60 protein-coding genes and 1 pseudogene (1 of these 61 running past the window's edge) are annotated in these 52,987 nt (G+C 63.4%); 28 read left to right on the top strand and 33 right to left on the bottom strand.

Annotated elements, in window-relative coordinates; genetic code table 11:
- Positions 1-47: 47 nt before the first annotated feature.
- A complete protein-coding gene (locus ACR9ZN_RS31420; protein WP_454813224.1) occupies positions 48-800 on the bottom strand; it encodes an SDR family oxidoreductase in 753 nt (250 codons plus the stop codon).
- Positions 801-827: 27 nt separating this feature from the next.
- On the opposite strand from ACR9ZN_RS31420, the gene ACR9ZN_RS31415 reads away from it, so the two are divergent.
- The 3 genes from ACR9ZN_RS31415 to ACR9ZN_RS31405 all read left to right on the top strand — a co-directional run bounded on the left by ACR9ZN_RS31415 (position 828) and on the right by ACR9ZN_RS31405 (position 2,535).
- Entirely contained in the window at positions 828-1,073 is a 246-nt protein-coding gene (locus ACR9ZN_RS31415) for a hypothetical protein (RefSeq protein WP_454813223.1), read from the top strand.
- Between the two features lie 81 nt (positions 1,074-1,154).
- Complete coding sequence (locus ACR9ZN_RS31410; protein ID WP_454813222.1) at positions 1,155-1,622, top strand: hypothetical protein; 468 nt, start codon at positions 1,155-1,157, stop codon at positions 1,620-1,622.
- Positions 1,623-1,899: 277 nt separating this feature from the next.
- Positions 1,900-2,535: an outer membrane protein gene (locus ACR9ZN_RS31405; protein ID WP_434955520.1), complete on the top strand. Its 636-nt coding sequence runs from the start codon at positions 1,900-1,902 to the stop codon at positions 2,533-2,535.
- A 66-nt stretch (positions 2,536-2,601) separates the two neighbouring features.
- Here ACR9ZN_RS31405 and ACR9ZN_RS31400 read toward each other — a convergent pair whose 3' ends face one another.
- On the bottom strand, positions 2,602-3,498 hold the full coding sequence (locus ACR9ZN_RS31400) for a DMT family transporter (RefSeq protein ID WP_454813221.1): 897 nt from the start codon (positions 3,496-3,498) through the stop codon (positions 2,602-2,604).
- 113 nt (positions 3,499-3,611) lie between these two features.
- On the opposite strand from ACR9ZN_RS31400, the gene ACR9ZN_RS31395 reads away from it, so the two are divergent.
- The gene (locus ACR9ZN_RS31395) at positions 3,612-4,307 is read left to right on the top strand and encodes a helix-turn-helix transcriptional regulator (protein WP_454813220.1); all 696 of its coding nucleotides are present in this window, start codon (positions 3,612-3,614) and stop codon (positions 4,305-4,307) included.
- Between the two features lie 200 nt (positions 4,308-4,507).
- Here the strand turns inward: ACR9ZN_RS31395 and ACR9ZN_RS31390 are convergent, their stop codons facing one another.
- Complete coding sequence (locus ACR9ZN_RS31390) at positions 4,508-5,137, bottom strand: glutathione S-transferase (RefSeq protein ID WP_481274077.1); 630 nt, start codon at positions 5,135-5,137, stop codon at positions 4,508-4,510.
- Between the two features lie 64 nt (positions 5,138-5,201).
- Positions 5,202-5,414 carry a cold-shock protein gene (locus ACR9ZN_RS31385; RefSeq protein ID WP_068284736.1) on the bottom strand — a complete coding sequence of 71 codons (213 nt, stop codon included), beginning with the start codon at positions 5,412-5,414 and terminating at the stop codon, positions 5,202-5,204.
- A 162-nt stretch (positions 5,415-5,576) separates the two neighbouring features.
- Between ACR9ZN_RS31385 and ACR9ZN_RS31380 the strand changes: the two genes are divergently transcribed.
- Positions 5,577-6,485, top strand: coding sequence for an MBL fold metallo-hydrolase (locus ACR9ZN_RS31380; protein ID WP_434955516.1), 909 nt, complete (start codon positions 5,577-5,579; stop codon positions 6,483-6,485).
- On the opposite strand, the gene ACR9ZN_RS31375 is transcribed toward ACR9ZN_RS31380, so the two are convergent.
- The gene (locus tag ACR9ZN_RS31375; protein WP_481274076.1) at positions 6,470-7,354 is read right to left on the bottom strand and encodes a DUF1499 domain-containing protein; all 885 of its coding nucleotides are present in this window, start codon (positions 7,352-7,354) and stop codon (positions 6,470-6,472) included. The two genes, ACR9ZN_RS31380 and ACR9ZN_RS31375, sit on opposite strands and share 16 nt — an antisense overlap.
- Complete coding sequence (locus ACR9ZN_RS31370) at positions 7,354-8,067, bottom strand: HAD family hydrolase (RefSeq protein ID WP_481274075.1); 714 nt, start codon at positions 8,065-8,067, stop codon at positions 7,354-7,356. Before ACR9ZN_RS31370 ends, ACR9ZN_RS31375 begins: the two co-directional genes overlap by 1 nt.
- A gap of 280 nt (positions 8,068-8,347) precedes the next feature.
- Here ACR9ZN_RS31370 and ACR9ZN_RS31365 point away from each other — a divergent pair, with 280 nt between their 5' ends.
- On the top strand, positions 8,348-9,289 hold the full coding sequence (locus ACR9ZN_RS31365) for a DnaJ C-terminal domain-containing protein (RefSeq protein ID WP_481274074.1): 942 nt from the start codon (positions 8,348-8,350) through the stop codon (positions 9,287-9,289).
- A 168-nt stretch (positions 9,290-9,457) separates the two neighbouring features.
- Here the strand turns inward: ACR9ZN_RS31365 and aroC are convergent, their stop codons facing one another.
- A complete protein-coding gene (aroC, locus tag ACR9ZN_RS31360) occupies positions 9,458-10,573 on the bottom strand; it encodes a chorismate synthase (RefSeq protein WP_441774513.1) in 1,116 nt (371 codons plus the stop codon).
- A gap of 221 nt (positions 10,574-10,794) precedes the next feature.
- On the opposite strand from aroC, the gene ACR9ZN_RS31355 reads away from it, so the two are divergent.
- Positions 10,795-11,160, top strand: a complete 366-nt coding sequence (locus ACR9ZN_RS31355) for a hypothetical protein (RefSeq protein ID WP_481274073.1) — start codon at positions 10,795-10,797, stop codon at positions 11,158-11,160.
- 329 nt (positions 11,161-11,489) lie between these two features.
- Here the strand turns inward: ACR9ZN_RS31355 and ACR9ZN_RS31350 are convergent, their stop codons facing one another.
- The 4 genes from ACR9ZN_RS31350 to pdxH form a co-directional block, all read right to left on the bottom strand.
- The gene (locus ACR9ZN_RS31350; protein ID WP_434955510.1) at positions 11,490-12,071 is read right to left on the bottom strand and encodes a histidine phosphatase family protein; all 582 of its coding nucleotides are present in this window, start codon (positions 12,069-12,071) and stop codon (positions 11,490-11,492) included.
- A gap of 268 nt (positions 12,072-12,339) precedes the next feature.
- On the bottom strand, positions 12,340-13,158 hold the full coding sequence (gene fabI / locus ACR9ZN_RS31345) for an enoyl-ACP reductase FabI (RefSeq protein ID WP_481274072.1): 819 nt from the start codon (positions 13,156-13,158) through the stop codon (positions 12,340-12,342).
- Between the two features lie 148 nt (positions 13,159-13,306).
- Entirely contained in the window at positions 13,307-14,059 is a 753-nt protein-coding gene (locus ACR9ZN_RS31340) for an SDR family NAD(P)-dependent oxidoreductase (protein WP_434955509.1), read from the bottom strand.
- Positions 14,060-14,219: 160 nt separating this feature from the next.
- On the bottom strand, positions 14,220-14,870 hold the full coding sequence (gene pdxH, locus ACR9ZN_RS31335) for a pyridoxamine 5'-phosphate oxidase (RefSeq protein WP_481274071.1): 651 nt from the start codon (positions 14,868-14,870) through the stop codon (positions 14,220-14,222).
- Between the two features lie 15 nt (positions 14,871-14,885).
- On the opposite strand from pdxH, the gene ACR9ZN_RS31330 reads away from it, so the two are divergent.
- The 3 genes from ACR9ZN_RS31330 to ACR9ZN_RS31320 all read left to right on the top strand — a co-directional run bounded on the left by ACR9ZN_RS31330 (position 14,886) and on the right by ACR9ZN_RS31320 (position 16,394).
- On the top strand, positions 14,886-15,362 hold the full coding sequence (locus ACR9ZN_RS31330; RefSeq protein ID WP_481274070.1) for an RT0821/Lpp0805 family surface protein: 477 nt from the start codon (positions 14,886-14,888) through the stop codon (positions 15,360-15,362).
- 207 nt (positions 15,363-15,569) lie between these two features.
- Positions 15,570-15,788, top strand: a complete 219-nt coding sequence (locus tag ACR9ZN_RS31325; RefSeq protein ID WP_434955506.1) for a hypothetical protein — start codon at positions 15,570-15,572, stop codon at positions 15,786-15,788.
- 417 nt (positions 15,789-16,205) lie between these two features.
- The gene (locus ACR9ZN_RS31320) at positions 16,206-16,394 is read left to right on the top strand and encodes a hypothetical protein (protein WP_149251642.1); all 189 of its coding nucleotides are present in this window, start codon (positions 16,206-16,208) and stop codon (positions 16,392-16,394) included.
- Between the two features lie 663 nt (positions 16,395-17,057).
- Here the strand turns inward: ACR9ZN_RS31320 and ACR9ZN_RS31315 are convergent.
- Complete coding sequence (locus ACR9ZN_RS31315; RefSeq protein WP_434955505.1) at positions 17,058-17,645, bottom strand: L,D-transpeptidase; 588 nt, start codon at positions 17,643-17,645, stop codon at positions 17,058-17,060.
- A gap of 600 nt (positions 17,646-18,245) precedes the next feature.
- Positions 18,246-18,548 (bottom strand): hypothetical protein, encoded by a 303-nt coding sequence (locus tag ACR9ZN_RS31310; protein ID WP_434955504.1) that lies wholly within the window; start codon positions 18,546-18,548, stop codon positions 18,246-18,248.
- 467 nt (positions 18,549-19,015) lie between these two features.
- Here ACR9ZN_RS31310 and ACR9ZN_RS31305 point away from each other — a divergent pair, with 467 nt between their 5' ends.
- Positions 19,016-20,614 carry a vWA domain-containing protein gene (locus ACR9ZN_RS31305; RefSeq protein WP_481274069.1) on the top strand — a complete coding sequence of 533 codons (1,599 nt, stop codon included), beginning with the start codon at positions 19,016-19,018 and terminating at the stop codon, positions 20,612-20,614.
- Between the two features lie 214 nt (positions 20,615-20,828).
- On the opposite strand, the gene ACR9ZN_RS31300 is transcribed toward ACR9ZN_RS31305, so the two are convergent.
- Positions 20,829-21,098, bottom strand: coding sequence for a hypothetical protein (locus tag ACR9ZN_RS31300; RefSeq protein ID WP_434955502.1), 270 nt, complete (start codon positions 21,096-21,098; stop codon positions 20,829-20,831).
- 193 nt (positions 21,099-21,291) lie between these two features.
- Positions 21,292-21,627, bottom strand: coding sequence for a GIY-YIG nuclease family protein (locus ACR9ZN_RS31295; RefSeq protein ID WP_434955501.1), 336 nt, complete (start codon positions 21,625-21,627; stop codon positions 21,292-21,294).
- A gap of 204 nt (positions 21,628-21,831) precedes the next feature.
- Here ACR9ZN_RS31295 and ACR9ZN_RS31290 point away from each other — a divergent pair, with 204 nt between their 5' ends.
- Together ACR9ZN_RS31290 and ACR9ZN_RS31285 are read left to right on the top strand one after the other, a co-directional pair.
- On the top strand, positions 21,832-22,257 hold the full coding sequence (locus tag ACR9ZN_RS31290) for a DUF1330 domain-containing protein (protein ID WP_434955500.1): 426 nt from the start codon (positions 21,832-21,834) through the stop codon (positions 22,255-22,257).
- A gap of 72 nt (positions 22,258-22,329) precedes the next feature.
- Positions 22,330-23,682, top strand: coding sequence for an MATE family efflux transporter (locus ACR9ZN_RS31285; protein ID WP_481274068.1), 1,353 nt, complete (start codon positions 22,330-22,332; stop codon positions 23,680-23,682).
- A 15-nt stretch (positions 23,683-23,697) separates the two neighbouring features.
- Here ACR9ZN_RS31285 and ACR9ZN_RS31280 read toward each other — a convergent pair whose 3' ends face one another.
- Positions 23,698-24,696, bottom strand: coding sequence for an alpha/beta hydrolase fold domain-containing protein (locus ACR9ZN_RS31280; RefSeq protein WP_481274067.1), 999 nt, complete (start codon positions 24,694-24,696; stop codon positions 23,698-23,700).
- The gene (locus ACR9ZN_RS31275; RefSeq protein WP_434955497.1) at positions 24,677-24,934 is read right to left on the bottom strand and encodes a hypothetical protein; all 258 of its coding nucleotides are present in this window, start codon (positions 24,932-24,934) and stop codon (positions 24,677-24,679) included. The genes ACR9ZN_RS31280 and ACR9ZN_RS31275 overlap by 20 nt, the downstream gene beginning before the upstream one ends.
- Before the next feature lie 230 nt (positions 24,935-25,164).
- Between ACR9ZN_RS31275 and ACR9ZN_RS31270 the strand changes: the two genes are divergently transcribed.
- Positions 25,165-26,751, top strand: coding sequence for a gamma-glutamyltransferase family protein (locus ACR9ZN_RS31270; protein WP_481274066.1), 1,587 nt, complete (start codon positions 25,165-25,167; stop codon positions 26,749-26,751).
- Between the two features lie 144 nt (positions 26,752-26,895).
- On the top strand, positions 26,896-27,594 hold the full coding sequence (locus ACR9ZN_RS31265) for a DUF1045 domain-containing protein (RefSeq protein WP_434955495.1): 699 nt from the start codon (positions 26,896-26,898) through the stop codon (positions 27,592-27,594).
- A 22-nt stretch (positions 27,595-27,616) separates the two neighbouring features.
- On the opposite strand, the gene ACR9ZN_RS31260 is transcribed toward ACR9ZN_RS31265, so the two are convergent.
- Positions 27,617-27,991, bottom strand: a complete 375-nt coding sequence (locus tag ACR9ZN_RS31260) for a winged helix-turn-helix transcriptional regulator (protein ID WP_434955494.1) — start codon at positions 27,989-27,991, stop codon at positions 27,617-27,619.
- A gap of 103 nt (positions 27,992-28,094) precedes the next feature.
- Here ACR9ZN_RS31260 and ACR9ZN_RS31255 point away from each other — a divergent pair, with 103 nt between their 5' ends.
- The 6 genes from ACR9ZN_RS31255 to ribB all read left to right on the top strand — a co-directional run bounded on the left by ACR9ZN_RS31255 (position 28,095) and on the right by ribB (position 33,231).
- Complete coding sequence (locus tag ACR9ZN_RS31255) at positions 28,095-29,108, top strand: zinc-binding alcohol dehydrogenase family protein (protein WP_481274065.1); 1,014 nt, start codon at positions 28,095-28,097, stop codon at positions 29,106-29,108.
- A gap of 185 nt (positions 29,109-29,293) precedes the next feature.
- Positions 29,294-29,941: a DUF1007 family protein gene (locus tag ACR9ZN_RS31250; RefSeq protein WP_481274064.1), complete on the top strand. Its 648-nt coding sequence runs from the start codon at positions 29,294-29,296 to the stop codon at positions 29,939-29,941.
- Positions 29,938-30,918 carry a nickel/cobalt transporter gene (locus ACR9ZN_RS31245; protein ID WP_481274063.1) on the top strand — a complete coding sequence of 327 codons (981 nt, stop codon included), beginning with the start codon at positions 29,938-29,940 and terminating at the stop codon, positions 30,916-30,918. Before ACR9ZN_RS31250 ends, ACR9ZN_RS31245 begins: the two co-directional genes overlap by 4 nt.
- Before the next feature lie 144 nt (positions 30,919-31,062).
- Positions 31,063-31,509 carry a sigma factor-like helix-turn-helix DNA-binding protein gene (locus tag ACR9ZN_RS31240; protein WP_434955490.1) on the top strand — a complete coding sequence of 149 codons (447 nt, stop codon included), beginning with the start codon at positions 31,063-31,065 and terminating at the stop codon, positions 31,507-31,509.
- Positions 31,506-31,856, top strand: a complete 351-nt coding sequence (locus ACR9ZN_RS31235; protein WP_434955489.1) for an anti-sigma factor — start codon at positions 31,506-31,508, stop codon at positions 31,854-31,856. The genes ACR9ZN_RS31240 and ACR9ZN_RS31235 overlap by 4 nt, the downstream gene beginning before the upstream one ends.
- 79 nt (positions 31,857-31,935) lie before the next feature.
- A complete protein-coding gene (ribB, locus tag ACR9ZN_RS31230; protein WP_434955488.1) occupies positions 31,936-33,231 on the top strand; it encodes a 3,4-dihydroxy-2-butanone-4-phosphate synthase in 1,296 nt (431 codons plus the stop codon).
- Between the two features lie 19 nt (positions 33,232-33,250).
- Here ribB and ACR9ZN_RS31225 read toward each other — a convergent pair whose 3' ends face one another.
- Positions 33,251-33,724, bottom strand: a complete 474-nt coding sequence (locus ACR9ZN_RS31225) for an Lrp/AsnC family transcriptional regulator (protein WP_441772836.1) — start codon at positions 33,722-33,724, stop codon at positions 33,251-33,253.
- A 159-nt stretch (positions 33,725-33,883) separates the two neighbouring features.
- Between ACR9ZN_RS31225 and ald the strand changes: the two genes are divergently transcribed.
- On the top strand, positions 33,884-35,002 hold the full coding sequence (ald, locus tag ACR9ZN_RS31220; protein WP_481274062.1) for an alanine dehydrogenase: 1,119 nt from the start codon (positions 33,884-33,886) through the stop codon (positions 35,000-35,002).
- A 236-nt stretch (positions 35,003-35,238) separates the two neighbouring features.
- Here the strand turns inward: ald and ACR9ZN_RS31215 are convergent, their stop codons facing one another.
- Positions 35,239-36,303 (bottom strand): sulfotransferase family protein, encoded by a 1,065-nt coding sequence (locus ACR9ZN_RS31215; protein WP_481274061.1) that lies wholly within the window; start codon positions 36,301-36,303, stop codon positions 35,239-35,241.
- Positions 36,304-37,023: 720 nt separating this feature from the next.
- The gene (locus ACR9ZN_RS31210; protein WP_454813207.1) at positions 37,024-37,995 is read right to left on the bottom strand and encodes an L-threonylcarbamoyladenylate synthase; all 972 of its coding nucleotides are present in this window, start codon (positions 37,993-37,995) and stop codon (positions 37,024-37,026) included.
- A gap of 106 nt (positions 37,996-38,101) precedes the next feature.
- Between ACR9ZN_RS31210 and ACR9ZN_RS31205 the strand changes: the two genes are divergently transcribed.
- From ACR9ZN_RS31205 to ACR9ZN_RS31190, 4 genes are all read left to right on the top strand, one after another.
- Entirely contained in the window at positions 38,102-39,868 is a 1,767-nt protein-coding gene (locus ACR9ZN_RS31205) for an acyl-CoA dehydrogenase family protein (RefSeq protein ID WP_481274060.1), read from the top strand.
- A 13-nt stretch (positions 39,869-39,881) separates the two neighbouring features.
- Positions 39,882-40,745 (top strand): SDR family oxidoreductase, encoded by an 864-nt coding sequence (locus ACR9ZN_RS31200; protein WP_481274059.1) that lies wholly within the window; start codon positions 39,882-39,884, stop codon positions 40,743-40,745.
- A 22-nt stretch (positions 40,746-40,767) separates the two neighbouring features.
- A complete protein-coding gene (locus tag ACR9ZN_RS31195) occupies positions 40,768-41,703 on the top strand; it encodes a histone deacetylase family protein (RefSeq protein ID WP_481274058.1) in 936 nt (311 codons plus the stop codon).
- Positions 41,704-41,790: 87 nt separating this feature from the next.
- Positions 41,791-42,552 (top strand): helix-turn-helix domain-containing protein, encoded by a 762-nt coding sequence (locus ACR9ZN_RS31190; protein WP_481274057.1) that lies wholly within the window; start codon positions 41,791-41,793, stop codon positions 42,550-42,552.
- 36 nt (positions 42,553-42,588) lie between these two features.
- Here ACR9ZN_RS31190 and ACR9ZN_RS31185 read toward each other — a convergent pair whose 3' ends face one another.
- The 4 genes from ACR9ZN_RS31185 to ACR9ZN_RS31170 form a co-directional block, all read right to left on the bottom strand.
- On the bottom strand, positions 42,589-43,227 hold the full coding sequence (locus tag ACR9ZN_RS31185; RefSeq protein ID WP_434955479.1) for a hypothetical protein: 639 nt from the start codon (positions 43,225-43,227) through the stop codon (positions 42,589-42,591).
- Between the two features lie 123 nt (positions 43,228-43,350).
- The gene (locus ACR9ZN_RS31180) at positions 43,351-43,611 is read right to left on the bottom strand and encodes a hypothetical protein (protein WP_068284643.1); all 261 of its coding nucleotides are present in this window, start codon (positions 43,609-43,611) and stop codon (positions 43,351-43,353) included.
- An 86-nt stretch (positions 43,612-43,697) separates the two neighbouring features.
- The gene (locus ACR9ZN_RS31175; protein WP_434955478.1) at positions 43,698-44,123 is read right to left on the bottom strand and encodes a TIGR02301 family protein; all 426 of its coding nucleotides are present in this window, start codon (positions 44,121-44,123) and stop codon (positions 43,698-43,700) included.
- Positions 44,120-44,605 (bottom strand): NUDIX hydrolase, encoded by a 486-nt coding sequence (locus ACR9ZN_RS31170; RefSeq protein WP_481274056.1) that lies wholly within the window; start codon positions 44,603-44,605, stop codon positions 44,120-44,122. The genes ACR9ZN_RS31175 and ACR9ZN_RS31170 overlap by 4 nt, the downstream gene beginning before the upstream one ends.
- On the opposite strand from ACR9ZN_RS31170, the gene ACR9ZN_RS31165 reads away from it, so the two are divergent.
- Both ACR9ZN_RS31165 and ACR9ZN_RS31160 read left to right on the top strand, forming a co-directional pair.
- Positions 44,604-45,233, top strand: coding sequence for an SOS response-associated peptidase (locus ACR9ZN_RS31165; RefSeq protein WP_481274055.1), 630 nt, complete (start codon positions 44,604-44,606; stop codon positions 45,231-45,233). The two genes, ACR9ZN_RS31170 and ACR9ZN_RS31165, sit on opposite strands and share 2 nt — an antisense overlap.
- Before the next feature lie 150 nt (positions 45,234-45,383).
- Positions 45,384-45,611: a hypothetical protein gene (locus ACR9ZN_RS31160; RefSeq protein WP_434955475.1), complete on the top strand. Its 228-nt coding sequence runs from the start codon at positions 45,384-45,386 to the stop codon at positions 45,609-45,611.
- Positions 45,612-45,622: 11 nt separating this feature from the next.
- Here the strand turns inward: ACR9ZN_RS31160 and ACR9ZN_RS31155 are convergent, their stop codons facing one another.
- From ACR9ZN_RS31155 to dxs, 8 genes and pseudogenes are all read right to left on the bottom strand, one after another.
- On the bottom strand, positions 45,623-46,654 hold the full coding sequence (locus tag ACR9ZN_RS31155) for a D-alanyl-D-alanine carboxypeptidase family protein (protein ID WP_481274054.1): 1,032 nt from the start codon (positions 46,652-46,654) through the stop codon (positions 45,623-45,625).
- Between the two features lie 148 nt (positions 46,655-46,802).
- A complete protein-coding gene (locus ACR9ZN_RS31150) occupies positions 46,803-47,528 on the bottom strand; it encodes a 3-keto-5-aminohexanoate cleavage protein (protein WP_481274053.1) in 726 nt (241 codons plus the stop codon).
- A 14-nt stretch (positions 47,529-47,542) separates the two neighbouring features.
- Positions 47,543-48,148: an NAD(P)H-dependent oxidoreductase gene (locus ACR9ZN_RS31145; protein WP_481274052.1), complete on the bottom strand. Its 606-nt coding sequence runs from the start codon at positions 48,146-48,148 to the stop codon at positions 47,543-47,545.
- A gap of 1 nt (position 48,149) precedes the next feature.
- Positions 48,150-49,568, bottom strand: a complete 1,419-nt coding sequence (locus ACR9ZN_RS31140) for an FAD-binding oxidoreductase (protein ID WP_481274051.1) — start codon at positions 49,566-49,568, stop codon at positions 48,150-48,152.
- Positions 49,569-49,705: 137 nt separating this feature from the next.
- The gene (locus tag ACR9ZN_RS31135; RefSeq protein WP_434955470.1) at positions 49,706-50,224 is read right to left on the bottom strand and encodes a gluconokinase; all 519 of its coding nucleotides are present in this window, start codon (positions 50,222-50,224) and stop codon (positions 49,706-49,708) included.
- A gap of 109 nt (positions 50,225-50,333) precedes the next feature.
- Complete coding sequence (locus ACR9ZN_RS31130) at positions 50,334-51,560, bottom strand: class I SAM-dependent RNA methyltransferase (RefSeq protein WP_481274050.1); 1,227 nt, start codon at positions 51,558-51,560, stop codon at positions 50,334-50,336.
- Positions 51,561-51,633: 73 nt separating this feature from the next.
- Positions 51,634-52,383 carry a TlyA family RNA methyltransferase gene (locus ACR9ZN_RS31125; protein ID WP_481274049.1) on the bottom strand — a complete coding sequence of 250 codons (750 nt, stop codon included), beginning with the start codon at positions 52,381-52,383 and terminating at the stop codon, positions 51,634-51,636.
- A pseudogene (gene dxs, locus ACR9ZN_RS31120) lies at positions 52,383-52,987 on the bottom strand (1-deoxy-D-xylulose-5-phosphate synthase); it runs 1,314 nt beyond the window's last position. Before dxs ends, ACR9ZN_RS31125 begins: the two are co-directional and overlap by 1 nt.

Here is a 52,987-nt window from a genome sequence, read left to right as displayed (position 1 = left end):
TGAAATTGCCTCCAATCCCCGGCGCACCCGGGCTATTCCCGCTCGGACTACTCAGCCCATGCCAGATGCTGGCCGCCGTCGACGGCGATCATCTGGCCGCTGACGCTGCGGGCCCGGGCGAGGTAGAGCACGGCCTCCACGATATCCTCCACGGCGCTGCCGTGGCCGAGTGGCGTGCCGGCCGCCTCGGCGGCGAATTCCTCGGGTGTCTGAGAGGCGGCCTGCATGGTCGGGCCGGGACCGATGCCATTGACGCGGATATGCGGTGCCAGGGCCTGGGCCAGGGTCTGCGTGGCGACATGCAGCACGGATTTGCTGAGATAATAGGAAACATAATCAGGCCGGGGATGCAGCACGCGCTGGTCGATCAGGTTGACGATGGACGGGTCATAAGCGTGCGGATCGACCTGAGCCGCAAAAGCCTGGGCGAGAAAGATCGGGGCCTGGGCGTTGACGGCGAATTGCCGGTTCCAGATCTGTGCCTGGAGGCTGCCGATGCTGTCCGGTTCGAACATCGAGGCCGAATTCACCAACAGGTCGAGGGTGCCGATGCCAGCGCGCGCCTGCTCGACGATCGCGCTCACCTTGTCTCCCGCGGTCAGATCACCGACGACGATGCAGGTCCTGCGGCCCATGGCCGCTATTTGGGCCGCCACCCCCTCCGCTTCCGCGCGCGAGCGATTGCAATGGAGCGCGACATGATATCCGCCCTGCGCCAGACCAAGCGCGATGCTCCGACCGATACGCTTGGCAGCGCCCGTCACCAAAGCGCATTGCGCCCTAGGGCAAAGCGCGTTCATGACTGAACGCTCGTTTGGTCTAGCTCATTGGTTCGACGCGTCTTTGCGATTCTTGCCGATCCCGGCAAAACGAAAAACGCTTGTACTTTTTCCACCATTTTCTCCATTCCGTCGGTCGGCCTGTCTTCATACTGCGTTTACGATGCGGGCAGATTGCTGCCCAGCGTTAACGTCGAACAACCTCTGGGCATTGTTCAAGTGACGGGCTGGCCCGTGCTGGCACCGGAGCAAAATGCGTTCACGGCCGAACGCTTTTTTGCTCCGGCTCTTTAGTTTGACGCGTGTTTGCGATTCGTGGTGTCTCCATCAAGTCGCAAAACGCTTTGGCACCGGAACAGGCAACTCTGGGACACGATGCTGAAGGTCACTTTCCTCACTTGCGCGATCCTGGCCTGGCAGCCCCTCACCGGAGTGGCGCAGGCCGGCGAAACCGTGCCCGGGGCGCCCTCCGCACTTTCGCTGGTGTGGACCGGTCGCTTCATTGCCGTGACCAAGGCACCGGTGCTGGCGGGTGTCATCCCGCAGGCTGCCGTCAAGCCAGCGCGCCCGACGGCTGGACATGACGACATCGACATCGTCGGCTCCATCCCGATCGATTCCCTGGGCGAGAACAGCAAGAACCGTCCGCCCCTGCGCAATGCGCGCCCGACGAGCCTGTGCCTCCTGCCCGGCCTCACCTCGGGCCGAGGCGATGATCTGGCCTGCGGTGGCGTGCAATATAATCGCTGGTCAGCCCGGGCAACGGCGTTCAACTATGATTTGGGTTCGGTTCACTCCGATTTTGCCAATGCACCCACGCCTTATGCCGCTGGCTGGGAATGACAAACCATCCGAGCCGCGCCAGAAATCACAATATCAATTTCTTGTTAACTATAATAATCACAGAATTACGTTAAGGAAATTTACAGAACATACATCATGGTTAATAAATTATTTCAAATATAATTTAAATCGTTGCCATAATATTGCCTTGTTAAATCTACCTAATAAACCCATCAGGCAACCTTCTCTTAATAGTCTTCACGTAACACGGTCGCATGATTGTTCGATGGGTTGGGGATACCGGCGTCATCGCGTGTATGAGTTCCAGGAGTTCACGATGAAAAAGCTTCTTCTCGCCACAGCAGCGACGCTGATCACCGGGTCCGCCTTTGCGGCCGATATTCCGCAGTATCAGGAGCCCGCGCCGGCCTATCAGGCTCCGGCTTCCAACGTGACTTGGACGGGCTTCTATGCCGGTATCAATCTCGGCTACGGCTTTTCCGGTGACTTCGACGCCAATCGCGGCGTCCGCCTGAACGAGGCCAGCGGCTTCACCGGCGGTGTCCAGGCCGGCTACAACATGCAGTACGATCCGATCGTGGTCGGTCTCGAAGGTTCGCTGAACTATGCGGACATCACCGACAAATATGATGGCCATAAGGGTACCTACGGCTTCAACGGCTCGATCACGCCCCGCCTCGGCTATGCCATGGGCGACTTCCTGCCTTACATCAAGGCCGGTCTCGCCTTCGGCGATGTCGAGATCAACCGCTTTGGTGCCAAGGATTCGCAGTGGCAGGTCGGCTGGACCGCCGGCTTCGGTGCTGAATATCGCGTAACCCCAGAGGTTTCGGTCCGGGCTGAGTACAACTACACCAGCTATGGCAAGGATGACTTCGACATCCGCAGCGGTATCGTCAAGGCCGGTTATGGCGGCAGCGACATCAAGCTGGGCGTGAACTATCACTTCTGATCCGTTCGGAAGACAGCGCTCCGAAGAGGCCCGGCACAGCGCCGGGCCTTTTTCGTTCGGGCGCCGCTATCCAGCTTTGGCCAGGGATGTCCGGCCTTCCCAGATCATACTGCCCACCACGGCCAGGAGAACCACGCCACCGCCAGCCAAGGCCGCCATTCCCGGCGCTTCTCCGAAAGCAAGCCAGACCCAGAGGGGAGCGAGCGGCGTTTCCAGCGCGCCGATCAGCGCCGTCTGTGCAGCGGGAATGAATTTCGCACCTATGGTGAAGCAGACCAGGGCGAGCCCCATATTGCTCACGCCAAAGGCCACCAGCATGGCAACCTGCTGGCCATCGGCCGGCCAGCTCGACATCAGGGGCGCGCTGATCAGCGACGGCACCAGCGCCGACAGGCAGGCGGCCGGCACCAATGGTACGTCGGGAAAGCGCCGCCGCATCACCACGAAAGCGGCAACCAGCACCGTCATCGCAAGCGCCAGGGCATCGCCGATCAGGCTCCCCTGCCCGCCTCCGCCAACCACGGTCATTGCCACGCCGGCAACGGCCAACAGGCTGGCGACCAGCACGGCGGCGGAAACCCGCTCGCGCATCACCAGCCAGGCCAACCCGGCCGCCGCAAATGGCACCGTGGCATAGATGATCGAAACATGAGCCACGCTGGTAAGCCGTAGCGACGCGACGAAGCATGCCATGCCCAGGCTCGACAGCAGGCAGAAGCCCAGCCCAATCCATCCCATCGCCCTGAAGCTGCGCCAGGTATTACGCCCCTCTAGAGCCAGGATGAAGGCCAGGCTGGTGGCTGCGCCGAACAGGCCCCGCCAGAACAGCAAGGCAGCGATGTCGAGCGGCACCGCCCGAGTGAAATAGCCGGCCGTACTCCACAGGATGGCGGAGGCCGTCACCAGCACCACGCCGAAATGGCGCGGGGAGAATGCGGCCGGCACGCTTTCCTCGATGGACATCGCAATCTCCGATATGGCTGGATACCGATTGACAGATGCACATTGAAGCAGGACCTTGCTGACATGAATCTGTCAGCAGTCTCTGCGGAGACCGCGATTAACGGCTTGTCTCCCTGCGCCGCACCACACGCCTGTTCGAGATCATCCAGCTCCTGCGCGTTGCCAAGAAGCCGGTGACGGCCGAGGCGATCGCCGTGCAGCTCGAAGTCGCCAAGCGCACCATCTATCGCGATATCGCGTCGCTTCAGGCCCTGTCAGTGCCCATCTATGGCGAAGCCGGCATCGGCTATGTCATGCGCTCGGGCTATGACCTGCCGCCGCTGATGCTGTCGATCGAGGAAGTCGAAGCCCTGGTGGTTGCCCTTGGCCTGCTGGAACGCACCGACGACCGCGCGCTCAAGACGGCGGCGGGCTCGATCCGAGCCAAAATCGCCAGCGTCCTGCCGATTGCCAATCGCGAGCCCATCGACAAGACCCGTCTCTTCGTGCCGCAATGGATCCATCCCGAGCCGGTCAGCGTCGATCTTTCCGCCATTCGCCTGGCCATTCGCGACGAACGCAAATTGTTGCTGCATTATGCCGACGCTCAGGGGCGGGAAAGCCGACGCATCATTCGCCCGATCGCCATGGTCTATTATGTCGAGGTGATGCATGTCGTCGCCTGGTGCGAACTACGCCGGGACTTCCGCAGCTTCCGGGCCGACCGCATCCGCCGTTGCGAGGTCACGCAGGAACGCTTCGAAGGCGAAAGCGCGGCCTTGCGCGCGGCCTGGGAAGCACGCCAGCGTGAAGAGGCGCCGCAGCGCTAGCGCCCCAAGCTTTCAGACGAACCGCAACGACATGACCGGGCGGAGGCGACAACCACCGCTCAAGGCCAACGGCATTATGCCATGAGGCATTGACAATGACTCATGGTTCCGCCTCACGATTTTCGCCAAATCTTTGATTTGGTGTCGAAAATCGTGAGGTGCTCAAATCTCGGATGCATCGGCATCTTCGAGACCTGATATTATTCCGGGCGTGTCAGACCGAAGGCCGGGATTTCCGCCTCGAAGGCAGCCAGCCAGGCCTGCAGCTTGGGAAAATGCTGCCGCCAGGTTCCGGCGAAGCGCAAATCGAGATAGCCGAGCGCACAGGCCAGCGCGATGCTTCCCGCATCCAGCGCCGGATCGAAGGCCCCTGCCCGCGCCTCGAACGCGGCCAGGCCGCGCGAAACCTTGCCGGCCTGGATGTCGAGCCATTTGGCGCTGCGCTGGTCTTCGGGACGCATCCTCGCCTCATAGACCTGGAGCAATGAGGCATCCATGATGCCGTCCGCCAAGGCCTGACGCGTCAGCACCTCATAGCGCCCCGCCCCATGCGGCACGATGCGCCCACCCCCGGCGAGGTGGTCGAGATAATCGAGAATGACCCGGCTGTCGTAGAGAATGGTCCCGTCTTCCAGGATCAGTACCGGGATCTTGCCGAGCGGATTCTGCCCGCACAGGCTGTCCTGCGGGTCATTGGTATCCGCAGGAACCACGGTGATGCTATCGAGCAAGCCAAGATAGTGCGCGGCAATCTTGACTTTCCGCCCAAAGGGCGACGGGGGCGAGGAGCGCAATTGCATGGCGGAGCCGAGATCCAGTGCTGGAATCATGAGCGCTCCTGCGAGCGCTCGTCCATCCAATACTGCATTTCAGCCGCTAGTGCGGAAATAGCAGTCAGGCCTTCACCAGATTAACGGCCTTCGGTCCCTTGCCCTTCTTGTCGGGTTCGACATCGAAGGAGATCTTCTGGCCTTCCGACAATGTACCCAGACCGGAACTTTCGACTGCGGTGATGTGAACAAAGATGTCGCGTCCACCATCGTCAGGCGTTATGAAGCCATAGCCTTTTTGGGTGTTGAAGAACTTGACGGTGCCGCTCTGCGCCATCTTACGCTCCCAGTCCCGATCTGGCCGGATGACCAGATCCATTCCACACCAGTGCGAAATGAGTTTCATCCAAAGGACGTTTGTACGCAAGAGGCGATATGAACCCCACGGGCGATCGACCCTTGCCGCGCCGCACAAAATTTATCGATACTGGAAATCCATATGAGCGAAGACATCCCCTATAATCGCGCCGCGCCATTGCCGGGTGTCCTCGAGGAATTGTCGCCGGGTGTCCGCCGTATCGTGGCTCCCAATGGCGGAGCCTTCACCTTCACCGGCACCTGTTCCTATATCGTCGGACGCGGCAAGGTTGCCATCATCGATCCCGGCCCGGACGATCCCGGCCATGTCGCTGCCCTGCTGTCGGCAGTGCGCGGCGAGGAAGTGGTGGCGATTGCCGTCACGCACACGCACCGCGACCACTCGCCGGCCGTGCCGGCACTGGTATCGGCCACCGGCGCACCCACTCATGGCGCCGGCCCGCATCGCAGCGCCCGGCCCCTGCATGAAGGCGAGGTCAATCTGCTCGACGCCGCCGGCGACCTCGCCTTCCATCCCGACGTGGTTCTGGCCGAGGGCGATCGGTTCGGGCCACCGGACTGGCCGTTGACGGCGGTGGCGACCCCCGGTCACTGCGCCAACCATCTCGCATTTTCGCTGGAGGCGGACAAGGTGCTGTTGTCGGGCGACCATGTCATGGCCTGGTCCACCAGCATCGTCGCCCCGCCCGATGGCTCGATGGGCGACTACATGGCCTCGCTGGAGAAGCTCATCGGCAGGCCGGAGGCACGCTACTTTCCCGGTCATGGCGGGCCGGTCGAGCAGCCCCAGCGTTTCGTGCGCGCCATGATCCAGCACCGCCGCATGCGTGAGGCCTCGATCCTCCAGGCCCTGGGAGACGGCCCCACGCCGATCACGCCATTGACCGCCAGGGTCTATGCGGGACTGCCGGCCGGGCTACAGGGAGCGGCGACCCTCAACCTGTTCGCCCATCTCGAAGACCTGGTCCAGCGCGGCAAGGTCGTCACCGAAGGGGCTCCTTCCATGGCGGGCCATTACTGGCTGGCCTGATCCGGCGTCAGAGCTCGATCGCGCAATTCGGCCATGAAACTCTGCACATGCTTGGCGTTGGCACCGAAATCGTAGGAGCCGTAGCGAGCCGCCGAGCGCATGTCGATGCGCGTCTTGCCGCCCTCGCCCCGGATGCGCAGGGCGATATCATCGGTGGTACCCAGAAGCGTGGATGAGGCGATCGCCTCGATGCGATCGCTAAAGCGCCTTTGCGTGGCGGCCGATCCTGTGGGCGCGCCTCCGGCCGTGTCGGAGTCCGCGGAATCGCCATCCTCGCGGATGCTGTCCGGCAAGCGAATGCGCGCAGCCATCTCGCCAAAGCGCAGATCGCCCACGATCTGCCAGCGCCTCTCCCGCATCAGGCGAAGCGCAATTTTGCGGATATCATCCGGCGGGACATCGAGGAGAATCGATTGGATCTGCGGCAAGGCTTTGCGCTGATAGGCTGCAAGCCCCACCGCGTAGGCGGTCGAATTGGCATCGCCAGCGCGCGTGCGGGCGGCATGGGCCAAAGGCGGCGGATCGTCGGGATCGGTGCTGACATCGACGATGTCAGGCACGCTGAGAGCGAGACTGGCGGCAATCGCCGCAGGGCCCAGCAGCAGGATGGCGAGCAGGAAAGCGCTGAAGGCCCGGCCGAAGCCCCGCTCGCCCTTGCGCCAGATCACCTGGAAGGCGATCACGGCGCAGAGCAAGGCGGCGCAGGCCGCCAGCAGTCCCGCGCACAAGGCGGCAAAACCAGCCTTGAGCGGGGCGAGATGAAAGCGCATCAGAACCAGCGAAATCAGCACGACCTCGAAGGCAAAGACCGCCAAACTCTGCGCGACACGGGCCCAGCCGATCGGCGGAGGCGCCGGACGCCGCAGCATCAGGGCGCGCTCGCCAGCGACTGCAGGAGATTGGGCAGGTCCATCACGCTCTCGATGACATGATCGGCATGCGGCGCCAATTCCTCCCGCTGCGCGAAGCCGCTGAGTACGGCGATGGCTGTGCCTCCGGCTGCCTTGACGGCATGCAGGTCATGGGTGGAATCGCCGACCAGGGCGATTTCCCGAGGCGCGACCCCGAAAGCCCCGGCAAAGCCGAGCACCGGGCCCGGCTCCGGCTTGCGGCCATGGCCTGAATCATAGCCAAGTACGGCGTCGAGCCAGGGCATCAGGCCGAGCTTCTCGCAGTGGGCACGGGCGCCCGCTTCGGAGTCATTGGTGCAGATGCCCAGGAGGTAGCCCCGGCTCTTCAGGGTGGACAACAGCCAGGGCGGATCCCCGATCGGCGTGACGTGTTTCAGGCCTTCTTCGATGAAGATACGGTCCATCTGCTCAAAGAAGGCCGTATCGGCGACCTCCCCGAGCACCTCGGCCCAGGCGACGCCATAATCGGCCGAAGATTCAGCCACCAGCACCGAATGCGGCAGAATGCGGTGGCTCTCCAGGTCGTAATCGTTGATCTCGACCAGCTTCGCCATCTTCTCGGGGTCGCCACCACTCAGGCGCTGCATGGCAGCATAGGCGGCGGCGCTCCAGGTGAGGTGGAAGTCGACCAGGGTCCCGTCCTTGTCGAAGAGTATCGCGCGTATCGGCATGTCGAATCCCAGTCTACAGCCCTTTCTCGCCCTCCATAAGGAATTTGGTCGGCGTGGCATACCGAATTCACGCAGGAGCCAGAAATCGGCTATGATGCGTCAAACTCGTACCCGAACGTCGCATGCTCGACGCATGGGCCGAAATCGCCGCCTTCCAGAGATTTCGCAGCGCGAACATATTGCGGAATCTCCCGCCAAATCCCATGTTCCAGGCACACGTGGGCCTTGTGCCACGGTGGCAGGCTGCCCATGAGGGGGCCGGCGGGAGAGATTTTGAAACATGCGTGACCCCTATAGCGTCCTTGGCGTTTCCAAGACGGCAAGCTTGGCTGAGATCAAGAAGGCCTTCCGGAAGCTCGCCAAGCAGTACCACCCCGATCAGAACAAGGATGCCAAGGCCGCGGCGAAGTTCGCCGAGGTCAACAGCGCTTATGAAATCGTCGGTGACGAGAAGAAGCGGGCCCAGTTCGACCGTGGCGAGATCGACGCCGAGGGCAAGCCGCGCTTCCAGGGCTTCGAGGCCGCGGGCGGCTCCGGTGGTGGATTTGGGCGCGATACCGGCGGCTTCGAATTCAATTTTGGTGGCGGTCGGGGCGGTAGTAGTAGCAGCGCCGGCGGAGGTTTTGCCGGCGGTTTCGACGACATTCTCAGCGAGATGTTCGGCGGACGCGCCCAGCGCGGCGGCAGTTCGCGTGGTTCGGCGCCCCGCGGCGACGACATCCAGGTCACCGGCCAGATTCCCTTCACGGTCTGGGCGCTGGGCGGCAAGACACGGGTCGAGCTCGGGCCAGGCCGCATGGTGGACGCCTCCATTCCGGCCGGCATCGCTCCTGGCAAGACCATCCGCCTCAGGGGCCAGGGCGAGCCCAGTCCGTTCGGCGGCGAACCCGGCGATGCGCTGATCACGGTGGCCGTGGCGCCGCACGATACGTTCCGCGCCGATGGCAGGAACGTGCGTGTCGACGTCAACGTGACCGTCTATGAGGCAGCGCTCGGCGCCAAGGTGCGCGTACCGACGCTGGATGGCTCCGTCGATCTTACTTTGCCCGCCGGCACCACGGGGCTGCGCTCCTTCCGCCTCAAGGGCAAGGGCGTGCAGGCCAAGGACGGCCCCGGCGACCTCATCGTTCAGCCCAGGATCATCATGCCCGGCAAGATCGATCCCGAACTCGAGGCCGCTCTCGTGAAGCTGCGCGACAAGGGTTACGATATCGGGCGATGAATCAAGGAGCGGGTCTTCAGACCCGCCATCGGGCGGTACGTGTCCAGAGCGTTTTGCGATTAGACGGAATCACCTCAAATCGCAAAGACGCGCCAGAACAAAGAGTTAGAGCAATAAGCGTTCACGCCTGAACGCGTTTTGCTATAGGCGGGTCTGAAGGCCCGCCCCTTATTTCTCGAACGGCCAGGCCAGCGGCGTGCCGACCTGCCCCCGATGACGCAGGACATGGTCAGCGAGCACGCAGGCCATCATCGCCTCTCCCACCGGTACGGCCCGGATACCGACACAGGGGTCGTGACGCCCCTTGGTGATGATATCGGTGTCGCGGCCATAGCGATCCACCGTACGGCGCTCCTGCAGGATGGAGGAGGTCGGCTTCACCGCGAAGCGCACCACCACGGGCTGGCCGGTGGAGATGCCGCCGAGAATGCCGCCGGCATGATTGGACAGGAATAGCGGCCTTCCGTCATTGCCCATGCGCATCTCGTCGGCATTCGCCTCGCCTCCGAGTTCGGCTGCGGCGAAACCGTCCCCGATCTCCACGCCCTTGACTGCATTGATGCTCATCATCGCCGCGGCAAGATCCGAATCGAGCTTGCCGTAGATCGGGGCGCCGAGGCCAGGCTGCACCCCTTCGGCCACCACCTCGATCACGGCGCCGATCGAGGAGCCCGCCTTGCGCACGCCATCGAGATAGTCCTCGAAGAAGGCGGCCGCGACCGGATCCGGACAGAAGAACGGATTGGCGTTCACCGCCTCCCAGTCCCAGCGGCTGCGATCGATCTTGTGCGGCCCCATCTGCACGAGCGCCCCCCGAACGCTCACGCCCGGCAGGACCTGCCGGGCCACCGCCCCGGCCGCCACGCGGGCCGCCGTCTCGCGTGCCGAGGACCGCCCGCCGCCGCGATAGTCACGGATGCCATATTTGACGTCATAGGCATAATCCGCATGGCCGGGGCGATACTTGTCCTTGATCTCCCCATAATCCTTGGAGCGCTGATCGACATTCTCGATCATCAGGTGGATCGGGGTTCCCGTGGTCAGCAACAGCCCACTCGCTTCGTCGGCCATCACGCCCGAAAGGATACGCACGCTATCCGGCTCGCGGCGCTGGGTGGTGAAGCGGCTCTGCCCCGGCTTGCGGCGATCCAGGAAGCCCTGGATCATCGCCTCGCTGATCGGCAGGCGCGGCGGACAGCCATCGATCACGCAGCCCAGCGCCACGCCGTGACTCTCGCCATAGGTGGTGACGCGGAAGAGATGGCCGAAGCTGTTGAAGGACATGAGAACTCGCAGGGAACGGGTGATGGGCGCCTTCTACAGCATTCGTACCAAAACTCAATTTCGGCCGCTCGCCCAGCGCTAAACGTCTGCCCAGCTTTGGCTTGCCGCGGCTCCGATCGATCAGAATAGACAAGGCATTATTCGGGATCGAATTAGGATTCGATCAGGTAGCGCCGCCGAATTCTCAAACGAAGGTCAAAATTCGGCCATCTCGCGGTTCCATGTCTGAGTCGGTCTGGATATCGAAATCGCTATCAAGATCGAAATATACTGGAGGAAATACCATGAACCTACGTCGTTTTGGCCTGCTTCCGGCAATTGCATTGGCACTTTCCTTAGGCGTTGGCGCAGCCTCGGCGCAGACCACTCCTCAAGCTTCACCACCGGCAACGACCGCTCCGACCGAGCAGATGGCGCCCGCCACTGCGCCGACGACCCCGAAGGCCAAGAAACCCACGCTCGATGCCAGCAAGAAGGCGGCGATTTCCAAGGCGTGCTCCGATGCCGCCGACAAGCAGGGACTGAAAGGCAAACCCCGCAAGAAATTCCGCGAAAGCTGCAAGCACAAGGGCGGCCCGGCCACCTGACCCGAATCTGCTGCCGCCACGAGCGGCCTCTGCTCGACGAGGCTAACAAGCCTCGCCGGGCCTGACGACCACAAACCGCCGAAGCCGGTATCTGCTTCGGCGGCTCTGGCCAGCCCGCCTTTTCGGGAAATATCTTAGACGTAATTGCTCACGTGGGTCATTCCGGACGCGCTGCAGCACGTAGTGATGCGGCGCAGATCCGGGATCGTAAGCCAACCGAGGCTCATTCTCAGCGCGGTCCCCGGAACCAAACCGAGGTTTGGTCTGACTGCGAAGCAGCATTCCATGCTGCATCGCGCACGGGATGACTAGGGGGTGAGCAATTGCCCCTAGACCCATTCAGCCGATTTGTTGCGGAAGACCAAAAGCTTGCCCTGCCAGATCGGCTCCTCGGCGGCCTGACCGCTGGCTTTTCCCGCCAGCAGCACCATCAGCACGCGGGCAACGCCGCCATGGCTGACCACCACGAGATCCTGAGTCACAGTCTTGAGCCAGAGTGCGATGCGGTCATGCAGCATGGCGTAGCTCTCGCCGCGCGGCGGGACATAGGCCCATTTGTCGGCAGTCCGCGCCTTCACCATGTTGCGATCCACCGAGCGCAGTTCGGCCCAGGTCCGGCCTTCCCAATCGCCGAAGGTCAGTTCCTTGAGACGGTCATCGGTGGTGTAGCGCTGCGGTGGCAGGCCGATCGCCTTGCGTGCCAGTTCCGCCGTCTCGCGGGTGCGCCCGAGCGGGCTGACCAGCCAGGGCAGACCATCCGGCGCCGGCAGGACCTCGGCAAGCTTGTGGCCGGCCTCGGTGGCCTGCTTGCGTCCGACCTGGTTGAGGGGAATGTCCTGCTGGCCTTGCAGGCGCGCTTCGGCGTTCCAATCGGTCTCGCCGTGGCGCATGAAGTAAAGTGTGGGCGCCACGGGCTTACTCCTGCTTTGGACGCATGAATCAGACGGGAGGCCGTCCTGCCTCCCCAAGCAGAGCTTCCAGATGTCGCCCTCGAATGGGTAACACCGAGAAGCTCGCAAGTGTTTGAGAGCTTGCGGATTCTTCTTGATCGAGCACACGGCTCGATCAAGAAGAATCCGCTCGGACGGGCATCACGCCATCGGCGAACGCCCACCTCGTTTCGTGCTGTCCGGCCTGTCAGCAGTTGCTGGACCGGCGCTCCAAGGCCTGCCCTCGCTCTCAGTCCTTGCCGGCGAGCGTGATGTCGGGCGAGGTCGGATTCTTCATGCCGACCACATGGTAGCCGGCATCGACATGATGCACTTCGCCGGTAACGCCGCGCGACATGTCGGATAGCAGATATGCTCCTGCTTCGCCCACCTCCTCGATGGTGACGGTGCGGCGTAGCGGCGCGTTATATTCGTTCCACTTCAGGATGTAGCGGAAATCCCCGATGCCGGAAGCGGCCAAAGTCTTGATCGGACCGGCGGAGATGGCGTTCACCCGAATCGCCTTCTCGCCGAGATCGGCGGCGAGATAGCGCACGCTCGCCTCAAGAGCGGCCTTGGCCACGCCCATGACGTTATAGTGCGGCATCCACTTCTCGGCGCCATAATAGGTCAGCGTCAGGATCGAGCCGCCATCCGTCATCAGCTTCTCGGCGCGCTGGGCGACCGAGGTGAGCGAATAGCAGGAGATCAGCATCGTCTTGGTGAAGTTCTCTTCGGTCGTCTCGAGATAGCGGCCGTCGAGCTGGTCCTTGTCCGAAAAGGCGATGGCGTGAACGATGAAATCGAGCTTGCCCCATTTGGCAGCGACTTCGGCGAACACGGCATCGATGCTGGCCCCGTCGGTGACGTCGCAATGGCCGACGACCAGGGCCTCGAGTTCGGCAGCCAATGGCTCGACGCGCTTCTTCAGGGCATCCCCCTGATAGGTGAAGGCCAGCTCGGCGCCATGCTGCCTGCACGCCTTGGCGATGCCCCAGGCGATCGATCGATTATTCGCCACACCCATGATGAGGCCGCGCTTGCCGGCCATCAATCCACTTGCTGTCATTCCGCAACTGCCTATTCGAAAGGAACGGCATGAATAACGGAAGGCTGCGCAGGGGGGAAGGGGCGATAGGTCTATTTGTTGAGGAATAGACCGTCCCTGTTACGCCGAAAGCATCGGCAGCCGCCTTATCGTTCCCGGAATACCGCCTTCACACATGCTGGCCGCCATTGATGGCGATCTCGGCCCCGTTCACATAGGAGCTCTGATCCGTGCAGAGGAAGTAGATGGTCTTGGCCACTTCATCGGGTGTACCGAGGCGCCGCATCGGAATCTGAGCGACGATCTTTTCGGTACCGGGTGAAAGGATCGAGGTATCGATTTCGCCAGGCGCGATCGCATTGACCCTGATGCCGCGCGGCGCAAAGTCCGAGGCCATCTCGCGGGTCAAGGCAGCCAGGGCGGCCTTGGAGGTCGAATAGGCGGCACCGGCAAAGGGATGAACGCGTGCGCCGGCAATCGAGGTGACGTTCACCACCGAGCCCTTGACCTGCTCGAGCTCTTGGATCAGCCCGCGCGCCAGCATGATCGGCGCAAAGAAATTGACCTGGAACACCCATTGCCAATCCGAAAGCCCGGTCTCGATGCTGCTCAGGCGCGAGCCGCTCTTGCCCTTTGGCGAAATCGCCGCGTTGTTGACCAGCGCATGCAGGCCGGTGCCGTCGAGACGGCGCTTGATCTCCTCGATCGCTTCCTCGGTATTGGCCGGATCGGCGAGATCGACCTGGATGTGATCCTCCGGGCCTGCCTCCCAGGGACATTCCTCGGGAAAAGCGTGGCGGGAGCAGGTGATGACCCGCCAGCCTGCCGCTGAAAAGCGCTTGACGGTCGCATGCCCGATCCCCCGGGAGGCGCCGGTGAGAATCATCGCGCGCTGCGGATGCTGGGCGGAACTGCTTGCCATGACGGATACCGATCGAAAAAGAGGCGGCTCCAAGGAGCCATGCCAGAAGACATAGATATCACGACGCCCAAATGAAATAGGGTGGCGGATCGCCGCGACAGCCGAGCCGGGCCCAATTGCACCCCCAGAGGCCGTTGCTCCAAATGGGCGCGCGCCCCTCTCAGGGATAGAGCTGCTCGCGCCGCCAGCCGCCCTGGCTCTCGGCACGCCGGAAAACCAGGCGGTCATGCAATCGGAACGGCCTGTCGTGCCAGAATTCGATCTGCACCGGCAGGATGCGGAAACCGGTCCAATGGGGAGGACGCGGGATCTCGCCGATGGCGAATTTGGCCGTATAGGTCGCCACGGCCTTTTCAAGGGCGAAGCGCCCTTCGAGTGCCCGCGACTGCTGCGACGCCCAGGCGCCGATTCGGCTGCCACGCGGGCGCGTGACGAAGTAGGCGTCCGCCTCCGCATCGGTGACGCGGTCGACCGGCCCACGCACCCTCACCTGCCGGCGCAGGCTCTTCCAATGAAACAGCAAGGCGGCCTTGGGCGTGCCGCCCAATTCCGTGCCCTTGGCGCTCTGTGTGTTGGTATAGAAGACGAAACCCTTGTCATCGAGGCCCTTGAGCAACACCATGCGCACGTCCGGCAGGCCTTCCGGATCCACCGTGGCGAGCGCCATCGCGTTGGGGTCGTTCGGCTCGGATTTCTCCGCTTCCGCCAGCCATTGCGCGAACAACAAAAACGGTTCGGACGCGCCGAGGAAGCCAGCCGAGTCACCCGGCGTTAACTCGCCCGTGCCAGGATTACCTAACGTCATGGTCATTGGGGTGGCTCCACTGTGTTCAGCCTGTTCGTCTTCAAGGGCGGTTATAACGCCTACCGCGTCCGCGGCCCACTGTCAGTGCTGTTCGCCAGTGTCATTTTGACAGGCTGCGCCATTTCGACGCCCCTCGGCCCGATCTTCGGCTCGGCCGAGGACAAGACGACGACAGGTTCGATCCCCGAACAGGACATCCGCCTGAACGCCAGCATGACCGATGCCGACTGGCAGCAAGCCAAGGCTGCGCTGCAGGCGGGAATGGACCCCCAGAATCCGGGCGCCTCCATAGCGTGGTCCAGCATGACAACCGGCGTACATGGCCTGGTCACGCCGGTTGCCGATAGCTATGTCGAAAACAAGCTTACCTGCCGCAGCTTCGTCGCAGCCCAGGGCGGCCAGGGCCCGGCCCAATGGTATCAGGGCAAGAGCTGCCGCAAGAGCGGCACGGCCTGGTCCATCGTCAGCGTACAGCCCTGGGCCCTGCCGCACGTGTGAGAATTTTCGCGCGCCACCGGGCCTGGTTAATCGAACATTCAGGTGGCCCGGCGTATATTGCTGGTCATGCCGTGCGAAGTATCACGGGGCTTTCACGTTAACCATGATACTTTCGCCGCCAAATATTCACAGTCCGGCCTTCACCTCGCTTCAAAGCACCCTCAGGGTGACAACAAGTAGAGCGTGTCGTTGCGTATGGAGTTAATTATGACGACCTCCCCTCTTTCTACCGACCGACCAAGCGAAGCGCTCGCACCGCCGCAAGGCTCCCCGCGCGAGCAGCTCCAGCATCTCTATCGCGCCATCGGCATTTCGGCCGTCGCCGCGGCAGCGGCCCAGGTGGCACGCGTTGTCGCCAAGCCGGAGAAGCCCAAGCATGAGATGCCGGCTTGCCTGCGCGACGAAGACGACGACCTCGCCGCCTAAGGCAAAGCGCGTTTAGAGCCAAACCCTGCTTTGCTTTCGCTCTTTGGTTCGATGCGTCTTTGCGATTCTTGGCGTTACCGCTGAATCGCAAAACACTTTAGGCGAAAGCATCCCCCATTTGTCGATATGCGACACGACCGCAACGATAGAGGCGCGGCATATCGGTAACATTGAACTTATGAAAGCATCGCAGCCGCGCCGCAAAGCGCGGCTTTCTTTATGAGCTGCAGGCTTATTTACTTGTGACGTTCTTGCAACATGTTGCAGTAAAATGACGGCGATGTCGCAAATAAGATAATCATGTCGCCGCTCCGTCATAATTCCCACGCCTTCGCTGTCAATTATGAGCCAAGTTGTTGTCGTAACTGCGTAAATCTGTGCACGTACTTGTCGTGTACCTTGGTTGAGGACCAGATTATGGACATCGAGGGATCGCGTCTCCAGCAGCCCGCACAAGAGAAGCGGGAAAAGCTCGAGGATCGTTATGGCAAGATCGCCATCCCGGCTCTGGCCGCCGCCGTCGGGGCAGCCCGCAAGGAAAAGGATCAGCGCCAGATGAGCGCGGAGGCAGCCTATACGCGCCTCCAGCAAATGGCCCAGTCGTAAGACCCGGCTATACTTTCCTTTACGGCACTGGACCTGCCGCAATCGGCGGCAGGTTTGTCCGGATGCGACGCTTTGCCTGCCGAGGCAGGTGGCATTGGGACCCGTATCAACCGGCCCGCCAGGCAAGCATACGCCGAAGCCGGCGGCTGACGCCATTTTCGGCCGCGCTCATCCGGTGCTGAGCTTCGTCTCGGGTCCCTGAATGGCTTATGCAGCCGATCAGACTAGGCTCCAGCCGGATATCGGCCTTTGTCGAAGACGCCTCACGCCTGCCGATACCGGGCCCGGGAAGATCGGGCGCGAGCACGGCGTGAATCTGGTTGGCGCCGCAGTCCCGCCTTCATCCTCCTCCACTCGCCACGAATGACCGATCGCTGCCACGCAGCCGCCGCCAAACCAGCGGAAGTCAGAAGCCCATGGAAGATACTGAAGCGCCTCGCGCATAGTCCCCCATGCCGGGCTTTCATTCGCATATGAGCCGAAGCCCGATTGGCCAGATCCGAAAAGTCGGCAGGTTTCCGCCGAATGCCCGCGGCTCGTCCCGCCGACACGAAGCTGCCCCGGGGGCAGCAGGGCCAACAAAAAAGCCCCGGTGCGATCCGGGGCTCTTGTCGAAATTACCTTGGATGCGGCGCCGTGACGAGCACGCCGCCGAAATCCGCCTCAGCGCACGATCACCTTCGTACCGGCGGGAACGCGGTTATAGAGATCGATCACGTCGATGTTGCGCATCCGGATGCAGCCGGACGAGACGCTGCGGCCGATTTTCTCGGGTTCGTTGGTGCCGTGAATGCGATAGAGCGTGTCCTTGCCGCCCTGGAAGAGATAAAGCGCACGCGCCCCCAGCGGGTTGGTCCACCCCCCTTCGGTGCGCTTGACATGCGGCCAGCGCACCATCATCTCGGCCGGCGGATTCCAGGTCGGCCATTCGGCCTTGTGGTCGATGACGGCTTCACCCGTCCACCCGAAGGCCTCGCTGCCAAGGGCCACGCCATAGCGCATCGCCTTGCCGTCGGGCAGCGTATAATAGAGCAGATGCTGCTTGGTCTCGACAACCACTACGCCCGCCGGTTCGCCAGTGGGATTGTCGACCATGTAGCGGGCAAACATCTTGTCCACGTCGCCGGTGGGAATCATCGCCATGAACTGCGCGTCCCGCTCCGAGAGCACGGGATCGGCCGTCTTGGTGTATTGGCAAGCGCCCAGACTCAGCGACATGACCGCGAGCATGGCGAAATGGACCAGTTTCATAGTACCCCCGAATACGTCAGCGCGTAGCTAGTACCGCCATCATTATGGTTACTGTTCGGTTAAGTCCGGCGGTACCAGGCAGACGAGAGCCGGAAAACTCAACACATGGACAGTACAAAATTGAAACAGCCAGTGGGTGTCAATGCGGTGTGATTAAAAAACAAGAAGTGTTGCCGATATCATACGCTGCCACGCCAGACACCCGGGAGCCCCGGCGCCGGAGTGTTTTGCGATTTGGCCGCATCGCGAAGAGCCGTAAAGACACGTCGAAACAAAGGATTAGAGCAAGCGGGCGTCCACGCCTAAACGCGCTTTGCCCCGAGTGAGGTCCCCTCATTTACTGGAGGCAACTGGGGCAAGAGCAAATATTGGGCCTCCTGCCCTCGGCAAAGCCGCATCTTCTTCCCGGAGCGAGACCACGCGTAAAGTTCGTTCTCTGCGATAGGTCCATGCTGAAAGGAGCGGGCAAGCCTCCTGCAAGGCCTGCCCGCTCAAGTTACTGCTATGGAGAGTAGAGTGACGTCCACGGCAACCCGGTTTCCCGGTCGCTGCACCCCTGTGCCTTTCGGCACAGCCGGCCGCCGCAGCAGCGACTATTCGTCAATGAGCGGTCGACGGACGCGTCGGCGCCGAGAAGCTCAGCGCGCTGTCGATTCCGGCGATGATTCCGCGGGCCAGGTCGACATGACGGCCGACGCCGGCGGAAAGGGCATCCCGCATCTGCGAGTCGAGAGGAGAATTGTCGATGGCAACACCGAGGTTGGAGAGCGTCGCGCAAAGCTCGCCCAACAGACGCTGGTGCTGACGGATCGAAAGCATGTAGGCGCGATGCAGCTCGGTGATATCTGGCGCCGACATGTCGATGTCGTCATTCCAGGCCAGGCGTGCGTTTGAGGTCAACATCGATAGTCCCCGACGATTTTGCATGGGCTCGTGCTGATTTGCGGCCCCGCTGATGCAGCAATGGTTAATGGGAAACGGCCCCTTCGCGCTGTGCGTTTTCGCACATCGCTGCGGGGCGGTATCAGCATGCCGCCTATCCATCGACCGGAAGGGTCATTCGGGAAAGGCACCGGGGCGAGCACCCTCGACACTGAGTGAACCTCATCGCATCCCCGTCAAACTATGCGAAAGCGCACAGAGGTAATCGTCAACATAGACACATGCTGCAGCGCGCTTGAGTGTCACAACATTTGCTTATATTTGAAAGGGCAAGAAGAGAACCTGACCGCACAAATGTCCGATCGACCGTTTCATTGGAGTTTACTATGCGGAAAAGTCTTTATGCCCTTGTTCCAGGTCTCCTCGGCCTGGCTGGCGCCCTATTGCCTTTTGCAATGAGCGCAAGGGCAGAAGAGGGAGCACGCGTCATGCTCGTGCTCGACGCCTCGGGCTCCATGTGGGGCAAGGTTGGTGACATCACCAAGATCGAGGCCGCACGCCAAACCGTCGGTACCATCCTGAAAGGCTGGCCGGCGGACGATCACCTCGGCCTGATCGTCTATGGCCATCGTCGCAAGGGCGATTGCAAAGACATCGAAATGCTCAAATCGGTCGCCCCGGTCGACGAGCGGGCGTTCATGGCCATGGTCGGCGGCCTGTCGCCCAAGGGGCGCACGCCGATGACCGACGCCGTGCGAACCGCCGCCGAAGCGATGAAGGGGCAGGAAGGTCGGTCGACCATCATCCTGGTCTCCGACGGCGTGGAAACCTGCAACGCCGCCCCCTGCGAGGTGGCCGCAGCCCTGAAGAAGGCCGATATAGACCTCGTCGTCGACACCGTCGGCTTCGACATCAAGGATCCCGAAGCCAACCGCGAACTGCGCTGCATGGCGGAGGCGACGGGCGGCATCGCCCTGCAGGCCGAGGATGCCGGCGAACTCACCAAGGCCATCCAGCAGGCCGTGCACACCGCCCAAGGCAATCCGGCGCCTGCACCGGCCCCGCAACCCAAGGCTGAGCCGAAGGCGGAACCCAAACCGGACTGGAACCTGACGGGCTATGCCCGGCTGGCCGCCGGCGACGACCCGCTCACCGACGACGTGCGATGGGAACTCACCCGCCCCGCACCGGAAGGCACGACATCCGAAGTGGTGATGACGAGCTATAACGCCAACATCCACGAACAGGTTGAGCCGGGCGACTATATCCTCACGCTCACGGCGGGCGAGGCGAGCGTGAAGGCCCCCATTACCGTCAAGGCCAACGAGATGAACCGTGTCGACATGGCGTTGAACGCGGGCCGCATCGGACTGCGCGCCAAACGCACGGCGACCGAAACGGCAAAGGGCTCTGTGGTCTGGACCGTCAAACCTAAGGGCAGCAGCGCTGATCTGTTCACCGGCTATGACGCCGAGACCGGGGTCATCCTCCCGGCGGGCGAATACAGTGTCACGCTGAAGCTTGGCGCAGCCGTCCAGACCCGCGATATCGAAATCGCGCCCGGTGAAACGGTTCCTGTCGAGGTTATTGCCGGTGTCGGCAAGCTGAAGGGCAAGGTCACCTTTTCCCCGGGAGGCTCCGCCGTAAAGGATCCCCGTGTCGATATCTTGGTTGGCTCCGAAGCAGCCGAAGGCAAGTCCTCCTTGATCGGCGACTATGCCGCCGAGCCTGTTTTCGATCTGCCCGAAGGCACCTATCGCGTCCGTATCAAAGTCGATGGCGTGGATCGCGTCTTCCCGCTGACGATCAAGACCGGTGAGACGGTGACGGCTTCCTTCCCGCTCGACGCCGGCCTTGTCGCCATCACCGCGCCGGGCGCCGATTCGATCCGCATCACCGTCCCGCGGACCGGCATTTATGGTGATGACGCGGAGGAAATCACGCGGAACTACGATACGTCGATGAGCTACGTTCTACCCGCAGGCAAATACACGGCCAGCGCTTGGAAGGGCGACGTCAATGTCACCCAGGACATCGAGATCAAGGCCGGCGCACGCAATGAGGTGAAACTGGCCCTGCCTCAATGACCCTGCCTTCAGGGGGCGGCGGTTGCGACAGTATCTCGGCGCAATTGCCGCCCCTCTGCTTCGCGCCGGCGAGCGGTGGTGCGTTGCCGCGAGACCGTTGTTCTCAGCGGCGACCACCCCATTTCGTGATTTGACGGAAGCGCCTGAACTCGCAAGGACACCTCGAAAACCGCAATCGAAGCAAAAAGCCGTTCAGCTGCGAAAGCATGCAGCCTCAGGGAAACACCAAATATCGCCGCTTGGTGCCGCTTCGGGTGTCGGCCATCAGAAGATCGATGGTATCGACTTCACCTTCATGCCGAAGACCGGCTATCACCGTGGCGACGGTCAAATCCGGCCAGGCTCGCCGGACCGCCTGTCGAATCGCCTGCTCGACATCCAGTTCCATTCGGGTCGGATCGGGCATGCTCCAATCTTCGAAGACCAGGCCGAGTGTTCGCGCCAGCGTGATGCGAAGCTGATCGTCGCTTGGAAGATCGGACATGCGAAGGGCCCCCGGTGACCGCCTTCCGCATCATGCGCTGCTCCGATGGCAAATGAGAAGCGCCACGTCGCTCGAGGCCGTCACAAGCATGAGTTGGAGGCTCGTCCGGATCGAGACCGGCTGCCTTCGGCATCGCATAGCGCCTTAGGGCGAAGAGGCGCGAAGACGCTGCCATCTTCCGGAAATGATGACATCAGATCGGCTTTGCCGCCAGGGTCGCCACCCAATGATCGAGCCGTTCCTTCAAGGTCCGCTCGCGCACGAAAGCAACCTCTTCATCCTCGATCTGTTCGATGATCTCCAGGCTGAAGGTGCGCTCTCCGTGCCTGCTCCAGGCGGACTGCAAGCCCTGGTTCAGGCTGGCGCCCTGGCCCAGGGTGAACCAGAGCCTGTTGCGGATCTTCGAAAGGTCCGGCGCCCGGCCGACCCAGCAATCCCCCGTTTCCGTGCAGCGAAGGGCGTAGATGCCAGCCGCGACCTTGCGCTTCTTATAGGCGTCGACAACCGCCTTGCGATCTTCACGTTTCATGGACGGCCTCCTTGGACCAAAGCGGAATGGCGTTGCATTTGCACGCAGCCGTAAACCAGAACAGCACGCTACGCAATATTACCCGGGTATATTGACAAGGAAAATTTCACCCGGATATAATCCCGCCAGTTTCATCGCGGGCCTGTCCAATCGCAGACACCTGTTCGCCCAAGCCGGACGCCTCCTGGATGCCGAGGAAAATCCATGCCGCCTTATCTTTCTCCCACGCAGGAGGCCGGACGAGACTTCGTGACACGGGGTCTTGCCGGCCCGGTCGCCATGCTCAATCTCCTGCGTTTTCGCGAGGTCGCCGACTATTCGGCCTCGCCGGAACTCGCGCCCATCGCGCCGATCAGCGGCGAGGAAGCCTTTCGGCGCTATGTCGTCCACACCCTGCCCTTCCTGTCCCGAAGCGGCGGCGAGCTGCTGTTTCTCGGCGCCGGCGGAGCTTTCCTGATTGGCCCCGAAACGGAACGGTGGGACCAGGTCGCGCTCGTGCGGCAGGCCTCCGTACGGAGCTTCCTCGCCTTTGCCGACGATGAGGGCTACCTCGCCGGGCTCGGGCACCGCACCGCCGCCCTGGCCGATTCACGCTTGTTGCCGCTCACGCAACTGACGATTCCCGCCTGATTTCAGCCCCGCTTTCCTACATGCACCTGGTGGCCCGCCGCCCGGAATGCATCCGCTTGCCCGGTATCCGCCATGTCATCCTCTTCTCCCTCTCGCCCCCTGTGGCGCCTCTATCTCGGCATTCTCCTGCCGATGATGCTGACCAATGTCCTCCAGGCTGCCTCCGGCACGCTCGACGGCATCTGGATCGGCCAGCTTCTCGGTCTCCAAGCCATTGCCGCGGTATCGGCCTTCTTTCCGATCCTGTTCCTGGCGCTCTCGCTGGTGATCGGCCTGAGCAGCGGCGCCGCCGTGCTGATCGGCCAGGCCTGGGGCGCGGGCGATCGACCGCGCGTTCGCCGTATCGCCGCCACCGCCATCGTGATGGTGCTCGCCCTCAGCTTGCCGATAGCCATGTTCGGCCACTTCGCCATTCCCGGCCTGTTGCAGGCCCTCGGCACGCCTGCGGCGGTCCTGCCGGCGGCTGTCGACTATGCGCGCTTGATGACGGCCGGCTGCCCCGTCATCTTCCTGCTTTGGCTCGTCACCTCGATGAGCAGGGGCGTCGGCGACGCCGTCTCGCCGCTTTTCGTGCTCGTCATCGCGACAGCGCTGTCTCTTGCCGCCACGCCGGCCCTGATCGAAGGTTGGGCAGGACTGCCCCGTCTTGGCGTCACGAGCGCCGCCTTCTCCACCATCGGCGCCTATGCGCTGTCGCTGCTCTGGCTCGCCTGGCACTGGCGCCGCCGCCGGCATCCGCTCGCGCCGACGACGCCTCGAGCTCCAACCTTCGACGTCTTGCTCGCTTCGGCCATCCTGCGTATCGGCTTGCCGACAGCCTGCCAGATGATGAGCATGGCTGTGGCGGAACTGGTGCTGCTCGGCCTGGTGAACCGGCACGGAGTCGGCGCCACCGCCAGCTATGGCGCCATCAACCAGATCATGAGCTGGGTGCAATTTCCGGTGATGTCGCTGGGAATCACGGCGACGGTCCTGGCGTCACACAGTATCGGCGCAGGCCGGCTAGGCGTTGTCGGGCCTATCCTGGTGACCGGGCTGCGTCTGAACCTGGTTACGACAGGCGCCTTCGTGGTTGCCGCCTATATGCTTGCCCCGGTGGCCATCGGCCTGTTCATCACCGAAGCCGCCACGGCTCTTGTCGCCGTGGATCTCCTCCATATCGTGCTGTGGAGCGTGGTGCTCGCGGGCTGGTCAGCGGTGCTCAGCGGGGTCATGCGGGCGGATGGCACGGTCCTGGTGCCGACAGGCCTGTTCATGACCGCCATCGTCCTGGTCGAGGTGCCGCTGGCCTGCCTGCTGGATGCGAAAATAGGCTTGTCCGGCATCTGGATCGGCTACGCCGCCGGATTTGCGGCCAACCTGCTACTCCAGGCCGGCTTTTACGGCCTGGTCTGGTCGAAGAGGCCGGCGCGGCGGCTGACATGAGACAAAGGCCAGGGGTCAGGCCGAAAGACCTGCCCTGCCCTCCGGTCCGAAGCGCGCATTCAACAGATCACCGATTTGCCCGCGTGCGCGTTCCGCCTCCGGCAGCGGCAGCAGCATCCAGGCATGCACCATGCCGGCCTGCTCAAGGAGTTCAACGGGCTGTCCAGCCCGTTCCAGGCGCTGGGCCAATCTGTGGGCCTCGGGATTGAGCAGATCCGCGGTGCCGGTCATGACGGTGACCGGCGCCAGCCCCCGCATCTCGCCATAAAGCGGACTGATCCCGGGATCGTCCAGCGGCAGGTCGCCGGCGTAAAGACGCGCTGCCGCCCGGGCCGCCTCCGGCGTGATCACGGGATCATGCGGCACATGCGCCAGTGTCGCCGGATCATTCATGGTGAGGTCAAGCCAAGGTGAGAGTAGGACGATCTGGCCGGGCTGGGGGTGGCCGGCCGCGACCAGAGCCTGGGCCAGTGCAAGCGCGAGCCCGCCTCCGGCCGAATCGCCCATCACCACCATGCGCTCCGGGGCAAAATGGGCGCATAGATCCGTGTAATGCGCCAGCACACTTGCCAGCGCCTCCCGATGACCGTTTTCCGGAGCCAACGGGTAGAAAGGTACCGTGACACTGCAGCCAGTGCGGCGGATCAGGTCGTCGAGAAAGCGCCAATGCAGGAAGCTGATCGCGAACGAATAGGCGCCCCCATGCAGGTAGAGCAGATGGAAGGGCGCTTTGCCGCCGTCCCGCGGTCCGAGATGGAACACCCGGTCGCCATGCGCCACCTCCTGCCGGATCTCACAAAGATTTCGCAGGCGGGCGGAGGGCAGCGCAGGGCCGGTCCGGCGGCTCAGGCGGATCAGCGCCTGCAGAACCGGCGGCCTTGCCCAATCCTTCACCCTGAGCAGACGAAACAGGCCATGGAGCGAGCGCGAGGCGAGACTGGGTTCGGCGGTCTCCGGCAGCCCGCCGTCGGGCGGTGTCTCAGGAGCCTTCGTCTTAGGACCTGGCACCTTCACGCTTGAAAATCGACTCGACCCGGCTGGCCTGCCTGAGGAAGACGAAAATGGCATAGAAGGCCACGAGGCCGAACACGCATTGCAGGATGATCTCGACCGTGGGTCCGAGCTGGAAAAATCCCGCCAGCGCCCAGCCGGAGGCCCAGGCCGCACCGAGCAGTTCGGTGCCGATCAGAATGGCGGCCGAGCAAACGGTGATCAGGCTGGTCCAATTGATGGATTTTTCAGAGCTGGGCAAAATCGGCTCCCCGACGGCTTTCGTGAATGTCGTCCCATGCCTCTATACCATCACGCCGCGCTTTGCTACGCCCCTTGTGGAACGAAGCGCATGGATGGCGAAAACGCCTCTTTGCTCTAACTCCTTGTTTCGACGCGTCTTTGCGATTCTTGGTGATTCCACCGGAGCGCGAAACGCTGTAGATGACAAATCATCCATGTAAGTCTGCGCTTGGAAAGCTGCACTGCCCTATGGAAACGCCCGTCTTCGGTCATGCCGCCGTCGCCACGCCCCATCATCCGGCCAGCGAAACCGGCCAGCGCATCCTGATCCAGGGCGGCAACGCCATCGAGGCGATGATCGCCATGGCGGCCACCATCGCCGTGACCTATCCGCATATGAACGGCGCAGGCGGTGATGGTTTCTGGCTGATCGCCGACAAAGGCCGCCGCATCCGGGCGATCCAGGCCTGCGGCCCCGCCGGCAGCCGGGCCACCATCTCGGCCCTGCGTGATCTCGGCTATGATGAAGTGCCGTCTCGCGGCGCCCTTTCCAGCCTTACTGTTCCCGGCGCGATCGCCGGCTGGCAGGTTGCCGCCGACATGGCCAGGGCCTTCGGCGGCCGGCTGCCCATGGCCGTGCTGCTGGAAGATGCCATCCGCCATGCCCACGACGGCATCGCCGTATCGGCCTCGCAAGCCCGGGTCGAGCCCGCCGAGATCGACGAGCTCAAGACCGTGCCTGGCTTTGCCGCCCAGTTCATGCCGTCGGGTGAAGCCCCCAAAGCCGGGGACCTTCTCGTCCAGCCGGCGCTCGCGGGTTTGCTGGAACAGCTCGCCCATGCTGGGCTCGACGATTTCTATCGTGGCGATGCCGCCCGCGAAATCGCCGCCGATCTCGACCGCGCCGGTGCCCTCGTCACGCGGGAGGATTTCCGGCGCTATGAAGCTCGGCTACGCGAACCGCTGAGCCTGCCCCTGCAGGGCGTCACGCTCCATAGCCTGCCGCCGCCGACGCAGGGGCTTTCCACCCTCGTCATCCTCGGCCTTGCCGAGCGCCTCGGCCTCAAGCGGGCGGGCAGTTTCGAACATATCCATAGCTTGGTCGAGGCAGCCAAGCGAGCGGCGGCCATCCGAGACCGCGAAATTGCCGATCCCGTTTCGATGAGCGCCGATCCAGCCGCCTTCCTCACGCCCGCCTTCCTGGAGAACGAAGCCGCGGCGATTTCGATGGCGCGCGCCGCCCCTTCCCCACTGTCGGGTGCCAGGGGCGACACTGTCTGGATGGGCGCGATCGACAAGGATGGCCTTGCCGTCAGCACCATCCAGTCGATCTATTGGGATTATGGCTCGGGCCTGGTGCTGCCGAAGACCGGCTTGCTGATGCAGAACCGCGGCATGGCCTTTTCACTGGACGCCCGCTCGCCTCGCGCCCTGGCACCGGGGCGCCTGCCCTTTCACACCCTCGCCCCGGCCATGGCGCTGTTTTCGGATGGCCGGGTGATGCCCTTCGGTACCATGGGCGGCGATGCCCAGCCGCAGATCCTGGCGCAATTGTTCTCACGCTATCGCCTGGGCGAAAGCCTCGCCGCTTCCGTCGACGCCCCGCGTTTCATCCTCGCTCGCGATGAGAAAGAAAGAAGATCCGTGCTGCGGCTGGAAGACCGCTTCGACGAGAGCCTTCTCAACGCGCTCGACCGTGCTGGTCATCCCCTCGACATCGGCGAGGCCTATGCAGACAGCTTCGGCCATGCCGGTGCGCTCGTCCGCCACACCAGGGACGGACGCATCGAGGCCGTGCACGACCCACGCGCCGACGGTGGTGCCCTTGGGCTCTAGAGCGTTTTGCGATGGGACGGAGTCGCATCTAATCGCAAAGGCGCTCTAGCCAGCCCGTCGGATTGGCTGGAAACGAAGAGTTGGAGCAAACAAGCGCTCAATCATGGACGTGCTTTGCTCGGGAATGGTCATGGACGTTTGAGAATGGCGACACGTTACGCGATCTATTATGTGCCCGCTGCGGACACGGCGCTCTGGCGCTTCGGCAGCGAAGTCCTGGGTTACGATGCCTTCACGGGGCAGGACGTGCCCCAATGGCACCCTGCCGCTACAACCGCTTCCGCCTGGCATGAGATGACCGCCGATCCCCGGCTCTATGGCTTCCACGCCACCTTGAAAGCCCCTTTCCGCGTCGCCGACGGCTGGGACGAGGCAGCTCTTGCATCGGACTTCATCGCCTTCGCAAGGACCCAGCGGCCGGTCGATCTCGGTGCCTGGGTCATCAGGCCGATCCCTTCCTCGCGCGATGGCCGCGCCTTTCTCGCCATGGTCCCGGCAGAGCCGCCGGGTGAATTGGCCGAACTCGAGGGCGGCATCGTCAGGCATTTCGACAGGCTGCGCGCGCCGCTGACCCCCGCCGAAATCGCCCGCCGAAATCCAGACCGCCTGAGCGAGCGCCAGCGCGGCTATCTCCATGCCCATGGCTACCCCCATGTGCTGGAGGAATTCCGCTTCCATATGACACTGTCGGGGGCCATCGAGAACGCCCCGGCCATCGGCGAACACCTGGATCTCCGGGCAAAGGAGCTCGAGGTCGCCCCTCGACTGCGCATCGATCGCCTTGGCCTGTTCCGCCAAGAGGATGGCGGGCGTTTCCAGGTCATCGACATCGCCATGCTCTAAGCGGAGTTTTCCGGCGACGGAATCAGGCCGCGTCCGCCTTTTCGACGGCATGCGGCTTGCCATAAAGGCCGATATTGGCATCGCCCCACGCCTTCAGCGCCAGCAGGACCGGTTCCATGCTGCGGCCGAGCGGCGAGAGACTGTATTCCACCTTGGGCGGCACCTGCGCATAGACCTTGCGCTCGATCAGCGCATCTTCTTCCAGCTCGCGTAATTGGTTGGTCAGCATGCGCGGCGTGACATTCGCGATATGGCGGCGGATCTCGCTGAAGCGCAGCGTGCCCGAGAGCAGATGGAACAGGATGATCGATTTCCACTTGCCGTCGATCAGGGCGATGGCGGCCTCGACCGAACAGCCCGGCGTGCAATCGAAGCGGGAATGGCGCGCTTTGGCCATGACAGTATCCTTTTTGATACTATAGGCGTTTTTTGTGCATATTGACGATCATTGATCATAGGCACAGATTTCGCTCATATCAATCAGCGATGAGGAACAAGCCATGAAAGCGATCGGATACAGGACGGCGGGCGCCATCGACGCTGCGAAAGCGCTCGAGGACATCGAGTTGCCCCGCCCCAAGGCAACTGGCCACGACCTTCTGGTCGAGGTCGCGGCAATCTCCGTCAATCCGGTCGATACCAAGGTTCGGCGCAGGGCTTCGCCGGATGCGGGCGAATGGAAGGTCCTGGGCTGGGATGCCGTTGGCCGGGTGGTGGAGGTCGGCGAATCGGTAACCGCCTTCAAGCCCGGCGACGAGGTGTTCTATGCCGGCTCGATCACCCGGCCCGGCGCCAACAGCCAGTTCCATCTGGTCGACGAGCGCATCGTGGGCCACAAGCCGAAAGTTCTCTCGGATGCCGAAGCCGCAGCCCTGCCGCTGACAGCCATCACGGCCTGGGAGATGCTGTTCGACCGGCTCGACATTCGCCGTCCTGTGCCCGGAGCGGCCAATGCCATCGTGATCGTCGGCGGCGCCGGCGGGGTCGGCTCGATCGCCATCCAGCTCGCGCGCGCACTGACCGAGGTGACGGTCATCGCCACCGCCTCTCGCCCCGAAACGCAGGACTGGGTGCGTGAACTCGGAGCCCATCACGTCGTCGATCACGGCAAGCCGATCGCCGGACAGATCGCGGCACTCGGCATCGGCGCCCCCGCCTTCGTCTTTTCCACCACCGAGACCCACCGCCATCTCGGCGAGATCGTCGAACTGATCGCGCCCCAGGGCCGGTTCGGCCTCATCGACGATCCGGAGGGGCTCGATATCATGGGTTTCAAACGCAAGGCGGCCTCGATCCACTGGGAGTTGATGTTCACCCGTCCGATCTTTCAGACACCCGACATGGACGAGCAGGGAAAATTGCTGAACGAGGTCGCCGGATTGATCGACAAAGGCAAGATCCGCACGACGCTCAGCCAGGTGCTTAGACCGATCAATGCCGAGAATTTGAAACAGGCCCACGCCCTGATCGAAAGCGGACGCGCCAAGGGTAAGATCGTGCTGGAGGGCTTCTGAGAGCAGCGACCATTAAGTCAACTTAACGGCTCCAGAACCAGGATTTTGCTATGGAGCGCAGGCGCTCTCAAGCAAACGCCAAAGGCTGGGCATGAGCGGCGCCATCCTTCCGCCCCACTCGGCAGGTTACAACCGGCCGGGTGGTGAATCGCTACTGCTCCTGCCCGCTGCAATCCGGATCGTTCATGCGCTCGCTTCTTCTCGCCACTATGCTGTTTGGCTGCCTCATTGGGCGGGCTGCGGCCCATCCACATGTCTTCGTCGATTCAGCCAGCGAGATCGTTTACGACGACAAGGGGCGGGTAACCGGCGTCAAGCAGCACTGGACCTTCGACGAAGCCTTCTCCTCCTATGCCACGCAGGGACTGCAGCAAGGCAAGGACGGCAGCTACACGCGCGAGACCCTCGCCCCCTTGGCTCAGACCAATGTCGAGAACCTCAAGGATTTCGGCTATTTCACCTTTGCCAAACTCGGTGGCAAGGAGCTCCTGTTCAAGGATCCGACCGACCCTTATCTCGACTATGCCAACGGCGTCTTGACTCTGCATTTCTTCCTGCCCCTCTCCTCTCCGCAGACACAGGGGCAGAAGGCGCTGGCGATCCAGATCTACGATCCAACCTATTATGTCGCCTTCACCCTGCAGGACGAGAACCCGGCCAAGCTCGATGACCCCCCGCAGGGCTGTGCGCTCAACGTCATCAGGCCCAAGCCCCCCAGTGACGACCAGAAGGCCGCCGCCTTGCAGCTCGACGAGGCCTATTTCAGCGCGCTGGACCAGAACAAGGATTTCGGTGCCAAATTCGCCAACAACATCCAGGTGAACTGCCCGTGACAACGGGTATCGGCCGCTTTGCCAGGCAGATCGCACAGGCGGCGCCGGCCGTCCTGTTCCTGCTTCTGCTGGCGGCTGGCGAAGCGCTCGCCCAGAAGAGCACGCCCTTCGGCATCAGCCGGCCGGAACAATCGATCACCGGCCCCGCCAGTCCCTTCCTGGCCTGGATCCTCAGCGAAACCGCCCGCTACTATCAATTGCTCGTCGATGCTCTGAAGGAATCCAAGCAGAACGGCACCGCCAGCCTCGCGCTGATCACCCTCAGCTTCGGCTATGGCGTCTTCCATGCTGCCGGCCCCGGGCACGGCAAGGCGGTCATCTCCTCCTATCTGTTCGCCAATGACGAGGCGGTGAAGCGCGGCATCGCCCTCTCCTGCGCCTTCGCACTGGTGCAGGCGCTGTCCGCCATCGCCATGGTGTCGGTGCTGGCGGCCATCCTCAACGTCACCGCCCAGACCATGGATGCCTCCACCCTGATGCTGGAGCGGCTCTCCAACTTCATGGTGATGGCAGTCGGTGCCTGGCTGTTCTGGCGCAAGGGCCGCGCTCTGTGGGGCCTGATCGCCGCCCGTTTCGGCCTGCCCGGCGCCAGCATCCATGTCCACGACGCCAATTGCGGCCATCTTGCCTTGCCGACCGACAGCGACACCGCCAAACGCAACAATATGCGGGCGATCCTCGCCGCCGGCCTCAGGCCCTGCACGGGCGCCATCATCGTGCTGGTGTTCGCCTGGCGGCAGGGAATCTACGGCTCGGGCATCATCGCGACTTTCGCCATGGGCCTCGGCACTGCCGTCACCATCGCCGCCATCGCCACGGTCGCGGTGATGGCCAAGAGCCTTGCCGTCCGCTTTGCCGCCCCGCAAAGCTTTGCCGCCGCCATCACGGTGCGCACGCTCGAAATGGGTCTTGCCTTCATGGTGTTCGCACTCGGGCTCATCCTGCTTGCAGGCGTGATAAATTTACCCTCCGCATAGGCCTCGCGATCGCCAAAATACTTGGCCCCCCAAAAGCCGCGCAGTATGATGGCTGAGGGCGCACCGAAGCGTGCGCCCAGCTCGACTTTCCGGCTCAATCCGCAGGGAGAAGCGGCCAGCCGGAGGCGGCCGGAGGATCGACCGATGGGCCAGCAGATTGAAGCCGTCGTCCAGCGCCTGAGGCGCTTTGCCCGGGCGCTCAGCCATGATTCCGATGGGGCGGATGCCCTGGTCCTCGAGATCCTGTCCGCGCATGAGGGCAAGCGTCTCGATTATCCCCGCCTGCTCACGGCGTTGATTGCCCGCCGCCGCGACCTCGACGACCGAGAAAACCAGCTCAAGGCTCAACGCCCGCCGATGAAGGCTGCCTGCTCCAGCCATCCCGACATCCTTCGCGCTTTCGACCGCCTGCCCCTGGCCGACCGCGAGGTTCTGTCGCTGATCATCATCGAAGGGCTCGATTATGAGACGGCTGCCGCCGTGCTGGCGGTGCGCGAAGAAGCTTTCATCGCTCGCCTCACCCGAGCTCGCGAGGCTTTCTCGCGCCAGGTTGACGGCCAGCGCCACGCCGTGCTGCGGATCGTGAAATGACCGAGCCCACCCGTATTCCAGACCGGATCTTCAACGCCCTGGTCGATGGCCGGCTCTCCGCGCGGGTGGAGCGGGAAACGCGCGAGGCACTGGAATCCGATTCCCAGGGCAGCGAGCGCGCCGCGACCTGGCAGCGTCAGAGCGAGGCCTTGCATGCCGCCCTCGCGCCCATCGCGCGCGAGCCCTTGCCCCTTTCGATGATGCTGAAACTGCGTAACGACAAGCCTGTTGCCTGGCATCGCGACAGCACGCTTTGGACTTATATCGGCATTTTTGCGGCCGGTGTCGCCGTTGGCCTGGCGCTTGACCTGGCCATGCCGACCTTGAGGGCTCTGATCGGGATCTGATTTTCCTGCTTTTCAGTAATACTGAAATTCGACCAACATTTCGGTTGAAATTAAATTCCTCCGTGCCTACCTTGGCACCATGAAACTCGACGCTTGGCTCAAACAGACCACAACCCCCCGCAGCACCTTCGCCAGAACGGTGGGACTGTCGCCTGCGAGCATCACCGCCCTGTGCAATGACGAAACGGCGTGGATTTCCCGCGAGACCGCCGGACGCATTGCCGAAGCAACCGGCGGCAGCGTCACTCCCAATGACTTTCTGGGCCTCGCCCCGGTTCGTGAACACCTCAAGGAGACTGTCGTGTCCCATCAGAAGATTCAGGCCGCCCTCGAGGCTTTCGCCCGCGGCGAGATCGTGGTGGTGGTCGACGACGACGACCGCGAGAACGAGGGCGACCTGATCATCGCCGCCAGCCACCTCACCACCGAAAAGATGGCCTTCATCATCCGCCATTGCTGCGGCATCGTCTGCGCCCCCCTGACGCTGGAAGAGGCCAAGCGTCTGCGCCTCGACCCCATGGTGTCGCAGAACGACGCCCCGCTCGGCACGGCCTTCACCGTCACGGTCGACGTCAAGCATGGCCTGACCACCGGCATCTCGGCCGAGCAGCGCGCCAATACGGTGCGCGCGCTCGCCAACTCCAATATGGGCGCCAGCGATTTCGTCCGCCCGGGCCACATCTTTCCGCTGATTTCCAAGGAAGGTGGCGTGCTGATGCGCTCCGGCCATACCGAGGCGGCCACCGATCTGTGCAAGCTCGCCGGCCTGCCCCAGGTCGCTGCGATCTGCGAGCTCGCCAATGATGACGGCACGGTCAAGCGCGGACCCGAGGTCGTGGCCTTCGCCGAGACCCATGGCCTGCATATGGTCTCGATCGCCGACCTCATCGCCTTCCGCCAGGCCCGCGAAAAGCTGGTGGAGCGCGTAGCGACCTTTACCGTGGAAAGCGAGATCGGGCCGCTCACCGCCTATGCCTACACCACGCCCTATGACGAGGTGCAGCAATTGGCCTTCGTCTACGGCAAGATCGGCGATGGTGAGAATGTACCGACCCGCCTGCACCGCGCCGACGTGGTGACGGATGTGTTCGGCGGCGCCAAGATGCTCGGTGCCTCCCTCGCCAAGTTCAAGGAAGCTGGCCGGGGCGTAATCGTCTATCTGCGTGACGGCACCGCCGGCGTGCCCATGGTGACCCACGGCTCGGAACACGGTTCGGAAGCCCTGCGCAGCGAACAGTGGCGTGAGGTCGGGCTCGGCGCCCAGATCCTGCGCGACCTCGACGTCTCTTCGATCAGGCTGCTTTCGACCAAGCCACGCACCTATATCGGCCTCAGCGGCTTCGGCATCGAGATCAAGGGCACGGAGACGGTCTGAGGACCGTCACATCACACCTTCACACCGGCAGCGCAGTCGTCTTCTTGACGCTGCGCAAGGCCAGCGTGGACTGAACCCGCACCACGCCGGGAAGCTGGGTCAGGATCTCGGTGTGGATGCGCTCGAAATCGGCGGCATCGGCATAGGCCACCCGCACCATGTAATCGGCGGCACCGGCCAGCAGGCAGCACTCCGTCACCTCCGGATGGCACTGGATCGCAGCCTCGAAGGCATCGAGCGCGCCGCGCCCCTGCTGATCCAGCGTAACGAGCACGAAGGCGACTCCGGGCAAGCCGGCCTCCTTCTCATCCAGCAGCATGACATAGCGCGAGATCAGCCCGCGCTCCTCCAGAAGCTTGACCCGCCGCAGGCAGGCTGAAGGGGACAGATTGACCTTTTCGGCAAGGTCGACATTGGTGAGGCGGCCATCGGCCTGCAGCAGCCTGAGAATGGCGCGGTCGCGGATGTCGAGTGAGAGCTCGGATTTCGGCATAAATGGCGATCAATGGATCATTTTGTCGCATACTATGCGACAGAACCGCTCAAACGCCAGAGTTTTCAGCGAGAAATTGCGCGATTTCCACGCCATCATGCCGCTCTAGACTAGGTCCGACGACAAGGGCCGGCCTCATCACCATACAAGGCAAAAACAATGCTGATCGGCGTTCCCAAGGAAATCAAGGACAATGAATTTCGCGTCGGCCTGATCCCCTCTTCCGTTGCGGAACTGGTGCATCACGGCCACGAGGTCTGGGTGGAGACCAATGCCGGCGTCGGCGCCGGCCTCTCGGATGCCGACTATGTCAGTGCTGGTGCCGAAATCGTCGACAATCCCGACATCATCTTCGCCAAGGCGGACATGGTCGTCAAAGTGAAGGAACCACTGGCGATCGAGCGCAAAAAGCTGCGTCAGGGCCAGATCCTGTTCACCTATCTGCATCTGGCTCCCGATGCGGAGCAGACGCATGATCTCGTTGCCTCCGGCGCCGTCTGCATCGCCTATGAGACCGTGACGTCGGCCTCCGGCGCCCTGCCTCTGTTGACGCCGATGTCCGAAGTCGCCGGTCGCCTGGCGCCCCAGGTCGGCGCCCACAGCCTGGAGAAGGCCCAGGGTGGACGCGGCATCCTGCTTGGCGGCGTACCCGGCGTTCCGGCAGCCGAGGTCGTCATTCTCGGCGGCGGCGTCTCGGGCACGCATGCGGCAACCATCGCCGTAGGCATGGGTGCCAAGGTCACCGTGGTCGACCGCTCGGCCGAAGCCCTCAAGCGGCTTGCCGCCCAGTTCGGCACTTCGATCTCCACCGTATTCTCGACCCGCTCGGCCATCGAGGAACTGGTGAAGCGCGCCGATCTGCTGATCGGAACCGTGCTGGTTCCCGGCGCTGCCGCCCCCAAGCTTGTCAGCCGCGACATGGTGCGCAGCATGAAGCCCGGCGCCGTCATCGTCGACGTGGCGATCGACCAGGGCGGCTGCATCGAAACCTCGAAGGCGACCACGCATTCCCACCCGACCTATGTCGTCGACGGCGTGGTGCATTACTGCGTCGCAAACATGCCGGGCGCCGTGGCCCGCACCTCGACCTTCGCGCTCAACAACGTCACCCTGCCCTTCGCCGTGGCGCTAGCAGACAAGGGCTGGAAGCAGGCCCTGCGCGACGACGTGCATCTGCGCAACGGCCTCAACGTGGTGGATGGCAAGATCACCTGCCGCCCGGTGGCGGAAGCGCATGACCTGGCCTATGTCAGCGCCGAGAGCCTCGTCGGCGCTTGAGCGCGGTCCAGTACCGGGAGGCATTGAAAGGTGGCTCCCGGTGCGCGTCTTGGCTGCGCCGGCATCGAGCGGACTCGATCGAAATCGAAGGCATCGACGACGATACCATCGGTTTGGCGTTGTTCAGGCTAGAGCAAAAGCGCGTTTAGTCGGAAACGCTTGTTTGCTCTAGCTCTTTGCTTTGACGCGTCTTTGCGATTCTGGGTAACTGCGTCAAATCGCAAAACGCTTTAGCATCAGCGCGAGGACGCCGGTGTCGCCACACCGTCCCCCCTGAACGGCACCGGCACCGCCTTGATCTTGGTTGCCGTCAACAATCGGGCGGCGACGAAAACCAGGGCGGCCGGCACGATGAGGTCATCGGCGCGCCCCCCACTCAGCGAATTCGGGATGAGATTGTTCAGGAAAGCATAATAGAGAGCGGCGATGGCCAGCAACCCTGTCGCCATGAGCGGGTTACGTCTTTTGCCGAGCAACCTCGCCTTGCGCCTGTAATAACGCCTTGCCCGCATCGCGAAAGAAGGACGAACCATCGGCTTGCCGGTAGCAGGAAGCGGCGCTGCAACTTCGTTTGTTCCCGTAGCCAAGATACTCCCCGCCTGGGTTTTCATCATCCGGACATAGGGGTCATCCTGAATTTCAGGATAGGCGGCCACCATATCCATGATCATCGCGACCGTCTCCGGTTTGAGGTCCATGCCACGACCGGCCTTACCGACATTGATACGGCTGCCCTTGGATCTTGCTGCCTCCAGACCGGCAGCAATTTGCGCGGTACTTGCGGGAATGCTGGCAAAGGTCAGCATCTCGCCTATCGCCTTGTCCGGATCGGCAATGAAATCCTCATACATGAAGATCCGCGCGACCTTCGAACTGCGCCAGCCCATATAGAAATTGATGTACCAGGGGATCGCCAGCATCGCGATCATATGCTCGAGCTCGGCACGGTCCCGGCCAAGATGCTGTTTGTCGAGATAGAAGACAGGGCTGACCGGGCTTTCGCGATGGACGTGGTCCCGGATGCTGACCACGACATCGAAAAGGCTGCGGATCAGGACAATGATGGAGACGTCATAATCGCGGCACAGCTCTTCGGTCCAGGTGCTGTGCTTGATGTGGTGCTGGGCGACGTAGTCAAGCTCGGCGTTTTGGGCCAGGCAGATTTCACAAAGTTCCTGCTCGCGGCGTCCGTAACTTGGAATCAAATTGATTAAATTAAGACCGACCGCGTTTGCTATGGCGCTGGTTATGAATGTCGAAGCTGACTTAGGCATACAGGCCACAAGAACATGATGCGACATCGCGTCTCCTTCGCTCGAACAATCGATCCCGATGATTGGAGATTGTCTTGCTACTCAGTCACCCCCCAGTAACTACCCAGCGTCATGCAATAGGGAACATAATTTTTCTGTCGGTTCAACCTTAGGCTATTCTCATTTTTTCCACAGAGCCGCACCGGCCGTAGCGAACCGGCAGCAAGACAACGTCCCCGCTTGTCCAAAGTTCCAGGCTCGGTGAACCAATCTGCGCTCACGCAGCTTTCCCGCTGGCATGACAGCGCCGGGACACCCATCGTTTTGGAAACATTATAAAATTGGTCCTGAGCGGATCACGCCAGGCCCGATGCCATGAAAGCCGAGTGAAGACGTGAGGCCGCGTCAAAATCTGAAGCCGCTGAGGGCCCCGACGGCTCGGCCGTGCCCTATCCGATCAACAAGAATTTATCCCGAGACACCGTAACTTCGCTCTCCACTCCTGAAAAGTACGCTCCAACGAAGGAATGAAGCGGTGAAGCTCGGCGGAGGAATCGGCGCGCCGGAATAGCCGGAGACACAATCCGGTGCAGGGATGCCGCCGGGCCGGGCGTCGGATAGCGGCGCCTGGCGAGCCAACCGCACTGCTTACGACGCGGGCCATCCCCCTAGAGTAGAATGACCTCCTTCGAAGCGTTATTTTCTCTAACTCTTTGTTTCGGCGCGTTTTCTTAATCGAAAAGTCTATCAACTTTTCTGGAAAACGCTCTAGCGCTCGGCGGCGGCGCGGGCGAGCCTGTCGCGTATGGCCTCGCCCAATCCGTCACCGGGAATGGGAGCGATGGCAATGGCATGAATGTCGGCCCGGTCGAGCAGGCGCAGCATGCCGAAGAGATTGGCGGCGGCTTCGGTAAGGTCGCCGCTCGGACTGAGATTGGCAGAGACGCGGGCCTGCTCGCCACCACCCGGCCCGAACCCGAGCCAAGCTTCGTCGGGTTCGGCATTCTCGGCATCGAGCCTGACATGGGCCCGAGGCGCGTAATGGGACGCCAGCATGCCGGGGGCCACCGGTTCGTCACCTGCGCCCTCAGGTCCCTCGGCGAGGGCAAAGCCGAGCACGTCTTCGATCACGTCGCGTGACAAGCCGCCGGGCCGCAGCATCGCCACGCGATCGCCGAGGCAGGACAGGATAGTCGATTCGACACCGACCTTGGTGCCGCCGCCATCCACGATGGCATCGATGCGCCCGTCGAGATCGGCGGCGACATGGGCGGCGGTGGTGGCGCTGACATGACCAGAGCGATTGGCCGAGGGCGCAGCGACAGGCCGGCCGACAGCCTCGAGAACGGCATGGGCCACGGGATGATCGGGCACGCGCAAGGCGACGCTGTCGAGCCCTGCGGTGGCGATCTCGCTGACCGTGCAGGTCGGCGCCTTCGGCACGACCAGCGTCAGCGGCCCCGGCCAGAAGGCTCGGGCCAGTCGTTCGGCGGCTGGCGAGAAGACACCCTGGCCGCGAGCGAGTTCGAACGAAGCCACATGGGCAATCAGCGGGTTGAAGCGTGGACGGCCCTTCGCCTCGTAAATACCGGCGACTGCTCGGCCATTGGTGGCATCGGCGCCCAGGCCGTATACCGTTTCGGTGGGAAAGGAGACCAGCCCGCCCTCCGCCAGGATACGACCGGCCGTCGCGAGGGAAGACGGGTCGGCCCCAAGATGCAAAGTGTTTCGATATGTCATCAGGGCCGCCGTCCGCTCTTCTGTTGATCGATGCGTGATGCGCCATTGCCCGCAGCCACGCATTCCGTCAAGGTCGAAGGTGCGCAATGGAGTTCAAGAGCCAACAATGACCTATCAAGCGCCTGTCGCCGATATTGCCTTTTCTCTTCGTCATGTCGCTGATGTCGACGCTTTGCAGAGCGAGGGGCTGTTCCCCGATGCCACGCCGGATCTGGTCGACACTATCCTGGAGGAAGCAGGCCGTTTCGCGACCGATCGCATCGCCCCACTCAACCGCGAGGGCGACCGGGTCGGCGCCCGGCTCGAACAGCAGGGCGTCGTGACCGCCCCGGGCTGGCGAGAGGCCTATGCCGACTGGAGCGGCGGCGGCTGGAACAGCCTGGCGGGACCGGTGGAGTTCGGCGGTCAAGGCTTGCCTCTGCTGCTCAATGCCGCCTGCCTGGAGATGTGGAACTCGGCCTCGATGGCTTTCGGCATCGGACCGGTGCTCACCATGGGCGCGGTCGAGGCTCTCGCCACCCACGCCACGCCGGAGCTGCGTGAGACCTATCTCGCCAAGCTGGTCAGCGGCGAGTGGACGGGCACGATGAACCTGACAGAACCGCAGGCGGGCTCCGACCTCGCCGCCCTGCGCAGTCGCGCCGAACGACACGACGACGGCAGCTACCGCATCTTCGGGCAGAAGATCTTCATCACCTATGGCGATCACGACCTGACGCCCAATATTGTGCATCTGGTACTCGCCAGGCTGCCCGATGCGCCCGCGGGCACGCGCGGCATCTCGTTGTTCCTGGTGCCGAAATATCTCACCGACGCCGAGGGTAATCCGGGCCGCCGCAACGATGCCTTCTGCTCCAGTATCGAGCACAAGCTCGGCATTCACGGCTCGCCGACCTGCGTGATGGTGTTCGGTGACGAAGGCGGCGCCATCGGCTATCTCATCGGCGAGGAACACAAGGGCCTGGCCTGCATGTTCACCATGATGAACAATGCCCGCCTCGCCGTCGGCCTACAGGGGGTCGCCATCGCCGAACGCGCCTATCAGCACGCGCTCGCCTATGCGCGCGAGCGGCGCCAGGGCAAGAGCGCGCTCTGGCGGAATGGCGGCATGAGCCCGATCATCGAGCATCCCGACATCCGGCGCATGCTCCTGGAGATGCGGGCGAAGACCGTGGCTGCCCGCGGCATCTCCTACCTGCTCGCGGTGGCGATCGATCGTTCCCATCACGAGACCAATGTCGACAAGCGCAGACAAGCCTCCAACCGTGCCGCTTTGCTCACGCCCGTGGCCAAGGCCTTCTCCACCGATATCGGCAACGAAGTCGCCTCGCTCGGCGTCCAGATCCATGGCGGCATGGGCTATATCGAGGAGACGGGCGCCGCCCAGCATTTTCGCGATGCCCGCATCGCCGCGATCTATGAGGGAACCAACGGCATCCAGGCGATCGACCTCGTCACCCGCAAGCTGCCGCTCGAAAGCGGCGATGTGATCGGTGGCTTCATCGCCGAGTTGCGGGAGACCGTCGCGACCGTTGCGGCCAGCGAGCGCTTTGCGGCCCTCGCGCCGCTCCTGGGACGCTCCGTCGACGCGCTCGAGCGCGCCACGGCCTATATGCTGGCGCCCCGCGAGCGCCCCGAGGACATCCTGGCGGGGGCCACGCCCTATCTGCGCGTGTTCGCCATCGCCGCCGGCGGCGGCGTGGTGGCGAAGGAAGCGCTGGCCGCGGCTGCCATCGATCCTGGCGAGCCCGCCAATCGCCTGCGCATCGACACCGCGCATTTCTACGCCACGCAGATTTCGCCGCAGGCCGAGGGGCTCGCGGAAAGCGCGGTAAGCGGCTACGTTGCCGCCGGACTCGAAACCGTTCTCTGACAGGATCCCCTGAATGTCCCTTGCCAACAAAACCTTGTTCATCACTGGCGCCTCGCGTGGCATTGGGCTCGCCATCGCGCTGAGAGCAGCCAGGGATGGCGCCAACATCGTCATCGCGGCCAAGACGGAGACCCCCCATCCGAAGCTGGAAGGCACGATCTACACGGCTGCCGAGGCGATCGAGAAGGCGGGTGGCAAGGCCCTGCCCCTGGTGGTCGACGTGCGCGACGAGGATAGCGTCAAGGAAGCCCTCGCCAAGACGGCGGCCCAGTTCGGCGGTGTGGACATCGTGGTCAACAATGCCTCCGCCATTCAGATGAGCAAGACTGTTGACACCGAGATGAAGCGTTTCGATCTGATGCATCAGATCAACGCGCGCGGCACCTTCCTGGTCTCGAAGACGGCGCTGCCCTATCTCGAAAAGGCGCAGCAGCCGCATATCCTGATGCTGTCGCCGCCGCTCGACATGAAGGAAAAGTGGTTCGCTCCCCACACCGCCTATTCCATGGCGAAGTTCGGCATGAGCCTGGTGGTGCTCGGCCTCGCCGGCGAGACGCGCGGACGCATCGGTGTGAACGCCTTGTGGCCCCGCACCACCATCGCCACCGCCGCGATCAAGAACATTCTCGGCGGCGAAGCTCTGATGCGCCGCTCGCGCAAGCCCGATATCCTGGCCGATGCCGCTTATCGCATCTTCAACAAGCCGGTCAGCTTCTCCGGCAACTTCCTGATCGACGATACCTTTCTCTCCGGCGAGGGGGTCACCGATTTCGAGGCTTATCGCGCGGTTCCGGGCGAAACCCTGGCGCCCGACTTCTTCGTGCCCGACGATTCCGTGCCGCCCCCCGGCGTGGTTATCGGCGAGGCCATGCATTGAAATACAATAGGACAGCTCCGGCATGACGACGCTGTTGGTGACGCACCCGGCCTACGCCCGCCACGAGACGCCGCGGGGGCATCCCGAACGGGTCGACCGTATCCTGGCGGTAGAGGCGGTGCTGGCCAGTCCGATGTTCGACGCGCTGGACCGGATCCAGGCGCCGGAGGCTTCGATCGAAATGATCGAGGCCTGCCATCCGCGGACCTATGTCGAAACCTTACAGCGCCTGAGCCCGCATGACGATGAGGGGTTGGCGCAGCTCGACGGCGACACCTCGATGTCGTCGGGCAGTTTCGAAGCGGCCCTGCGCGGAGCCGGCGGCGCAGCGCTGGCGGTCGACCATGTCATGACCGGCAAGGCCCAGAACGCCTTCAGTGCCTCACGCCCGCCTGGCCATCATGCCGAACCGCAACGGGCGATGGGCTTTTGCCTCTTCAACAATGTCGCCATCGCTGCCCGCCACGCCCAGAAGGTGCATGGCGCCGAGCGGGTGGCGATCATGGATTTCGATGTGCATCACGGCAATGGCACCCAGGCGATCTTCTGGAACGATCCCAGCGTGCTCTATGCCTCCACCCATCAGATGCCGCTCTATCCGGGCACCGGCGCGCCCAGCGAAACCGGCGAGGCCGGGACCATCGTCAACGCGCCCCTCCGGCCCGGGCAAGGCGGCAGCGAGTTCCGCGAGGCCATGCAAAGCGTGATCCTGCCGCGCCTGCAGGAATTCGCGCCGGATCTGATCCTGATTTCGGCCGGATTCGATGCCCATGAGCGCGATCCGCTCGGCGGCCTCAATTTCGTCGAGGAGGATTATGCCTGGGCCACCTCCGTGTTGATCGACCTCGCTGCAAGGACGGCAGGCGGGCGTATCGTCTCCGTGCTCGAAGGCGGCTATGATCTCACCGCCCTCGCCCGCTCCAGCGCCGTGCATGTCGCCACGTTGATGCAGGCGTAGGGCCTGCCCTGATCCACCGGCTTCGGTCGGGCGCGCATTCCAACGCGGATGGGAGGGCCGAACCTGACGCCGATTCCCATCCTTGCCATGCGATCAGGCCGATATCTCGAACATCCGCCGATCCTTGCTTTGCACCGGCACTTCCGCTGCGCCTGGACCCACCGGATCGCCGATCATGCCACCACGGAGATCGCGGTCGTCCCCGATGGTTGCGTGGACCTGATCTGGCGTGAGGGCCGCCTCCTTGCGGTCGGCCCCGATATCGTCGCCGCCCGACCACGACTGGCGGCTTGCGAGACGATCATCGGCCTGCGCTTCCAGCCAGGGGTGGCAGCCGCCTGGCTCGGCCTGTCGATGGACGAGATCGTCGGTCTCGCCGTCGACATGTACGATGTCTGGGGGCGGCGCGCACAGCCGGTCATCGATTGCCTGCAGGCGGCGCCTCTTTCGCAGCAGAGCGCATTGCTGCAAGACCTGATGGTTCCCTTTGCTCGGCAGCATTCGGTTCAAGCGCCTGATGCGGCGCTGATCTTCCGGACTCTGCAACAATCGTCCAGGGAAGAAGGCGCCGCCTTACGACCGATCCTCAGCAAACTGGGGACCAGCGAGCGCACACTCCGGCGTCGGAGCCACCATCTCTTCGGTTATGGCCCCAAGACCCTGGGACGCATATTGCGCTTCCAGCATTTCGCTCGGTTGGCGGGCACATCTCGCCACGAGGGTCTCGCGGATCTTGCTGCCGCAGCTGGCTATGCCGACCAGGCCCATCTGAGCCGGGAGGTCCGGGCACTCTGCGGCATGAGCGCAAGCGAATTCCTGCGTCAGATGCAGGCGCCGCCGGCGGCCTGACCCAGACGGTCAATCATCGGCCGCACGAAGGTAAGGTCAGTCGCCGTCCTCGAAGAACTGCCACTTGCCCTGGGGGCTGATGCCGAGGCGATAGAAGGAATAGACCCCCTTGTCCTGCATGTCCTGGAAATCTCCGGCGGTAATCAGGCGGAACAGCTCGACCATCTGCGGGCCGGTCAGCTTGTTGAGGGGATAGCGCGCGAAATAGGGCCAGACATAGGCTTCCTGCGGCGTGCCGACGTCGACATGGACATAGCCTGCCTCGAGCACGTCATCCATGATGGCGAGAATTTCCCGGCCCTTCGGGTCGCCGGCCAGCAGCTTGAGCGTCGCGATCGGATCGTCGCTCTCGCCGCCGGGCAGGTCGGGATTGCCGCCATTGGCGGCAAAGATAGGGCGCAGCGATTCCAATTCGCCCGTCTTGATCGCCGTCAGCAGTTTCTGCCGCAATTCCTTCACCGGTGCCGGCAGGTCGGCGTCGCCATAGAAGACCTGAGGTGCCACCTGCCCACTGTCGCTGTCGTCGCTCGCCGGCGGCGTGACCGTCACGGTGGGGGCCTCTGTGGTCACGGGCGGAGACTTGCCCGGCGCATTCTTGGTCGCGTCGTTGGCCGCCTGTGACGGCACGGTGCCGAGCAGGACGACAGCGGAAACGGCAAGGACAATTCGGCGCATGGTCGGCATCAATCCGGGATCAGGCGAATCACGGCATTCGCTCGCAGCCAGCCTAACCACAGCCACGCGCGATTGCGAGCCTTCCCGGACGGCCCAGTCTGCCTGCATACAGCGGCTCACATTCTATTGATGGGTTCCCTTGACCGTGAACTCGCCATTGCGCACCCGCTCGGGCAGGCGCTCGGCAAAGCGCGCGACGGGTTCCTCGCCATAGGTCGCGACCAATTCCTTGAAGGCTGCAAAAAGAGCCGCATTGGCCACGCAATCGCCGTCGATGCCATCGAGAATGGCTTCTTCCCAGGCCTGCAGCAGATAGTCGAGCGCTGCCCGCCGGGCATCGTCTGCGGCGAATTGCTGTTTCAGATGGGTAACGCGATCATACATGACAAAATCCTGCCGCGGCGATGGCTGCGGGCGAGCCGGACCATAGCACGCCGGTGTCCCAGGAATAGACACTTCCCAATTAATCGTTAACGCCCGTAGCGCGCTTCCAGCGTCTTGATGATGGTGCTGCTCTCTTCCAGATAGAGGTCGATCACCTTGCCGGCTGCCTCGTTGCAGCTGCGGTAGCTCTCGCTGAAACTACGATAGCCGCGATTGAAGGCTCCCGCGAAGCGTGCCTTGGCGGCCTCGTCGAAACCCTGGGCTTCGGCCAGGGCATTCATCTTGTCCCGCCAGGCCCCCGCATCGGCAAAACCACACAGACCGCGCAGATAATGCAAGGCCCCCATCAACTCCGCGAGCCGCAGCAATTGCGGTTCATAGGGTGCGATCTGGGGAGTCGCCGGCACAGTTGACGGTTGCACCGGTTTGGGCGGCGGGGTCTGTGCCGAACCAGGAGAGAGGGCTCCCGCCAAAACCAGCAGGGCGGCAGGCAGAAGGCGGCGGCCGCTCACGGCATCCTCCTGGCCGCCGCTACGATATCGGCCAACCCGTCGGTCAGCGGCAGGCCGTCGAGAGTGAGAGGGTCGGCCCAGCGAAAGCTCAGGGTTTCCTCGCTGAGCCGCGGTTCACCCCACACCGAGCGCCCCACGAAGACCGCCACCACGAAATGGCGCTGCACGGCCCCCGCGTCGTCGCGGGCGATCACTTCGTGATGGCGGACGAAGCCGGTGATCTCGATCTCCAGCCCGGTCTCTTCGCGGACTTCCCGCCGTACCGCCGCTTCGAGGTTTTCACCCAACTCCACCACACCGCCCGGCAGCGAGAACAGGCCCCGGCCCGGCGCTCGCGCCCGCTCACCCAGCAATATTCTGCCATTGCGGAAGAGAGCGATGCTGGCTGCAAGAATCGGTCGGGCGGGATAGGATCGCGGTGCTTCCGTCATGGCGCCACTATTGGCGGCAGCGCCCTGCCCCGCAACCTCTTTCGAAATCATGACCGGCCGTTTCGCGCTCACCCATTCGCCACGACAGGTGCGAGACTGGTTCGGCTATGTCGAGGAACCGGATTTCCCGCCGCGCACCAATATTGCACCGAGCCAGCCCGTTGCCGTGGTGCATGCCGACTTTTCGGCACGGCATTTCACCTTGATGCGCTGGGGCTTCATTCCGGCCTTCATCAAGGACACGGCCGGCTATCCGCTGCTGATCAACATCCGCTCTGAGACGGTGCAGGAGAAGCCCTCTTTCCGCAACGCCTTTGCGCGGCGGCGTTGCCTGATACCGGCAGATGGCTTTTACCAATGGCAGAAACAGGGACGCACGAAACGACCCTATCTGCTGAACCGGCCCGACGGAGGCCTCATGGCCCTGGCGGCGATCTGGGAGACCTGGTCGGGCTGTGACGGCAGCGAGATCGACACGGTCGGCCTTCTCACCACCGATGCCAGCGGCATGCTCGCGGCAGTCGGCGAACGCAGTCCCGTGCTGATCGAGCCCGACGCCATGGCCTTCTGGCTCAATCCGCTGACAAAGCCTGGCGAAGCAGCCGTCCTGCTGCGGCCCCCCGCTGCCGACATGCTCGAACTGGCGCCAGTCGCACCGGATTTGAATCGCGGCCCCTGATCCCCCATGCAGTTCACTTAAGCGTCTTCGAGTTCGCATGACCGCTGTCATCCCAAAGCCGGAAATGGCGCGCGTTCAAATTCTTAGCGAAATCTTGTGAGAAAGGACGGTTTCCTGTTCGACGAGATTCGATCCCTGGAGGGAAAGACGATGATGAAGATCCTATCCGCAGCCCTCGCGCTTGCAGCCGCAGCGGCCCTTGCCGGTTGCAGTGCCGGTGTCAGCGTCGGCAGTGCGACCTACAGCGCCGATGAGCGGGGATCGACCTACTGCTCGCGCAGCGTCGGCGCCAACATCGAAGCGCCCGATGCCCGCGGCAGCGGCGTGCATCGCCAGCGCGGTTGCGTGACGCGACCGGCCGCCGCCGACGAGGACTGAACCTTGCCGCGTCATCCACGCTTCGGCTTAACGGTGGTCGAGGTCTTTTCCGGCTTGGGGGCGCTGGGGGTCAGCCAAGTCGTGATCTGATGAACCTTCTTGGCGGCCTCAGCCTGCGCAAGATAACTGATCTGCCCGGGCAGCCCCATCGGATAGGCAGCATCGCGCATTCGCTCATAGTCTCGCGTTTGCTCGCCGCATTGCTTCGCCCGCATGTCCGGGGGACTGCGCTTGGTGTCGTTGGTAAGGGCGGAGAGTGCTTTGCTGCCGGGCGAAAGCTCGCCGGCAAACGCCTGGGTTAAATACATTGCTGCCCGCTCGTTGCGTTCGCGCTCGGTCGTCGCACCCATCACGACCACCATGACCTGCCTCCCGCCCCTCTCGGCGAGAGCGACCACATTGTTGCCCGCCGCGCAGAGATAACCGGTTTTCAGGCCTCTGGCGCCGTCAAAGCGAGTGAGCAATTCGTTGTGCGATTCAACGGTCTTTCCATCGATGACGACAGCCGATGTCTCGAAGAAGTGCCGGTATTGCGGAAACTCCCTGTCAATGGCTATGCCCAGCAGCGCCATGTCGCGCGCCGTCGCCTTTTGCCGGCGATCGAACAATCCGTTCGGGTTGGTAAACCGGCTTCCCGTCATACCCAATCGCCTTGCGGCATCGTTCATCGCCTTGACGAACGCCTCTTCCGATCCGGCAACCGTCTCGGCAATCGCCATGGCGATATCGTTGGTCGAGCCGGATATCATGGCGAACAGAGCATCCTCCATCGTCATGGTGCTTCCGACGTGCAGGCTAGAGTCGAGGAATTTCTGGCTCATCGCATGGGTGGAAAGCACCACTGGCGTCTGCATCGAAACACGCCCGGCGCGAATGGCCTCAAAAGCGACGAAGGCCGTCATCAACTTGGTCGTCGAAGCTGGAAACCAGGGACGCCCTGCCTCTTCGGCATAGAGCACCTGTCCAGCCGCGACATCGACGACGAGAATGGGCGTCGCATCCGCGGCACGCGCAGGGCCGTGAAGCGCCAAAACGAGCGCCAAGCAGCCGAGACTCTTCCAAAACATTCTATCCATATCCCTTTCGACCGCCCAGGCGGCCCAATCAATCAATCGTTTCTATGACGTCCGCTTCCGACCTTTTTGCGACATTCACGACAACCGATCGGCGCTAGAGCGAACGGCCTGGCGGTCAGCCGCTCGCCCGCCCGGCAAGCACCACTGCCGTACGCAGCAGTTCGGCATTGTCGGCGGCTCTGGTCCCATCTGGCAGGTCGGCGCCATCCTCCAGGCCGATGCGGCGGTCGAGACCCAGGCGGACAGCTTCGTCATGCATCGACCACTGGGTCCGGTCGCTACCGTGCAACTGGATCGGCAGGCTGAGATTGGCGTGGTTGAGGACGGCGAGAATCTCGTGGGCGACATGCAGTCCCGCCGCCGTTTCCTGTTCCTCGATCTCGATGAGCACACGCAGGCAGCGCTCGGCGGAAGGCAGCGCCACCAGACGCAAGGCGTCGGCAACCGTGGCCAACCCCGCTTCGATGCCGATGCGGCGCTGGATCATCAGCGCCATGATCTCCGGCGCATCCTCCTCACTGAGATTGACGGAAACATAATCCGGCAGGGTCCGCCATTCGCGCATCGGTGCCTGGCGCGCCCGGCCAGTCGGCGGAATGGTCCACAGGGTCGAGATGCCGACCGGCACGCCCGGCACGCTCGCACGGATCGCTTCCAGGGCTGCGCCAACATCGGCCGGCTCCAGGCTCTGCTCGCCATCCTGCCCTCGGGGGTGGACATGCAGCTCCTCGGCACCGGCGCCGATGGCCGCCTTGGCATCGTACGCCAGTTCAGCCGGCGTGCAGGCCAGCGCCGGGTGGAAATCGCGGCTCCTGCTGCCGTTCAGGCAAGCTTGCAGCATCGTCCTCTCCCTGATCATATCTGCGCGGCGAGATCCCGCGCCCGCAGCGCCAAAGCCTCCGCATCCGCAATCCAGTCGGCCCGATCCGCCGCAGTGCTGGTGGCGACCACGCCATAGAGCGCACGCAGAACATGGTGCACGCCACAATAGCGCAAAATGCCCTCCCGCCACATGCGATCGAGCGGATCGCCGAAAACGGCCTGCTCTCGATCCGAAGGCGTATTGCCGGTGTTGAGCACCAGCGCGGCACAGGCCCGCAGGAGCCCCTGCGGCACGTCACCTCGATCGTCCCCCTTGGCGAAGGTATAGGCGGCACCGGGCGCGAAGACCCGGTCGATCCAGCCCTTCATGATCGCCGGCGGCGCGCCCCAGCAATTGGGATGGATGACCGCGAGGAGATCGCAGGACTGCAGCTCGGCGATATGGGCCTGCACCAGGGTATTCTCGCTCGGACGGCCGCGAGCCTCCTCGGTGGTCAGGAGTGGGTCGAAGCCCTCGGCGGCCAGGTCGTGATAGGCAACATCGCAGCCGGCTTCCCGCCAGGTCCTTCGCACGACCTCGGCCAATGCGTGGTTGAAACTCGCTGGCACGGGATGGCCGATGACGACCATCGCTCGCATGTCAGAGCACCTTGCCGGGATTCATGATGCCCTTGGGATCGAACGTCGCCTTGATGGCGCGCATCATCTCCAACTCCACCGGATCCTTGACCCCTGGCAGCAGCTTGCGCTTGGCCTGCCCGATACCGTGCTCGGCCGAAATGGAGCCGTGGAATTCGGCGACGATGGCATGAACGATCTCGTTGGTCTTTTCCCACTTGTCCAGGAAGGCCTGCTTGTCACCGCCCACGGGCTGGGAAACGTTGAAGTGGATATTGCCGTCGCCAAGATGGCCGAAAGGCAAGGGACGAGCGCCCGGGATGAAAGCCTCCACGGCGGCAATGGCCTTGTCGAGGAAAGCAGGCACGAGGCGGATCGGCACCGAGACGTCATGCTTGATCGAACCGCCCTCGAAGCGCTGGCTCTCCGACAGCAATTCGCGCAGACGCCAGAAATCGGCGGCCTGTTCGAGCGAGGCGGCGATCACGGCATCGCGGGCATAGCCGCGCTCATAGGCCGTCATCAGCATCGTCTCCAACGCCTCGTTCACGCCGCCCTCGGAGGAGTTCGAGACCTCCAGCAGCACATACCAGGGATAGCTGCCCTCGATGGGATCGCGGGCATCGGCAACATGGCGGATGACGAAATCGATGCCGATGCGCGGCATCAATTCGAAAGCCGTCACCGTGCCGCCGCCGTTTTCCCGCGCAACATGGAGAAGCGCCAGCGCCGCCGCCGGATTGTCGACACCGATGAAGGCCGTGCCGACGGAGCGGGGCTGGGGAAACAGTTTCAGCACCGCCGCGGTGACGATGCCGAGCGTGCCCTCGGCGCCGATGAAGAGGTTCTTCAGATCGTAGCCGGTGTTGTCCTTGCGCAAATGACGCATGCCGTGCCAGATCCGCCCTCCCGGCAGCACGACTTCCAGCCCCATCACCAGGTCGCGTGTGTTGCCATAGGCGATCACGCCGGTGCCGCCAGCATTGGTGCCGATATTGCCGCCGATGGTGCAGCTCCCCTCGGATGGCAGAGTGAGGGGGAAGAAACGCCCGGCCGCCTCCGCCGCCTCCTGCACGCGCTGCAGCGTCACGCCGGCCTCGACATCGATGGTGTTGCTGTCGGGATCGACGGCGCGAACCTTGTCCAGGCGCTTGAGCGAGACCAGCAGTTCGTTGCCTTCCGCACGCGGAACCTGGCCGCCGACCAGGCCGGTATTGCCGCCCTGCGGCACGATCGCGGTATCGGTCTCGTCGGCCAGCTTGAGGATCGCCGCAATCTCCTCCACCGTCCCGGGCAGCAGCACCAGCGGCGTCCTGCCGTGATAGCGGTCGCGCCATTCCTTCAGGAAGGGCTGCTGCGCATCCACATCAGCAATGGCGTAGCGCTCTCCAACCAGGGCGGCGAAGCGGGCGAGAAGTTCGGGAGAAAGCTGAGCGGACATGGAGGGTCATCCTGGCTGCGGCGTTTTGCGATTGGACGGAAGTGGCAAGAATCGCAAAACGCTCTAGCCAATCCGTTGGATTGGCTTGGAAACGAAGAGTCGGGGCAAAGCATGTTTACACGTGAATGCGCTTTGCTCTAGCGGACAAGATGATGGAGCGTATTGGCGACGATCGCGTCGGGCTCCGCATCGATTGAAACGATAATCGGCGTCTCGTCCGGCCCCGGCGGCTCCAGCGTGGCAAACTGGCTGGCGAGCAGGCTCGGCGGCATGAAATGGTTCTTGCGCTTGGCCAACCGCGCAGAGATCAATTCGGCGCTGCCTTCGAGAAAGACGAAGCGGACGTCCGCGTGCCCATCCCGCAGGGCATTGCGATAGCCGCGCTTGAGCGCCGAGCAGGCAACGACGCCGTGTTGCCCCGCCCCTCTCAACTCGGCGATCCAGGCCGCGATGGCCGCGAGCCAGGGCCATCGATCCTCGTCGGTCAAAGGGATGCCCGCATGCATCTTGGTGACATTGGCCGGCGGGTGGAAGGAATCGCCATCCCGGAACGTCCAGCCGAGCCGCGTCCCCAGGCGTTCACCGATGCTGCTCTTTCCGGAACCGGAAACGCCCATGACAACGAGAGCAGTAGGAAGGGGCGGCGATGAAGTCATGACATTTCCTAGAGCAGAATACAGTCTGGTTGAGGCGGTTCTCTCGATCAAATCGCCGGGTGCCAGGAACATTTTGCGATTCCTGGCGATTCCGTCCAATTGCAAAACGCTATTTTCGCTCGAACACGCCGACCAGTTCGACATGGCCGGAGTGGCGAAACTGGTCGACCGGCGTCACCTTGGTGAGCCGGTAGCCACCGGCAATCAAAAGCGCTGCGTCGCGGGCAAAGGTCGTCGGGTTGCAGGACACACCGACGATACGGCGCAACTTGGCAGCGGCAAGGCGTTTGGCCTGCGCTTCCGCACCGGCGCGCGGCGGATCGAACACCACGGCATCGAACGGCTTGAGCTCCTCGGCCAGCAGGGGTCGGTAGAAGAGATCACGTGCGGTCGCCCTGGTAGGCTTGAGGCCTTGGGCTCGCCTGGCCGCCCGGTCGAGCGCGCCGACCGCTGGCTTGTCCGAATCGAAGGCCTGCACATGCATGGCATCCGCCAACGCGAGCGCGAAGGTGCCACAGCCCGAGAAGAGGTCAGCGATACGCTTGGCACCGGAAAGGCCCTCACGCACCAGGCCCGTGAGGGCAAGGTCTGCCTCGGCCGTGGCCTGCAGGAAGGCTCCCGGCGGCGGTGAAACCTCCACCGTTCCGAAACGCACCACCGGAGCCCGGCGTTCGATCACCACGTCGCCGTGATTGGAAAGCCTGGCCAGGTCGAACTGCTGGGCAAGCTCGCCGAGCCTCAGCCGCATCTTGTCGTCGATGCGCCCGGCGCCGCGAATATCACAGTCGAGGCCGGTGACCGTGGCGGTCAGTACCAGATCGAGGGGCTTGCCAAGGCCGCGCATTTGCCTCTCCAGCGCACGCACCACCTCCAGGCCACGGTTCAGTTCCGGCACCAAAATCGGACAGACGTCGAGTTCGACGATGGCATGCGAACGCGCCTCGGCGAAGCCGACCAAACCCTTGCGGGCATGCAGGGTCGCCCGGCGGCGGCCGCGACCATGGGCATCGACGAGCGGCTCGACCGGTGTTTCGATGCCGGCCTGCCTCAGCGCCTCGACCACCAGGCCGCGCTTCCAGGTCTGATAGGCCTGGAGCGACCAGTGCTGGATGGCGCAGCCGCCGCAATGGCTGAAGTGGGGGCAGAAAGCCTCGATGCGATCCGGGCTCGGCTCCTGCAGGGCGATCAGCCGTCCCCGCTCACCGTTCACCTCGGCCAGAACCGTTTCACCCGGCAAGGCATAAGGCACGAAGACCGGGCCCGGCGCGATGCCGTCACCGCGATGCCCCAGCCTTTCGATCTTGAGTTCCAGTGATGTCTCAACGTGCTGATTCACGATCTCAACTTCATCATGCGGCGCCTGAACGAGATGAATCAAAACCTCAGTTCAGGCACGCAAGTCCCCTGATTCAATCTACGAGCTCGGCTATACTAACCCTATGGGCAGACAGCAGAAACTCCTTGTTACCGTCGCCACCTTCGATGGGGGACGGCACGATCCCGCGCAGTTGCCAGCCGAGCGAGGAGACGAGGCCGGCGATACGCTCGCAGACCTCGGCATGCACGGCCTCGTCCTTGACCACGCCCCCCTTGCCAATCCGCTCGCGACCCGCCTCGAATTGCGGCTTGACGAGCACGGCAAGATCCGCGCCCGGGCCGGCGAGCGCCAGCGCCGCCGGCAGCACCAGCGCCAGCGAGATGAAGCTGACATCGGCGACGACGACATCGACGGGGTCGGGCACGAGACTGCGATCGAGCCTGCGCGCATCCACCCCTTCCAGCGAAATCAACCTGTCATTTCCCCGCAAGCTGGCATGAAGCTGATCATGGCCGACATCGACGGCATAGACCCGGACCACGCCCCGCCGCAGCAGCACATCGCTGAAGCCGCCGGTGGAGGCGCCGATGTCGAGCGCGATGCGTCCCTCGACCGGCACCGAAAATATATCGAGCGCGTGTTCGAGCTTGAGCCCACCGCGCGACACGAAGGGGAAGGCCGCCTGCGCTTGGATGACGGCCTCTGGCGCCAAACCCTCTGAGGCCTTGCGCACAGGCTTGCCATCGGCGACCACAAGTCCCGCAGCGATCGCGGCCTGTGCCTTGGCACGGCTGTCGAAGTGACCGCGCTCAACCAGCAGCACGTCCGCGCGCTTGCGCATCAGGCACGCTTGGCCCCGGTTACGACATCGCGCCCGAGCACCGACAAAACCTTGGTCACGATACCGGCGGCATCGAGCCCGGCCTGCGCATACATCGCCTCTGGCTTGCCCTGATCGAGGAAGATGTCGGGCAGCACCAGCGAACGGAATTTCAGGCCGTTGTCGAAGGCGCCGGCTTCGGCCAGGCACTGGGCCACGAAGCTGCCGAAGCCCCCCACGGAACCTTCCTCGACCGTCAGCAGCACCTCGTGCTGGCGGGCGAGCCTGAGGACCAGTTCCTCGTCGAGCGGCTTGGCAAAGCGGGCGTCCGCGACGGTCGCCGACAGCCCGAGCGCGGCTAGGTCCTCGGCCGCCTTCAGGCACTCGGCCAGGCGCGTGCCGAAGGAGAGCAGGGCAATGTTGCTGCCTTCGCGCAGGACGCGTCCCTTACCGATCGGCAGGGGCACGCCGATTTCGGGCATCTCGACGCCGACTCCCTCCCCGCGCGGATAGCGGAAGGCGATCGGGCCATCGTCATAGGCTGCCGCGGTCGCCACCATATGCACCAGTTCGGCTTCGTCGGCGGCGGCCATCACTACCATGTTGGGCAGGCAGCCCAGGAAGG

It is taken from the genome of Labrys sp. HAY1-8F, from assembly GCF_056754975.1.
Note: the sequence above shows the minus strand (reverse complement) of the source record. Positions and strands in the feature narration are given on the sequence as shown.

Excerpts from the sequence above, each read along its gene's own strand:
- ACR9ZN_RS31420 (WP_454813224.1), bottom strand. The coding sequence starts at position 800 with ATGAACGCGCTTTGCCCTAGGGCGCAATGCGCTTTGGTGACGGGCGCT.
- ACR9ZN_RS31410 (WP_454813222.1), top strand. The coding sequence starts at position 1,155 with ATGCTGAAGGTCACTTTCCTCACTTGCGCGATCCTGGCCTGGCAGCCC.
- ACR9ZN_RS31405 (WP_434955520.1), top strand. The coding sequence starts at position 1,900 with ATGAAAAAGCTTCTTCTCGCCACAGCAGCGACGCTGATCACCGGGTCC.
- ACR9ZN_RS31400 (WP_454813221.1), bottom strand. The coding sequence starts at position 3,498 with ATGTCCATCGAGGAAAGCGTGCCGGCCGCATTCTCCCCGCGCCATTTC.
- ACR9ZN_RS31390 (WP_481274077.1), bottom strand. The coding sequence starts at position 5,137 with ATGATTCCAGCACTGGATCTCGGCTCCGCCATGCAATTGCGCTCCTCG.
- ACR9ZN_RS31385 (WP_068284736.1), bottom strand. The coding sequence starts at position 5,414 with ATGGCGCAGAGCGGCACCGTCAAGTTCTTCAACACCCAAAAAGGCTAT.
- ACR9ZN_RS31380 (WP_434955516.1), top strand. The coding sequence starts at position 5,577 with ATGAGCGAAGACATCCCCTATAATCGCGCCGCGCCATTGCCGGGTGTC.
- ACR9ZN_RS31375 (WP_481274076.1), bottom strand. The coding sequence starts at position 7,354 with ATGCTGCGGCGTCCGGCGCCTCCGCCGATCGGCTGGGCCCGTGTCGCG.
- ACR9ZN_RS31370 (WP_481274075.1), bottom strand. The coding sequence starts at position 8,067 with ATGCCGATACGCGCGATACTCTTCGACAAGGACGGGACCCTGGTCGAC.
- ACR9ZN_RS31365 (WP_481274074.1), top strand. The coding sequence starts at position 8,348 with ATGCGTGACCCCTATAGCGTCCTTGGCGTTTCCAAGACGGCAAGCTTG.
- aroC (WP_441774513.1), bottom strand. The coding sequence starts at position 10,573 with ATGTCCTTCAACAGCTTCGGCCATCTCTTCCGCGTCACCACCTATGGC.
- ACR9ZN_RS31355 (WP_481274073.1), top strand. The coding sequence starts at position 10,795 with ATGTCTGAGTCGGTCTGGATATCGAAATCGCTATCAAGATCGAAATAT.
- fabI (WP_481274072.1), bottom strand. The coding sequence starts at position 13,158 with ATGACAGCAAGTGGATTGATGGCCGGCAAGCGCGGCCTCATCATGGGT.
- ACR9ZN_RS31340 (WP_434955509.1), bottom strand. The coding sequence starts at position 14,059 with ATGGCAAGCAGTTCCGCCCAGCATCCGCAGCGCGCGATGATTCTCACC.
- pdxH (WP_481274071.1), bottom strand. The coding sequence starts at position 14,870 with ATGACCATGACGTTAGGTAATCCTGGCACGGGCGAGTTAACGCCGGGT.
- ACR9ZN_RS31325 (WP_434955506.1), top strand. The coding sequence starts at position 15,570 with ATGACGACCTCCCCTCTTTCTACCGACCGACCAAGCGAAGCGCTCGCA.
- ACR9ZN_RS31320 (WP_149251642.1), top strand. The coding sequence starts at position 16,206 with ATGGACATCGAGGGATCGCGTCTCCAGCAGCCCGCACAAGAGAAGCGG.
- ACR9ZN_RS31315 (WP_434955505.1), bottom strand. The coding sequence starts at position 17,645 with ATGAAACTGGTCCATTTCGCCATGCTCGCGGTCATGTCGCTGAGTCTG.
- ACR9ZN_RS31310 (WP_434955504.1), bottom strand. The coding sequence starts at position 18,548 with ATGTTGACCTCAAACGCACGCCTGGCCTGGAATGACGACATCGACATG.
- ACR9ZN_RS31305 (WP_481274069.1), top strand. The coding sequence starts at position 19,016 with ATGCTCGTGCTCGACGCCTCGGGCTCCATGTGGGGCAAGGTTGGTGAC.
- ACR9ZN_RS31300 (WP_434955502.1), bottom strand. The coding sequence starts at position 21,098 with ATGTCCGATCTTCCAAGCGACGATCAGCTTCGCATCACGCTGGCGCGA.
- ACR9ZN_RS31295 (WP_434955501.1), bottom strand. The coding sequence starts at position 21,627 with ATGAAACGTGAAGATCGCAAGGCGGTTGTCGACGCCTATAAGAAGCGC.
- ACR9ZN_RS31290 (WP_434955500.1), top strand. The coding sequence starts at position 21,832 with ATGCCGCCTTATCTTTCTCCCACGCAGGAGGCCGGACGAGACTTCGTG.
- ACR9ZN_RS31285 (WP_481274068.1), top strand. The coding sequence starts at position 22,330 with ATGTCATCCTCTTCTCCCTCTCGCCCCCTGTGGCGCCTCTATCTCGGC.
- ACR9ZN_RS31270 (WP_481274066.1), top strand. The coding sequence starts at position 25,165 with ATGGAAACGCCCGTCTTCGGTCATGCCGCCGTCGCCACGCCCCATCAT.
- ACR9ZN_RS31265 (WP_434955495.1), top strand. The coding sequence starts at position 26,896 with ATGGCGACACGTTACGCGATCTATTATGTGCCCGCTGCGGACACGGCG.
- ACR9ZN_RS31260 (WP_434955494.1), bottom strand. The coding sequence starts at position 27,991 with ATGGCCAAAGCGCGCCATTCCCGCTTCGATTGCACGCCGGGCTGTTCG.
- ACR9ZN_RS31255 (WP_481274065.1), top strand. The coding sequence starts at position 28,095 with ATGAAAGCGATCGGATACAGGACGGCGGGCGCCATCGACGCTGCGAAA.
- ACR9ZN_RS31250 (WP_481274064.1), top strand. The coding sequence starts at position 29,294 with ATGCGCTCGCTTCTTCTCGCCACTATGCTGTTTGGCTGCCTCATTGGG.
- ACR9ZN_RS31240 (WP_434955490.1), top strand. The coding sequence starts at position 31,063 with ATGGGCCAGCAGATTGAAGCCGTCGTCCAGCGCCTGAGGCGCTTTGCC.
- ACR9ZN_RS31235 (WP_434955489.1), top strand. The coding sequence starts at position 31,506 with ATGACCGAGCCCACCCGTATTCCAGACCGGATCTTCAACGCCCTGGTC.
- ribB (WP_434955488.1), top strand. The coding sequence starts at position 31,936 with ATGAAACTCGACGCTTGGCTCAAACAGACCACAACCCCCCGCAGCACC.
- ACR9ZN_RS31225 (WP_441772836.1), bottom strand. The coding sequence starts at position 33,724 with ATGCCGAAATCCGAGCTCTCACTCGACATCCGCGACCGCGCCATTCTC.
- ald (WP_481274062.1), top strand. The coding sequence starts at position 33,884 with ATGCTGATCGGCGTTCCCAAGGAAATCAAGGACAATGAATTTCGCGTC.
- ACR9ZN_RS31215 (WP_481274061.1), bottom strand. The coding sequence starts at position 36,303 with ATGTCGCATCATGTTCTTGTGGCCTGTATGCCTAAGTCAGCTTCGACA.
- ACR9ZN_RS31210 (WP_454813207.1), bottom strand. The coding sequence starts at position 37,995 with ATGACATATCGAAACACTTTGCATCTTGGGGCCGACCCGTCTTCCCTC.
- ACR9ZN_RS31205 (WP_481274060.1), top strand. The coding sequence starts at position 38,102 with ATGACCTATCAAGCGCCTGTCGCCGATATTGCCTTTTCTCTTCGTCAT.
- ACR9ZN_RS31200 (WP_481274059.1), top strand. The coding sequence starts at position 39,882 with ATGTCCCTTGCCAACAAAACCTTGTTCATCACTGGCGCCTCGCGTGGC.
- ACR9ZN_RS31195 (WP_481274058.1), top strand. The coding sequence starts at position 40,768 with ATGACGACGCTGTTGGTGACGCACCCGGCCTACGCCCGCCACGAGACG.
- ACR9ZN_RS31190 (WP_481274057.1), top strand. The coding sequence starts at position 41,791 with ATGCGATCAGGCCGATATCTCGAACATCCGCCGATCCTTGCTTTGCAC.
- ACR9ZN_RS31185 (WP_434955479.1), bottom strand. The coding sequence starts at position 43,227 with ATGCGCCGAATTGTCCTTGCCGTTTCCGCTGTCGTCCTGCTCGGCACC.
- ACR9ZN_RS31180 (WP_068284643.1), bottom strand. The coding sequence starts at position 43,611 with ATGTATGATCGCGTTACCCATCTGAAACAGCAATTCGCCGCAGACGAT.
- ACR9ZN_RS31165 (WP_481274055.1), top strand. The coding sequence starts at position 44,604 with ATGACCGGCCGTTTCGCGCTCACCCATTCGCCACGACAGGTGCGAGAC.
- ACR9ZN_RS31170 (WP_481274056.1), bottom strand. The coding sequence starts at position 44,605 with ATGATTTCGAAAGAGGTTGCGGGGCAGGGCGCTGCCGCCAATAGTGGC.
- ACR9ZN_RS31160 (WP_434955475.1), top strand. The coding sequence starts at position 45,384 with ATGATGAAGATCCTATCCGCAGCCCTCGCGCTTGCAGCCGCAGCGGCC.
- ACR9ZN_RS31150 (WP_481274053.1), bottom strand. The coding sequence starts at position 47,528 with ATGCTGCAAGCTTGCCTGAACGGCAGCAGGAGCCGCGATTTCCACCCG.
- ACR9ZN_RS31145 (WP_481274052.1), bottom strand. The coding sequence starts at position 48,148 with ATGCGAGCGATGGTCGTCATCGGCCATCCCGTGCCAGCGAGTTTCAAC.
- ACR9ZN_RS31140 (WP_481274051.1), bottom strand. The coding sequence starts at position 49,568 with ATGTCCGCTCAGCTTTCTCCCGAACTTCTCGCCCGCTTCGCCGCCCTG.
- ACR9ZN_RS31135 (WP_434955470.1), bottom strand. The coding sequence starts at position 50,224 with ATGACTTCATCGCCGCCCCTTCCTACTGCTCTCGTTGTCATGGGCGTT.
- ACR9ZN_RS31125 (WP_481274049.1), bottom strand. The coding sequence starts at position 52,383 with ATGCGCAAGCGCGCGGACGTGCTGCTGGTTGAGCGCGGTCACTTCGAC.